This window comes from Streptomyces sp. Ru72 (assembly GCF_002920635.1).
GTDB lineage: Bacteria > Actinomycetota > Actinomycetes > Streptomycetales > Streptomycetaceae > Streptomyces.
Window position 1 is genome coordinate 1 of sequence record NZ_PQSR01000054.1, and the last position, 51,969, is coordinate 51,969.

Genomic DNA, 51,969 nt, shown 5'->3' on the forward strand with positions numbered 1-51,969 from the left:
AGCGCCCGGGACACGGTAGATCACGTCGCCGTCCTCCTCGGCACGCGCCACGGCCTCCTGGGCCAGCGTCAGTGCCCGGTCGGCCTCGCCGCCCGCCGCCTCCGCCAGTGAAAAGGTGAGCATGGCGCTGGCCGCTCCCCGATCCCCGTGTCCCGCGCCAGCCTGAGGCTCTCCCGAGCGAGGTCCAGGGCCCGCCCGCAGTGTCCGGCCCGGAGTTCGGTCTCGGCGAGCCCGCGCAGGAAGTGCACCTCGGCCTCGACCATGCCGCGCCGCCGCACCTCGCGCAGCAGCGCGCTGACCGTCTTGCGCGCCTCGGAGAGCTGGTCGCTCATGATCAGCCAGCGGAACCGCACGGAGCCGACGCCGTTGTGGTCGCAGGCCACCCGCGCGTCCTGTGGTTCCCGCATCGCCCGCTTGATGGTGCGCGGTGCGTCCGGGTGCCCCATCAAGGTCTCGGCCTGCGCCTGGAAGGCCAGGGCCAGCAGCTCGTTGCGCCGGTCACCGGCCCGCGCCGCCAGGTCCGCGGCGAGGGCGCCCTCCTGCCGGGCCCGGGCGAAGTCGCCCTCCACCAGCAGCGCCCGCCAGGCGAGCTGGTAGTGCACCAGGGTGAGCAGCCGGGGGTCGTCGCCCGCGTCCGCAAGCGCCTGGGGGAACACCGCGTCGACCTCGGCCATCGCGTGCCCGGCGGCGTCGATCACCACCATCCAGGCCCGCACCCTGTCCGCCGGCTGCGTCGCGTGGGCCAGCACCTCGCGGGCGATGTCCCGGGCGAGGTCGGTCTCCCCGGCGGTCAGCGCGTCCTCGGCGGCCTGGAGCCGCCGCTCGTCCGGGCCCGGCACCGCGTCCGCAGGGGTGTGCCGTGCGGCGAGCAGCCCGAGCCCCGCCGCCACCGAGGGCGCGCCCCGGTCCCGGGCGGCGGACGCGGCCTCGGCGAGCCGCTGAGCCACCCGCGGATCCGTGCCGGTGGTCGCGAGCGCCAGGTGCCGGGCCCGCTCGATCGGGTCGGAGGCCGCCGTGGACAGGGCGGCGTGCACGTCGCGCCGCTCCTGGGCGCTCGCCTGCGCGTACAGCGCGGCCGATATCAGCGGATGCGCGAACCGTACGAACGGTGCGTCCCGCTCCGTCACCAGCAGCCCGAGCGCTGCGGCCTGCGCGGTCTCCGCCTCCGCGTTGTCCCGGCCCGCCGCGCGCAGCAGGGCCGGTGTGGGCCGGGCCCCCGCGCTCGCCACGAGCAGGGTGCGGCGGGCCTCGTCGGACAGCGCCTCCAGCCGGTTCAGCACCAGGGTCCTGAGCGAGGTCGGCACGGGCAGCGGCTCACCGGGCCTCGGCGGAGTCGGGCTCTCGGCGAGGGCGCGACCGAGTTCGAGAGCGAACAGCGGATTGCCGCCGCTGGTGCGGTGGATGTCCCGCACGGTGGAGCGGGGCAGTCCCGTGTAGCCGCGGTGGTCGAGGAGCGTGGCGATGCGCGCGCGAGAGAGCGGGCCCACCTGCAGGGCGAGGGTGCCCGGCGGGGACGCGCTCAGGTAGCGGTCGTACTCCTGGCCCTGCTCGGCGTGGGTGCGTACCGCGCACAGCATCTGCACCGGGGTGCCGCCGAGGCGCCGCGCGGCGAAGCCGAGGAGTTCGGTGCTGGCCGGATCCAGCCACTGCAGGTCGTCGGCGACGATCAGCACGGGACCTCGGGCGGCGAGCACGCGGAGGGTGGAGAGCACGGCGAGCCGCAGCGCGAGTCCGTCCCGTTGCAGCGTGGACTCGCCGCGGCCGGTGAGGGCCGACTCCAGGGCGGTGCGCTGGGGCGTGGGCAGCCGGTCGGCGACCTCGTCCATGACGAGCCCGAGCAGGTCGGCGAGGGCCAGGAAGGGAAGGTGGGATTCGGACTCGGTCGCCGAGCAGCGCAACACGGTGCGCACCGATTCGCCGTATTCCGCGGCCAGCGTCCGCAGGACCGTCGACTTTCCTATTCCGGCGGGGCCGTGCAGCAGCACACTTCCCCCGTCGGTGAGCTGCCGGCGCGCCGCCGCGCACAGCTCCTCCCGGCCGATGACCAGGTCATGGTGGGGTCTCGCAGGCTCCTTGAAGTCCCGTCGCACGGTGCCGCTCCCCTCCGGGTGTCGTGTCCTGGCCAATATTAGGCGTCCCGTCATTGAAAATTCGGACGGTGGCACGGTAAGGGAAACAACCTGACGCAAGGGAATTCATCGGAGTACCGAATGAATCGGGAACTACAGCTCTACGGGAGCACCCCTGCCCGCCGCGCCGCCACCACCGCCTCCCATCTGCTGTGCGCGCCGAGCTTACGCATCGCCGAGCGCAGATACCCCTTCACCGTCTCCGGGCGCAGCCCCAGCCGCTCGGCGGCCGCCGCGTTGGTCGACCCCACCGCCACACACGCCAGGACGTCCACCTCCCGCGGGGACAGCCCCACCTCCCCCGCCGCCGATCCCGGGGAGGCCGCCCCGGCCAGCCGCCCGCACACATCGAGGAGCTCCGCCCGCAGCGCCGCGTCCTCCACCCGCTGGGCGAGCGCCCGCAGCGTGCCGTGCGCCTCCCGCACCTGCTCCCAGGCCGCCCCGGCCGGGCCCGAGGGCTCCCGCACCGCCGACAGCAGGGTGCGTGCCTCGTCCCGGGCGACCAGCGCCTGCTCCACGTCCCGTGCCGCCTCCACCGCCGCGTTCAGTGTGCGGTCGCCCAGCGGCTGCGCCGTCCGCAGGGCGCCGTAGAGCACCCCGCGCACCCGGCGCCGTACGACGACCGGCACCGCGAGGACGGACCTCAGGCCCTCCGCCGCCACCGCCGCGTCGTACTCGTGGCTGATCTGCCGGGACGCCGAGTAGTCGGTCACCGCACAGGGCCTGGCCAGCGCCGTCACCTTGCCGCCCAGGCCGCTGCCGGAGACGACGGCGAGCGAGCTGAGCGCCGCCGTCGCGGTGCCGCTCAGTTCGCTGATGCGTATCTGCGGCCGCCCTGACTCCACCAGTCCGCCGAACGCGACCGGCAGCCCCGTGACCCGCCGCAGCCGCACCAGCGCGCTGCGCACCTGAACCGTCTCGGCTGCGTCAACTGCCACGTGCTCGCCCCTCCGTCGCGGCGCACCCCCGTTCGGGGGTGGTGAGACCTGCGTCCCCGATTACACGATGTGAGATGGCTGTCCGGCAATGAGGAGGACACATGACGGCGAACACCGACGCGACGGAGGCGTTCCGGACCGCGCGGGACTTCCTGCTGGCGCACCGGGAGGACTACGCGACGGCGTACGAGGGCTTCCGCTGGCCGCGCCCGGCGTACTTCAACTGGGCGCTCGACTGGTTCGACGTCATCGCGGACGGCAACGACCGCACCGCACTGCACATCGTGGAGGAGGACGGCTCCGAGGAACGCCGTACCTTCGCCGAGATGTCCGAGCGTTCCCACCGGGTCGCCGGCTGGCTCCGGGAGCGGGGCGTGCGCGCGGAGGACCGCGTCCTGGTCATGCTGGGCAACCAGACCGAACTGTGGGAGACCGCGCTGGCGGCGATGAAGCTGCGCGCGGTCGTCATCCCGGCCACCCCGCTGCTCGGCCCCGCGGACCTGCGCGACCGTGTCGAGCGAGGACGGGTCCGGCATGTGATCGTGCGGGCGGAGGACGCGGGCAAGTTCGCCGAGGTGCCGGGTGACTACAGCCGGATCGCGGTCGGCGGCGCGCCGGAGGGCTGGCGGGCCTACGAGGACGCGTACGCGGCCGACGCGGGCTTCGAGCCGGACGGTCCCACCCACGCCGACGACCCGCTGATGCTGTACTTCACCTCGGGCACCACCGCCCGGCCCAAGCTGGTCGAGCACACCCATGCGTCGTACCCGATCGGTCATCTGGCGACGATGTACTGGATCGGCCTCAAGCCCGGGGACGTGCACCTGAACATCTCCTCGCCGGGCTGGGCCAAGCACGCCTGGTCCAACCTGTTCGCCCCGTGGAACGCGGAGGCGACGGTGTTCATCCACAACTACACACGGTTCGACGCGGCCCGGCTGATGGCGGAGATGGACCGCGCGGGCGTGACGACGTTCTGCGCGCCGCCGACCGTGTGGCGCATGCTGATCCAGGCCGACCTGACCCAGCTCCGCACCCCGCCGCGCGAGGCGGTCGCCGCCGGGGAGCCGCTGAACCCCGAGGTGATCGAGCAGGTGCGCAGGGCCTGGGGGGTGAGCATCCGGGACGGCTTCGGGCAGACCGAGACGGCCGTGCAGGTCTCCAACAGCCCCGGCCAGCCGCTGAAGACGGGCTCCATGGGGCGGCCGAGCCCCGGCTTCCGCGTGGAGCTGCTGGATCCGGTGAGCGGCGCGCCGGGCGCGGACGAGGGGGAGATCGCCCTCGACCTGTCCGTACGGCCGGTCGGCGTGATGACCGGCTACCACGGCGACCCCGACCGTACGGCCGAGGCCATGGCGGGCGGCTACTACCGCACCGGTGACATCGGCGCCCGGGACGCGGACGGGTACATCACCTACGTCGGGCGGGCCGACGACGTCTTCAAGGCCTCCGACTACAAGATCTCCCCCTTCGAGCTGGAGAGCGCGCTCCTGGAGCACGAGGCGGTGGCCGAGGCGGCCGTCGTACCGGCGCCGGACGAACTGCGCCTCGCCGTGCCGAAGGCGTACGTGGTGCTCGCCGCGGGCTGGGAGCCCGGCCCCGACACCGCCAAGGTCCTCTTCGAGCACTCCCGTGAGGTGCTCGCCCCCTACAAGCGCATCCGCCGCCTGGAGTTCGGGGACCTGCCCAAGACCGTCTCCGGCAAGATCCGCCGGATCGAGCTGCGCGAGGCCACGGCCGCGGGCTCGCAGAACGAGTACCGCGAGGAGGACTTCCGGTGACGGGACCGACGGATCTGTCGTACACGCACGGGACCAGCACGACCCCGCTCCTCGGCGACACCATCGGCGTCAACCTCGACCGCGCGATCGCGGCGTACCCCGACCGCGAGGCGCTGGTCGACGTGCCGTCCGGACGGCGCTGGACCTACGCCGAGTTCGGCGCCGCGGTCGACGAGGTGGCGCTCGGGCTGCTCGCCAAGGGCGTGGGCAAGGGCGACCGGGTCGGCATCTGGGCGGTCAACTGCCCCGAGTGGGTGCTGGTGCAGTACGCCACCGCGCGGATCGGCGCGATCATGGTGAACATCAACCCCGCCTACCGCGCCCACGAGCTCCAGTACGTGCTGAAGCAGGCCGGGATCTCGCTCCTGGTCGCCTCTCTCGCCCACAAGACGAGCGACTACCGGGCGCTTGTCGACCAAGTGCGCGGCACCTGCCCGGAGCTGCGCGAGACCGTCTACATCGGCGACCCCACCTGGGACGCGCTCACGGCGGGCGCGGCGTCGGTCCCGCACGACCGACTGACGTCGCTCGCGGGTGAGTTGAGCTGCGACGACCCGGTCAACATCCAGTACACCTCGGGCACCACCGGCTTCCCGAAGGGCGCCACCCTCTCCCACCACAACATCCTCAACAACGGCTACTGGGTCGGCCGTACGATCGGCTACACGGAGCAGGACCGGGTGTGTCTGCCGGTGCCCTTCTATCACTGCTTCGGCATGGTGATGGGCAACCTGGGCGCCACCTCCCACGGGGCCTGCATCGTCATCCCGGCACCGTCCTTCGAACCCCGGGCCACGCTCGAGGCCGTCCAGCAGGAGCGCTGCACCTCCCTGTACGGCGTGCCGACGATGTTCATCGCGGAGCTGAACCTGCCCGGCTTCGCGGAGTACGACCTGTCGTCCCTCAGGACCGGCATCATGGCGGGCTCGCCGTGTCCGGTCGAGGTGATGAAGCGGGTGGTCGGCGAGATGCACATGGAGCAGGTGTCCATCTGCTACGGCATGACGGAGACCTCCCCGGTCTCGCTGCAGACCCGGATGGACGACGACCTGGAGCACCGCACGGGCACGGTGGGCCGGGTCCTCCCGCACATCGAGGTCAAGATCGTCGATCCGGCGACCGGGGTGACCCTGCCGCGCGGCGCGGCGGGCGAGCTGTGCACCCGCGGCTACAGCGTGATGCTCGGCTACTGGAACGAGCCCGAGAGGACCGCTGAGGCCGTCGACCCCGGCCGCTGGATGCACACCGGCGACCTCGCGACGATGCGGGAGGACGGTTACGTCGAGATCGTCGGCCGCATCAAGGACATGATCATCCGCGGGGGCGAGAACATCTACCCGCGCGAGATCGAGGAGTTCCTGTACGCGCATCCGAAGATCGCCGACGTGCAGGTGGTCGGGGTCCCGCACGAGCGGTACGGAGAGGAGGTCCTGGCCTGCGTGATCCCTCGCGACCAGGCCGCCCCGCCGACCCTCGAGGAACTGCGGGCCTTCTGCGAGGGGCAGCTCGCCCACTACAAGATCCCGAGCCGGCTGCAGATCCTGGACGCCTTCCCGATGACGGTCTCGGGGAAGGTCCGCAAGATCGAACTGCGGGAGAGGTACGCGGAACCACCGGCTCACGAGGGCTGACACAAGAGCCGGCCGCAGCCTGTGGCGGCGTGGCGACGGTTGCCACACCGACGTCTCGGGGCGGTGACGTGCCGCGTATGCCGGTGGTGAGTCCAGCCAGCGGTACGCCCGCAGAAGCAGAAGCAGAAGCAGAAGCAGAAGCAGAAGCAGAAGCAGAAGCAGAAGCAGAAGCAGAAGCAGAAGCAGCCTCGGCTTGTCGAACGGACGGCGGCAGCGCGAGACCAGGTCCCCGGCAGACGGGCGAACAAATTCGCTGAGGCCGGACAGCGGTTGTCATCCCGGCATCAGAGACAGTCACTCAGGCCGGCGGCCAGATCGTCGGCCTGCCTGTTCACCGGCTGGGGGGCGCCGGTGAGATCGAGGACGAAGAGCGGGACGCCTAGGCGGTCGGCGGCGGCACGGGCGCCGTCGGCGTATCCCGCCAGTGAGAAGCACACGCAGTGTGCGGACTCCGACAGGGCGGTGAGCCACAGGCACTCCACGTCCCGCAGTGACGCCGGGCGCACGGTCGGCTCCACCAGCGCCCGCATCCCTTCGGCCGTGAGCAGGACCCCGCTGGGCGGACGCTCCTGGGCCCGCCGGACGTCGTGGTGACCGAGCCGGCGCAGACAGAGCGCGGCTGCGCCGATGGCGTCGGCGGCCGTGCGGATGGTGACGGGCTGCAAGACGGGACTCTGCGCAGACGGACCCCCCGTGCCCTCCGTGGCGGAACCGGGGCGCGGCAGCCCGCTCACCGGAGCCCCACTCACCGGGACGCGGAGGATCGTCCCGCACGGGCAGTCCAGCTCCGGGCAGGGCCACTGACCCTCCCGTCCGCAACTCCCGCAGCGGACCGCGACCCAGCCGTCCTCCCAAGTGCGGTGGGTGACCACGGTGGGACGCGAGAGGCGGTCCAGCGGCGGGGCGACGGGCGCGCCGCACACGCACGGATACGACGGCGCGGCGTAGACGTGCTCGCGCCGGCAGACCGGACAGGACACCGGCACGCTCTCGGGCATGGCTCCCATGGTGCTTCCGCGGATGCCCACTTGTCCCCGACTTGGGCGATCGCGCAGGCCCGAAGAGCCGTCTCTTGACGCCTGTCCCCACCATGCCTACATTGCTTCCAGATAGCAGAAGAAATATTCCGTCATGCGGAAAAATCGAGAAAGAACCAATTCGAGAGGCGCATTGGTGCTCACCGCGGGGCGCGACGGGAGCGCGAGTCCGACAGCCGAAGCAGGAGTACTCCATGGCTCGTATGACCGCTGCCCGCGCGGCAGTCGAGATCCTCAAGCGTGAGGGCGTCCGGGACGCGTTCGGGGTTCCGGGCGCGGCGATCAACCCCTTCTATGCCGCCCTGAAGGCGTCCGGCGGCATCCACCACACTCTGGCCCGCCATGTCGAGGGCGCGTCCCACATGGCCGAGGGCTACACCCGTACCCACCCCGGCAACATCGGCGTGTGCATCGGAACCTCCGGCCCGGCGGGCACCGACATGATCACCGGGCTCTACTCGGCGACCGGCGACTCCATCCCCATCCTCTGCATCACCGGCCAGGCCCCGACCGCGGTGCTCCACAAGGAGGACTTCCAGGCCGTCGACATCGCGTCGATCGCCGCGCCGGTGACGAAGATGTCCGTCACCGTGCTGGAGGCCGCGCAGGTGCCGGGCGTCTTCCAGCAGGCGTTCCACCTGATGCGCTCCGGTCGCCCCGGACCCGTCCTCATCGACCTGCCGGTCGACGTCCAGCTCACCGAGATCGAGTTCGACCCGGAGACGTACGAGCCACTGCCGGTCTACCGGCCCGTCGCGACCCGCGCCCAGGTCGAGAAGGCGCTCGCACTGCTGAACGCCGCCGAACGCCCGCTGATCGTCGCCGGCGGCGGGGTCGTCAACGCCGACGCGACCGGACTCCTCGTGGAATTCGCTGAACTGACGGGCACTCCGGTCGTCCCCACCCTGATGGGCTGGGGAGCCATCCCCGACGACCACGAGTTGCACGCCGGCATGGTCGGCCTCCAGACCTCGCACCGTTACGGCAACGCGACCTTCCTGGAGTCAGACTTCGTCCTGGGCATCGGCAACCGCTGGGCCAACCGCCACACCGGGCGCATCGACGTCTACACGGCCGGGCGGACATTCGTCCACGTCGACATCGAACCCACCCAGATCGGCAAAATCTTCGCCCCCGGCTACGGTATCGCCTCCGACGCGAAGGCGGCCCTGGAGCTGTTCGTCCAGGCGGCCGAGGAGCTGAAGCGCGCGGGCGGGCTCCCCGACCGCTCCGCCTGGGCCGCCGCCGCGCGGGAGAAGAAGGCCCGCCTGAAGCGCCGTACGCACTTCGACGACATCCCGATCAAACCCCAGCGCGTCTACGAGGAGATGAACAAGGCATTCGGCCCCGAGACGCGGTATGTGACGGCGATCGGCCTCTCCCAGATCGCCGGCGCCCAGATGCTGCACGTGTACCGCCCGCGGCATTGGATCAACTGCGGCCAGGCGGGCCCCCTCGGCTGGACGATCCCGGCCGCGCTCGGCGTGGCGAAGGCCGACCCGGAGGCGTCCGTGGTCGCGCTGTCCGGCGACTACGACTTCCAGTTCATGATCGAGGAGTTGGCGGTCGGCGCCCAGCACCGGATCCCGTACATCCATGTCCTCGTGAACAACTCCTACCTCGGCCTGATCCGTCAGGCACAGCGGGCCTTCGACATGGACTTCCAGGTCAAGCTGGAGTTCGAGAACATCAACTCACCTGAACTGGGCGTCTACGGCGTCGACCACGTCAAGGTCGCCGAGGGCCTCGGCTGCAAGGCGATCCGGGTGACGGACCCCGACGACCTGGCCCAGGCCTTCGAACAGGCCAAGAAGCTCGCCGCCGAGTACCGGGTGCCCGTGGTCGTCGAGGTGATCCTGGAACGCGTCACCGACATCTCCATGTCGACCACCAACCACATCGGCGAGGTCGTGGAGTTCGAGGAGAGCGTCTGAGCGTCCGGTCGCAGGTTCCGGACGCGCACGGGGCCGCGGTTGCCCGCGGCCCCGTGCGGCGTGCGATCCGGGTCAGGACGTGGTCACCGCGACGTCGTCGTGGTGCCGGTGGCCCACAGCCGACGGCCGACCGCCCGAGTCTCGGGACGGCTCCGGAGGTTGGAGCCCCGCTGTCGTCACGGTGCCCGAGCCCTCGGTCACCATGCCCCCCATGCGAGGGCGAGGCTAACGGACCCGGTTCCTTCGGGAACAGGCGCCCCACCCCGGTGGGCGCCCTACAGACGTGAGGGCGTACTCGGAGTCATCCGCCACCGTCGAGGTCGGCCCGCCGCCGCAGCACCCGCAGCTCGTGGCCGACGAGTTGCATCTCGTACAGCTTCCCGCGGGCGTTCTCGAAGGGCCGGTGCAGGATCATCATCAGGCGGCCGTCGAAGGTGTGGAACAGCATGCCGTGACCGCTGTCGTCGCGGACCAGGGGCCGGTACTGCTGCCATGGCCCCTCGATGGTGCCGGACTCGGAGACGGCACAGGTCTGCACGTAGCCGCCGCCGATCGCGCCGTCATCGCCGGCCACGTTCTTCTCGTACGTCGACCACAGCATGAGCAGGGAGCCGTCAGGGGTGCGGTAGACCTGCGGACCGTCGGTGACATAGGGCGGGATCTGGTGCGGTACGCCGCCTGGTATCCGCTCGCCGAGCCAGAACGCGTCCGACGCCTTGAACAGGTAGACCGGCTCTCCGACGGTTCCCGACAGGTCCGGGGTCAGCCGGATCGCTTCCATGGTGCCGTCGATGGTCTGCAGCCACTCGTGTGCGTACACCATCCAGGGCTGCCCGGACGGGTCGACGTACAGCGTTCCGTCGAGGATGACACAGGATGGGCGACATCCGGTGAGGGAACTCCCTCCGTACGGAGAACGGCATCACCGCGGCCCGCCCCCACGGGCCGCGGTCCCCCGGCCGACACCCCCCTGCGAGGCCCGCCGCCCCCGTGCCGGCGGGCCCCGTGTGCTGAGAATGTCCCCATGTGCAGGGGCAGTTGAAGCCCCCTGACCGGTGTTCAGAGGTTCATTTGAGGGTTGCGTAGAGAGGGTACGCCTGCTGGTGTAGACGCCCTCACTCGATGGCCCCGAAGTCCTGGCCCGGACACTGGGGAACGAGTAACCCGCCAGTATTCTCACGGCTCGTGACCCATGACGCGTTCACTGCCGTGGCGTACTGGTGGTGATGACGAGCCGCTTGGCGCTGTCGCGCAGGCTCATCTCTGCGAGGCCCACTCGGATGTAGGCGGGCCGGGAGGAAAGCGGGGCGCGTGACGTACGAGACAGCACGCATGGTGGGGACAGTGAAGGCGTCACCCCTCCGGCATACTGCCGCACCTTCCGCCCAGCCACCACGGCCGCCCCGGCCTGAACGACGAGTGGTGGGCCAGGCGGACGGATCCTGGCTCGTCACCGGTCGATTCAGTCACCCGTTACGTGTTCCCCGGTGTCCGGGCCAGGACTTCGGGCCCTCGATCTCGTGCTCCGACAGCCCCGGCCAGTCCTCGGGTCCGCCGCCCTGCCACTCGACGATGTCGCTCTCCTCGACCTCGATCCGGTCCAGGTCGGCCAGGCGCAGGATCTCGACGACGTCGTCCAGGTGGGAGGCGATCCCGAGGGTCACGTCGCCCTCGGTGACCCGCCGGGATCCGTCCAGCGCCGGGGCGTGCACCACGATGTGCGGATGCTGCGGTGACTGTTCCATGGGTTCAGCGTCCTGCGCCCGCGTCCGATCCGCACCTCGGGGAGCCACGGCGGAAGCGACGGCTCCGGGGCGGACGGGTTCCGGGCCGCGGCGGCGCCTGGGCGCGACAGGACAAGTGTCGGCGCCGACGCGGCCCGGAGGTCTCGGCGTCAGACCTGGGCGCCGGACAGGCGCTCCACGCCCCGCAGCAGGGCCGAGTGGTCCAGGCCGCCGTCGCCCTGCGCGCGCAGACTCGCGACGAGTTGGGCGACCACCGTGCCCACCGGCAGGGCGGCGCCGACCGTGCGAGCCGCGTCCGTGACGATGCCCATGTCCTTGTGGTGCAGGTCGATACGGAAGCCCGGCTTGAAGTCGCGGTGGAGGAAGTTGTCCTTCTTGCGTGTCAGCACGGTGGAGCCGGCGAGTCCGCCGCCCAGGACGTCGAGGGCCGCCCTCAGGTCAACGCCCGACTTCTCCAGGAAGACCACGGCCTCGGCGCACGCCTGGATGTTCACGGCGACGATGAGCTGGTTGGCGGCCTTCACGGTCTGGCCCGAGCCGTGCGGGCCGCACCGCACGACGGTCCGGCCCAGCGTCTCGAAGATCGGCCCGGCGTACTCGAAGTCGGCCTGGTCGCCGCCGACCATGATCGACAGTACCGCCTCGATCGCACCGGCCTCGCCGCCGGACACCGGTGCGTCGAGCACCCGGATGCCCTTCTCTCGCCCGGCCGCGGCCAGGTCGATCGAGGTCTGCGGGGTGATCGAGGACATGTCGATCAGCAGGGCGCCGGGCCGGGCGTTCTCCAGGATGCTGTCAGGGCCGTAGGCCACCGCCTCGACCTGCGGAGACGCCGGCACCATCGTGATGATCACGTCGGCGTGCCGCACGGCCTCGGCGACCGAGTCCGCCACGGTGCCTCCGGCGGCGGCCAGGCGGTCCAGCTTCTCCTGCTCCAGGGTGTAGCCGGTGACGTCGTAGCCCGCCTTGATCAGGTTCTCGGACATGGGGGAGCCCATGATGCCGAGCCCTATCCAGGCGATCTTGGGAAGTGCGGTCATCAGGGGTGCCTCTCTCGCTGCTGCGGTACGTCCGGGGGGTGCCGTTCAGCCGGCGGCGCGAGCCTGAACCGGCAGCCAGTCGAAGGTCTCCGCGCTCGTACGCTCGCCCGGCTTGTACTCCAGACCGACGCGGCCCTCGTAACCCGCCTTGCGCAACCGGTCGAGCAGGTCCTCCAGCGGCAGCGTCCCCGTGCCCGGCGCGCCGCGGCCCGGGTTGTCGGCGATCTGGACGTGGCCCGTCCGGTCCGTGTACCGCTCGATCACCTGCGGCAGGTCCTCGCCGTTCATGGACAGGTGGTAGAGGTCCATCAGGAAGCGCGCATTGCCCAGTCCCGTCGTCTGGTTGACCTTGTCGACCACCTCGACGGCGGCCGGCGCGGACACCAGCGGGTACAGCGGCGACTCCGGCTTGTTCAGGGCCTCGACGAGGAGCGTCGCGCCGATCCGGTCCGCCGCCCGCGCCGCGAGGGCCAGGTTCTCCAGTGCGAGTGCGTCCTGCTCGGCCGGGTCGACGCCGACGACGCGGTTGCCGTACAGCGCGTTGAGCGACCTGCAGCCCAGCGACTCGGCGAACTCGGCCGCCACCTCGACGTTGGCGCGGAACTTCTCCGACTCCTCCCCCGGGAGCGACAGGGCGCCGCGGTCCGGGCCCGGCAGCCTGCCGGCGTAGAAGTTCAGCCCGGTGAGCCGCACGCCCGCGTCCTCGATCGCCCGCTTCAGGGCGTCCGGTCCGGGCCGCTCGGGCGTGGGGGCGTCGGCCCAGGGCCACCACAGCTCGATCGCGGTGAAGCCGGCCGCCGCTGCGGCCGCGGGGCGGTCCAGGAGCCGGAGTTCCGTGAAGAGGATCGACAGGTTGACGGTGTAGCGCTGGTCTGTGAATCCCATCGGGCGGCGCTCCCTGGATCTCGCTCTCATCGAAGGCCAGATTTTCCGTATAGCGGAATAAGCTTTCTGCTTGATGGAAGCGTGCCTCTGTGTGGTGAACACTGTCAAGAGCGCGCACGAAAAGTGCCCCCGCGCGGACCGCGCGGGGGCACAGGGAGGCCTGGATCAGAGGGCGTCGACGGCGCTCACCTTCCAGCCCGTGGACGTGCGCGTCAGCGTCATGCGCACCCGGTTCAGATCCAGACGGGAACCCGAAACCTGGGTGCTCTGCGTGCTCTGGTTGACGAACAGCAGGACGACCGCCTTGTCGGGCGCGGCCGACACCACCGAGGCCGCCGCCACCGTCGCCTTCACCACACCGTGGTACTTCGCCGCCGTGGGAGCGACCACCGTCTTCGTCGTCTTCAGGTACTGGTCACGGAAGCCGCCGGTCAGATGGCCGCGGGCCCGGGCGAAGTCCTGGTCCAGGTGCCGGTAGTCGTACGACAGCACGACAGGCGCGGCCTCCTTGGCGGCCGTCAGTGCCTGACTCCGCGCCTGTTCCTCCCGCCGGCCCTCCCGGTACTGCCATCCGAGGACGGCGACCGCGACCAGTCCCGCCGCGAGCACCACGCACAGCGCCGCGGTCAGCAGCCTGCGTCCGCGTGCGGGCTCCGGCGCGAGCTGCTCCGAATCCTCCTGGGCGCTCGGCTCGGGCGGGTCGTCCCAGCCGTCCGGGCGTTCGATCAGCAGGGTGCGCGAGGAGTGCCGCTCCACGCGGTCCTCGGGCACCTCGCGTTCCGACCGTGCGGAGCGCTTGGCCGCCGCGCGTGCGGCAGCCGTCAGGGTGCGTCGGGTGGCGGTCCCGGCGCCGCGGACCTTGGTGGTCTGGTTCGCCACGGTCACTCTCCTCAACTGTGGTGGCGTGGGTCAGCCCACGAACTCGACGTCGGAGGTCAGCCAGCGCCCGTGCTCGCGCACGAGGTCGAGCTGCAGCCGGTAGGTGCGCGCCTGCCCCTGGGGCGCGGCGGTGTTGGTCACCTTGCTGTCGGCGACCACCAGGACCCGGGCCGAGTCGGCGTCGGAGCGGACGATGCCCGCCTCGAGGACCTGTCCCTCGGACACCGACTTGTTCTGGGCGACGAGCTTCGTCAACTCGGCGGTCTGCGCGGCGAACTCCTTCTTGAACTCGCCCGTCGCGCCCTTCAGCACGTTCCCGCTGTCCCGGTCGTAGTGCCGGTAGTCGAGCGAGGTGAAGTTCAGCGCCGACTGCCGGGCCGCCGCCAGGATGTCCTGCCGGCGCTGCTCGGCCGCGCGCTGGTCGGCGAGGCGCAGGCCCAGCCAGACGGACAGCACGGTCGTCAGCACGGTGGCGGCGACGAGCCCTGCGGAGAGCACCCGGGGGCGTCCCCATCTCATGACATCGGTCCGACCAGCAGCCATTGCCACGACTCCTTTCCGAAGACGGTCTGTTCGCCGCCCGCCGAGCCGATCTCGACGGGCGTCCCGTCCGGGCCGGTCGCCGTGCCGGTCTCCGGGTCGTACGGGGTGACGTACGCGGTCCGGTTCGCGCCGCCCGAACCGGACGTCGCGCCGGGCGCGTTCTGCGCGCCGCGCACCGAGGTGGCGCTGCCGCGCGGCGCCGTGCAGCGGGCACCGGTGTTCGCCGCACGGGTTGCGGTGTCGGAGGGGTCGCGCCGCCGGGTTCCGTAACCCTGGGTGCACGCGGGCGGATCGTTCGCGTTCACGGTGAGCCCGAAGTGGGTGGTGCCGTCGCCGGGGATGACGGTGTAGCTGCCCGCGACCACCACCGGGAGGGTGACAAGGGCCTGCTCCACCCCGGGCAGCCTGGCGACGGTGACCTGACCGCCGCTGATCAGGTTGGCCAGCAGCACCGGCAGGGTCGGGCGGGTGGACCTCAGCAGGGAGTCGACCTCCTCAGCGGCGGGCGCCGCGTTTCCGACGACCCGGCGCAGGTCCCCGTCGCTCGACTTCAACTGCGCGGTGAGCGCGGCCAGGTCGCGGGAGAACGACTTGATCGCCGATCCCTTGTCGGCCTGGGTCTTGAGCACCTTCCGGGAGTCCTCGATCAGTGAGACCGTCTGCGGGAGCGAGTCGGACGCCGACTCGACGAGCTGGTTGCCGGAGTCCACCAGGCGGCTCAGGTTCGGCCCGGTGCCGGCGAACGCCTTGCCCAACTCGTCCACGGTGGTGCGCAGGTCGTCCTTGCCGACGGAGTTCACCAGCCGGTCCAGACTGAGGACGAGGTCGGTGACCGGCAGCGGCGTCCGGGTGCGGCTGCGCGGGATCGGGCTGCCGTCCATCAGATACGGGCCGCCGGAGCGCCGGGGCTGCAGATCGACGTACTGCTCGCCCACCGCCGACCGGTCCGCGACCACCGCGAGGGTGTCGGCCGGGATTTTCGGAGCGCCGTCCTCGATGTCCAGGGCGACCGACACCCCCGAGCCGTTCAGGTGCAGGGCGCCCACACGGCCCACCGGCACCCCGCGGTAGGTGACCTCGGCGCCGGTGAAGATGCCGCCCGACTCGGCGAAGTCGGCAGTGACGGTGTAGCCGCGGCCGAGCACGTCGTCCGCGAGGCCGGTGTACTCGGCGCCGACGTACGACACCCCGACGACGGTGACCGCGGCGAAGGCCAGCAACTGGGCCTTGACCATGCGGGTGATCACGGCTGCATCCCCCTCAGCATCAGCTCGGCGAGCGCGAGGTCGATCCCCGGCGGCAGGCGGTGGGTCCCGTCGGACGTGCCGTAGCCCGCGGTGCACACCGGTGGGCACAGCACACCGCCGCCGCCCGAGGGAGCGGAGGGGGTGACCGACGGCTTCGGCACCTTGGGCAGGCCCGGGGCGCTGGGCAGCGCGGTGGGCACCGGCACCGGCACGCTCGGGAGGCCGGGGAGGGAGGGCGTCGGAACCGGCTGCTTCCCGGATCCGCCGCTCTTGCCGCCCTTGCCGGGCTCGTCGGCGAGATTGCCGTACAGGTCCGCCAGGTCGAGGTCGGCGGTGATCTTGAGGTTGACGTAGTCCCCCTTCACGGCGTCGACCACATTGCGCGGGAACGGGTACGTCGTCAGCAGCTCGAGGGAGTTCGGCAGGTCGTCGCCCGCCTTGTTCAGCTGTTGCAGGATCGGCCGGAGCTCCTTCAGGTTGGCGACGGTGTCGTCCCGCGAGGCGTTGACGACCCGGGTGCCGGTCGTACCCAGATCGGACAGCGCGGTGAGCATCTTCGTCAGGTCGCGCCGCTGGTCGGCCAGTACCTTCAGGGCGGGCGGGATCGTGTCGACGGCCTGGGCCATCGTCTCCTTCTCGGTCCCGAGCCGCTTCGCCAGCCGGTCGATGCCCTCCAGCGCCCGGACGATCTCCGAGCGCTGCCGGTCCAGGCCGCCCAGGAACGTGTCGAGTTGCTTCAGCAGCGACCGGACCCGCGTCTCGCGGCCGTCCAGGGCCTTGTTCAGCTCCACGGTGATGGTCTTGAGCTGGGCGACGCCGCCGCCGTTGAGGAGCGCGGACAGCGCGGACAGCACCTCCTCGATCTCCGGGTTGCGGCCGCTGCGGGACAGCGGGATGACGTCGCCGTCGCGGAGCCGGCCCACGGAGGCGGTACCGCTCGGCGCGGACAGCGCGACGTACTTCTCACCCAGGATGCTGGTCTGCCTGAGGTCGGCGACCGCGTTGGCCGGCAGCTTCACCGAGTCCGCCACCCGCAGCCGCACCCGCGCGTGCCAGCCCTCCAGCTCGACCTTCTCGACGGCGCCCACGGTGACGTCGTTGACCTTCACCGCCGACTGCGGGACCAGGTCGAGGACGTCCCGGAACTCCACCGTGACGTGGTAGGCGTGGCCGTCGGAGGCGGCGCCGCCCGGCAGCGGGATGTCGTACCAGCCGTTGAACCCGCACCCGGACAGCAGCAGCGAACCGGCCGCCGTCCACGCGACCGCCCGGCCCGTGCGCCGGGCGCTCATGCCGCGCCCCCGAGGATTCCGCCGAGGGTCCGGTCGACCGTGCCCGTGCCCGTGGGGGCGGCGGGGAGCTCGGGCAGCGAGTCGAAGAGCTTTCGCAGCTGTGCGCAGTCGGGGTTCCTGTCGCCCGCGTCCCCGGTGGTTTTCAGCAGGGAGCACAGCAGGGACGCCGGGTCCTGCGGAGCCTGGGCGTTGTTGCGGGTGTCGAGGGTGCCGGCGGAAGGGTTGTAGGCGTTCTGCAGGTTCGACAGGCCCGTCGGGGCGACGTCCAACAGCTCCTCCAGTGCGGCCCGTTGCGTGACGAGGACCCGGGTGACCTTGCTGAGGCCCTCGACGTCCGAGGTCAGTGCCGTCTTGTTGTGCTTCACGAAGTCCGAGACGTCGGCGAGGGCCGTCCCGAGGTACTTGAGCGCGGCGGCGAGGTCCGTGCGCTCTCCGGCGAGCTGCCCCGCCACTTCGGCGAGGCTGTCGTTGAACGACCGCACGCTCTGGTCGTCGGCCGCCAGCGCCGCCGTGAACACCTGGAGGTTGCGCACGGTGCCGAACAGGTCGCCCCGGCCGTCGGACAGCGTGGTGACCGCCTGGGAGAGGTCCTCCACGGACTGGTTGAGGTTCGTGCCCTGGCCCTTGAGGTTGTCCGCGCTCACCCCGAGCAGCCGCGACAGGGAGCCGTCCTTGTTGGCGCCCTTCGGGCCGAGCGCGTCGGCGGTGGTGTGCAGGCTGTCGAAGATCCGGTCCAGCTCGACGGGCACGGCCGTGCGCGACTCGGGGATGACGGCGCCGTCCCGCAGCACCGGGCCCCTGCGGTACACCGGCAGCAGCTGCACATAACGGTCGCTCACCACCGACGAGTTGATGATCGCGGCCTGGGCGCCCGCGGGGACCTTCCGTCCCGCGTCGTACTCCAGGTCCACCCGCACCCGGTCGCCCTGAGGCGTGATCCTGCGGACCTGGCCGATACGGACGCCGAGGACGCGGACATCGGAACCGGGGTAGATGCCGACGGTACGCGGGAAGTACGCCGTGACGCGGACCGTACGCGGATGCGGCCACAGCACGACGGCGGCGACGGCGACCACCGCCAGCACGGTGAGCAGGGCGAGGGCCTGCCGGAAGCGCTTGTTCACTGGGAGCCTCCCGTGCGCGGCACCACCGGGGCGGCGACCAGGTTCTGGACGTAGGAGTCGAACCAGCGGCCGTTGCCGAGGGTGTTGGTGAACAGCCGGACATAGGGCGCGAGCAGGCTGACGCTGCGGTCCAGGCTCGCCTGGTTGCGCTCCAGCATCCGGACGAACGTGTTGAGGTTCCGCAGCGCGGGGCCGATCTCCTTCTGGTTGTCGTCCACCAGGCCCGACAGCTCGATGCCCAGCGCCGCCGAAGTCTTGAGCAGCGTGTGGATCGCCTCGCGCCGCTCGCTGATCTCCTGGAAGAGCTTGTCGCCGTCCTTCACCAGGGCGGAGAAGTCCTTCGTGTGCTCGGCCAGCACCCCGGTGACCCCGTTCGCGTGCTTGAGGAGGTCGCCCAGGGCCTGGTCGCGCGAGGCGATCGTCCGGGAGATCCGGGACAGTCCCTGGATGGAGGCCTTCACCTCGGCAGGCGAGTCCTGGAAGGTGGTGGAGATGGTGTCCATGGCCTTCGCCAGCCGCTGGGTGTCCACCTTCTCCGTCGTGGTGGTCAGATCGCTGAACGCCTGCACGACGTCGTACGCCGACACCGTCCGCCCGATCGGGATCTCGCCGCCCGGCTTCAGCCGGCCGGGACCCTTCGGGTACAGCGCCAGGTACTTGGCGCCCAGGATCGTCTTCACCCGGATCGCGGCGGTCGTCGCGGTGCCCATCGCCGGGTCGCCCTTGATCTTGAACGTCACCTTCACGTGGTCGCCGTCGAGGTCGACGGCCTCGACCTTGCCGACCTTGACTCCGGCGATCCGCACCTCGTCGCCCGGCTTGAGTCCGCCCGCCTCGGAGAAGGCCGCGTCGTACGTCTCGCCGTCGCCGATCAGCGGCAGGCTGTCGGCGTTGAACGCGGCGACGGTCAGCAGGGCGAGGGTCAGGAGGCCCACGGCACCGACCACGACGGGATTGCGCTCGCGGAACGGCTTCAGCCGTGGCCGGCGCAGCCGGATCGCGGGCAGCTTCGGCGGCAGGACGTGCACCTTCACCAAGGGCTCCGGGCCCCGGGTCCGGCGAGGCAGAGGGTTGCCGATAGGCAGTTTCGGCGGGAGAACCCGCACCTTCACCAAAGGCTCCGGACGGCTCGTCCTGCGGGGCAGGCGGACCGTCGGCAGCTTCGGGGGCAGGACCCGCACCTTCACCAGGGGCTCGCGGCGCCGGGTCCTGCGGGGCGTGACGGGCGTCCTCATGAGCCGCACCTCGCCTGCGCCACATGGAAGTCGGGGCTGATGACCTGCTTCGTCCTCGGCAGCACGATCCGGCCGTCGAAGTCGCACAGGTAGAAGTTGAACCATGAGCCGTACGACGCCGTCCCCGTCAGCGCGTTCAGCTTGTTCGGCAGCCGCTGCAGCACACCCTCCACGGTCTTCTCGTTCCTGTTCAGCGTTCCGGTGAGCCGGTTCAGCCCGTCGATGTCGTCCTTCAGCGGGGGACGTGCGTCCCGCAGCAGCCCGGAGGTGGCCTCGGTCAGGTCGCCGATGCTCACCAGGGAGTCCCCGATCGGCTTGCGGTCGGCGGACAGCCCGGAGATCACCCGCCGCAGCTGGGTGATCAGCGCGGAGAAGCGCGCGCCGCGCCGGTCGAGCGTGTCCAGCACCGTGTTGAGGTTGTCGATCACCGAGCCGATCAGCTGGTCCCGGTCGGCGAGTGTCGTGGTGAGCGATGCGGTGTGCGCGAGCAGGCTGTTGACGGTGGAGCCCTCGCCCTGCAGGGTCTGGATGATCTCGGTGGCGAGCTGGTTGACGTCGTTCGGGCTCAGCGCGGCGAACAGCGGCTTGAAGCCGTTCAGCAGCGCGTTCAGGTCCAGCGCCGGCTGGGTCCGCGACAGCGGGATGGTGCCGCCGGGCCGCAGCCGGGTGCCGTCGCCCGCGCCCTCGGTCAGCGCGACGTACCGCTGCCCGACCAGGTTGCGGTAGCGGAGGACCGCGTGGGTGCTGGTGAGCAGCGGCCGGTCCGCCTCCACGCTGAAGGTGACCTCCGCCAGCGTCCGGTCCTTGATCCGGATGCCCTCCACCTGACCGACCCGCACCCCGGCCACCCGGATGTCGTCGCCGTTCTCCAGGCCCGTGACGTCGCTGAACACCGCGTGGTAGGTGTCCTTGGGGGTGAAGGAGACATTGACGATGGTGGCCGCGAGCAGGGCCGTCGCCGCGATCGTCACCAGCGCGAACAGGCCGAACTTGATCAGCGGTGCCGCGGTCTGCCGGGCGCCTTTCGTCCTCATGCGACGCTCACCGCCGTTCCGCGGGCCAGTGGCCCGAACAGCAGGGTCGCGACGGGCGGCACCTGGTCGGCGGGCACGCCCATGACGGGAGCCACGAGCGAGCCGACGGCCCGCTGTTCGGCCCGGGTGGCGGACACGTCGACACCTCCGGGAAGAGCGCCGCCGTCCGAAGCGCCGGACGACGTACCGTCGTTGAGCTTGGGTTTCGGTCCGGGCACCGGCGGGTGGGGCAGTCCCCGGCAGTCGGGTCCCGACCGGTCCGCGTAGCGCGGCTCCTCGCCGGGCCGGTACGCGCCCTGCGGACGCACGACCTCGAGGGTGATCCGCATCTCGCCGCCCCGGAACGCGTCCTCGGACGCCTGCTCCTGGTGGACCAGGCCCTGCAGCAGGCACGGGTACTCGGGGGAGTAGCGGGCGAACAGCTCCAGCGTGGGGCGGGACACCCGGCCGAGGGTGATCAGCCGGTCGCCGTTCTCGTCGAAGAAGTCCCGCCCGGTCTCGGCGACGGTCGCGGTGGTGCGGAGCGCGGCGGCCAGTTCGTCCTTCTTCTCGACGAGGGTACGGCTGGTGGTGACGGTGTTGCGCAGGATCGCCATCAGGTCGGGTGCCGCGTCCCCGTACACCTGGGCGACGTCGGCGAAGCGCGAGATGTCCTCCCGCAGGGACGGCAGATGCGGGTTCAGGCGGCGCAGATACGCCTCCACCCGGGTCAGGTTGTCGCCGATCCGGTCGCCGCGGCCCTCCAGCGCTGTGGCGAACGCCGAGAGCGTGGCATTGAGCTCGCCGGGCTGGACCGTGCGCAGCAGCGGCAGCAGGTCGTTCATCAGCCGCTGCAGCTCGATGCCGGTCTTCGTGCGGTCCTGGGCGATGACGTCCCCGGCGCGGATGGGCCTGGCGGTGGAGCCGGCGGGCGGCACCAGGTCGACGTACTTCTCGCCGAACAGCGTCTTGGGCAGCAGCCGGGCATGCACGTCCGACGGGATGAACGTGACGTACTGCGGCTTGAGGGCGAGGTCGAGCGTCGCCTTCGTGCCGTCCGCGTGCACCGCGCGCACCTCGCCCACCAGCAGCCCGCGCAGCTTGACGTCGGCGCGCGGCTCCAGCTGGTTGCCGAGGCTGTCGGCCTGGAGCGTCACGCGCACCACGGAGGTGAACGCCTGCTGGTAGACCGCCACCGCGAGCGACAGCAGCAGCGCCAGCACGGCGATGAACGCGACGCCGTACAAACGAAGTCTCCACACTCTCACCGGCTCACCCCGCGATCCGTACGGTCGTGTTGGCGCCCCAGATCGCGAGGCTCAGGAAGAAGTCCAGGACGTTGATCGCCACGATGGACGTGCGCACCGCCCGGCCCACCGCGACACCGACTCCCGCCGGGCCGCCGCTCGCGTGGTAGCCGTAGTAGCAGTGCACCAGGATGATCAGCACCGCGAACACGATCACCTTGCCGAAGGACCACAGCACGTCGACGGGCGGCAGGTACTGGTGGAAGTAGTGGTCGTAGGTGCCCGTCGACTGCCCGTAGTAGCCGGTCGTGATGGTGCGGGCGGCCAGGTACGACGACAGCAGCCCGATCACGTACAGCGGGATCACCGCGACGAACCCGGCGATCATCCGCGTCGTCACCAGGAACGGCAGCGAGGGCACGCCCATCACCTCCAGCGCGTCGGTCTCCTCGCTGATCCGCATCGCGCCGAGCTGCGCCGTGAAGCCGGCGCCGACCGTGGCGGACAGGGCGAGCCCGGCCACCAGCGGCGCGATCTCGCGGGTGTTGAAGTACGCCGACAGGAACGCCACGAAGTTGGAGGTGCCGAGCTGGTTGAGGGCGGCATAGCCCTGCAGGCCGACCTCGGTGCCGGTGAAGAACGACATGAAGGCGATCACGCCGACCGTGCCGCCGACGACGGCGAGCGCGCCCCGGCCGAAGCTGACCTCGGCGAGCAGCCGCAGGATCTCCTTCTTGTAGCGGCGCAGGGTGCGGCCCGTCCACGCCAGTGAACGGCCGTAGAAGGAGAGCTGGGCGCCCAGGTCCTCCAGGGAGCGCAGGGGCCGTTCGAGGAGCCGCAGGGGTCGTGGAGGTCGCATCGCTCAACCCCTCTGCGGGACGATCTGGAAGTACACGGCGGTCATCACGAAGTTCGTCACGAACAGCAACATGAAGGTGATCACCACGGACTGGTTGACGGCGTCCCCGACGCCCTTCGGGCCGCCTTTCGCGTTGAGCCCCTTGTAGGAGGCGACGATCGCGGCGATCGCCCCGAACACCAGCGCCTTCACCTCGGCCGCCCACAGGTCGGAGAGCTGCGCGAGGGTGGTGAAGGACGCCAGGTACGCGCCCGGCGTGCCGTTCTGGAGGACGACGTTGAAGAAATAGCCGCCGGCCACACCGACGACGGACACCAGGCCGTTGAGCAGGACGGCCACCACCATGGATGCCAGCACGCGGGGGACGACGAGCCGGTGGATCGGGTCGATGCCGAGCACCTGCATCGCGTCGATCTCCTCACGGATCTTGCGCGCCCCGAGGTCCGCGCAGATCGCGGTGCCGCCGGCGCCCGCGATCAGCAGCGCGGTGACGATCGGCGACGCCTCGCGCAGCACCGCCAGCACGGAGGCGGCACCGGAGAAGGACTGCGCGCCGAGCTGCCGTGTCAGGCTGCCGATCTGCAGGGCGATGACCGCCCCGAAGGGGATCGACACGAGTGCCGTGGGCAGGATGGTGACGCTCGCGACGAACCACGCCTGCTGGATGAACTCCCGCGCCTGGAACGGCCGTCGGGGCAGGGTCCGGACGACGTCCAGTGCCAGCGCGAACAGGTTGCCCGAGTGGCGCAGTGGCGCGGTGGGGGACAGGCTCATGCGCCGGCGGCCTCCTTCCGGTGCAGTGCGGCCTCACGCCGGGCGATGGCCTCCCAGCGGGGCGGGCGGGTGATGCCCGGGCCGGGCAGCAGCCGGGGAGTCATCTCCTGGGGCGCGCTGTCGTCCAGATGCGCCAGCTCCTGCTCGACCTGGGCGGCGTCCTTCTCCTCCGCCATGCCGATGGGTCCCTGCATCCGGCCGTTCAGGAACTGGCGCACCACCGGCTCGTCGCTGGTCAGCAGCTTTTCGCGGGGCCCGAACATCACCAGTTCGCGGCGGAACAGCAGCCCGATGTTGTCGGGGACCTGGCGGGCCGAGGCGATGTCGTGGGTGACGATCAGGAAGGTGGCGCCGGTCTGTGCGTTGAGATCGACGATGAGCTGGTTGAGGTAGGCCACGCGCACCGGGTCGAGGCCCGAGTCCGGCTCGTCGAACAGGACGATCTCCGGATCGAGCACCAGTGCCCGAGCGAGCCCGGCCCGCTTGCGCATACCGCCGGAGATCTCGCCGGGCAGCTTTCCCTCGGCGCCGAGCAGGCCGACCATGTCCATCTTCTCCAGCACGATCCGCCGGATGTCGGACTCGGACTTGCGGGTGTGCTCACGCAGCGGGAAAGCGATGTTGTCGTACAGGTTCATCGAGCCGAACAGCGCACCGTCCTGGAACAGCACGCCGAACAGCTTCCGCACCTCGTACAGCTCGTGCTCGCGCAGCCTGGTGATGTCCCGGCCCGCGACCTTCACCGAGCCGCGCTCGGGTCTGAGCAGCCCGACGAGTGTCTTGAGGAACACGGACTTGCCCGTCCCGGAGGGGCCGAGCATCACGGAGACCTCTCCCGCGGGCAGCGTCAGCGAGACGTCCTGCCAGATGACCTGGTGTCCGAAGGACTTGGTCAGCCCTTCCACACAGATCTCGACACCCATCCGCGCTCCACCCTTCACCCACGTGAGCAGCTCCGACATCTGCTCTACGGGGAGGGGCGGGGGGTCCGTCGCGAGGAAGCGGAAATTTTTCCGGACTTCTCGGCAGGGCCTGCGGCGGCGTTGCCGACGGGCCTACGGCAGCTTCACCGAGGGCGTGCTCGGGGTGGGCACGGGCAGTGAGGCGGACGGCAGGGAGGGAGTGCCCGTCGGTACCGGCGGGAGCGAGGGGACGGCGGACGGGACCGGCAGGTTCGGCACCGTCGGCACGCCGGGGACCCCCGGCGCCGACAACGTCGGGAGCGGGGCCGACGACACCTCCGGCAGGGACGGCACGGACAGGGGCAGCGGTGAGCCGGTGCCCGGTGTGCGGGCCGTCCTCCGGCCGGCCGGCGTCCGCGTCGCGTGCGAGGCGATGCCCGTGTGCGGCGGACCACCCTGCTCCGTGCCGCCGGTGCTGTCCGTGCGGAGCGCCGGGGCGCTGTGCGTCACCGCCGGCCGCGGGACCGGGGCCTGAGTGGCGCCCCCGCCTCCGCCCAGCGTCTGCGGCAGGACGAACCCCGCCACCACCAGCGTCGCCGCCGTCGAGGTGACCGCCACCGTCTGCGCCTTGCCGGCCCCGTGCGGCCGCCCACGCCCGAGCAGGAACAGCACGGCGCCGAGCGTCCCGGCCAGCGAGGCGCGCAGCGTCCGCCGTGCCCGGGCCAGCAGCGACTCGACGGTCCGGTAGCTCAGGCCCATCCGCACGGCCACCTGACCCACGTCCAGGTCCTCGGACTTCAGCCGCAGGGCCTCCGCCTGGCGCGCCGGCAACTCCCCGCTGCGCACGGCGAGCCACCGGGCCTCGGCCCGGTCGCACACCGCCTCGTCGACGGGCACCGGGCCCGGCGTGAGGAGCGTGGGGCTGCTGCGCACCTCGGCCTCCCGGTTGACCTGCCGGTACCGGTCCACGCACAGTCGCATCGTCACCGTGGTCAGCCAGGCGCCGAGGCGCTCGTCGTCGAGATCCGGGCGCTCCGCCGCGCGCAGCATCGCCTCGTGCACCGCGTCCTCGGCGTCCTCCAGGCTCATCGACCGGCGCCGGGCCACCTTGAGCAGGTGCTCCCGGTGGCTCCACATGCGCTTCCAGCGGTCCTGGGCAGCCTGTGTCTCCGCGTCCCCGGCCTCCCCTGTCTCAGCAGGCATGTCCGTCGCCATGAGGGCCCCTTCGCGCTCACCCGCCGGTCCTGTGCACCCGGCGGGTGGCGACATTACCGCCCAGTATCCGCGGTTGGGGAGGGGTGGAGCCCATCGTGTCCGCACCGTTGCTGGTCAGCGGGCCACCACTCGGCAGCACCCCGGTGCCGGGCAGCCCGATGCTCGGGGTGGGCACGGGCAGCGAGGGCGGCGCGTCCGTCTGCCGCGGCACCCCGGCCGTACGCGTCGGGGACGGGGTGGGGGAGGGCTCGGAGACGGTGGCCGACGGGGACGGTGCCGCGCCCGGGCGGTGCTCCGACGGCTTCGGCGAGGGGTGCGCCGTGCTGCCCCGCCGGGGCGGCTTCGGTCCCTGCGACGCCGCGGCGCCCCCGGCCAGGTCCGGCACCACGCGGTGCCCCGCCAGGAAGTACGCGTACCAGGCCCTGACCGTCCGCAGATACTCCTGGGAGGCGTTGTAGCCGAGGATCGCCCGGTCCAGTTGCGCGGGATCCGACAGGTCCCGGCCGCCCGCGCACAGGTAGCGGCCCGCGGCGAGCGCCGCGTCGAAGACGTTGTCCGGGTCCTCGCGTCCGTCGCCGTTGCCGTCCGCGCCCCACCGGGCCCAGGTGGAGGGGATGAACTGCATCGGCCCGACCGCGCGGTCGTACACCGGGTCCCCGTCGTAGGCACCCCCGTCGGTGTCCCGTACGACGGCGTAGGGACCCCCGGTCAGTCGAGGTCCGAGGATCGGTGTCACCGTCGTACCGTCCGCCCGCACCCGGCCGCCCCACGCCTGCCCGGACTCCACCTGACCGATCGCGGCCAGCAACTGCCAGCGCAGACGGCATCCGGGCGCGGTACGCGCCAGCTCCGCCTCTGCGTGCCGGTAGGCGGCGAACACCGTGGCGGGCAACGCCCCGGCGCCGCTCGCCGCCGATCGCCCGTCCTTCTGCGGCTTCCCGGTGCGCAGCGGTGGCAGCTGGGTGCGGTACGGGGTGTCGCCGGACACGCTCGGCCCGTGCTCGGCGGGTGCGTCCGGCCGCGCGGGCTCGGAGGCCCGTGCCGCCACCGCGCCCGGCGCCTGCGAAGCGGTGAGCGCCGCCATGGCCGCCGCCGCGACCGCCGTCCCCCTGACCCCCCTGAACGCACCCCCGAACGCATGCCTGAACACTCGCCCTGCCACGGAGCACTCCCCTCCCTGTACGGATCCCTTCCTCTGCTCTACGCGGCAGGGAGGCGCGTCCGTCGCGGGAGGCGGGGCGGGCACCCGGCACCGTCAAGACGTATCGGCAGGAACCATTCCGAACCAGGTGAAACTCACCACCCAGTACACGACGTACAGCGCGAGCAGCGCGAAACCGTGCCGGCGCCTGAGCCGCCCGGTGGAGATGGCGTACGCGCCGAGCCCGTTCACCACGAGCAGCGCGGGCAGGTGCCAGGTCAGGACGCTCCGGTCGATGACCACGCTGCCCGCCAGCAGCACGATGCCGAGCTTGCCCGTGACCGAGAAGACGACGCTTCCGATGACGTTGCCGACCCCGATCTCCGGTGCCCCCTTCCGGGCCGGTTCCACGGTCAGGAAGATGTCCTCGACCGTCAGCACCACCGTCACGACGGTCGCGCCGAAGACGGTTCCCTGAAGCCCGTACGTCTGCAGGATGCCCTTGGTGCCGATGCCCGTGATCGCGGAGCCCGCGACCAGGCCGGCCACGGCGAGCACCGCGAGGCCGAGCCCCGTCCAGCCGGACCGTTCGCGCACCTGGGCGAGCAACCCGCCACCCGGCGGTGCTCCCGCGCGGGTCCGTGCCGCCGTGATCGCGCAGGCGTCCGCCTCCCGGCGGATCGGTGCGCGGTCCCCGGCTCCCCGGGCGAGGGAGTAGGCCTCGTACAGCTCCGCGTCCCGGAACACGGGCGTGTCGTCCCGGGACTCCCGTACCGCCACGTAGGCGAGGAACAAGGCGAACAACCCCAGGAGCGCCACGCCGTCCAGAGCGGTGAGCGGGGCGGTCAGCGCGCACACGACCATCACGAGGGGCGCACAGGCGAAGACGAGGACGTAGTCGCGCGGAATGGTGACGCGGGTGGGTGTGAGGATCGCCGCGAGGGCCAGGACCACTCCCGTCATGGACAGCACGGTCCCGATCACCACGCCCAGTGCCACCCCGCCGAGGTCCTCGAGATTGAGCGCGACGCCGAGAAAGATGTCGTCGAACTCGATGCCCGTGAAGACGACGGAGACCAGGAACAGGGAGACGTGGAATCCGCTCGCGATCCCGACGAGACGCCGGATCAGCTGCTCGGCGCTGAACACCAGCAGGGCCGCCCCGGCGGCGAACAGCAGGATCGAGGCCACGGCGGACTCACACCGGACGGCCCGGATGCGGCCGGGGCGCGAGGGCGTGCTCCCGCCGTCCGGCCGCCTCGTCGGCGGCCCGCACCGCCGCGGCCACGATCCCGTGGTCGGGAGACAGGTGGCACACCGGGTCGGTGCGGGCGGCGTCGCCGGTGAGCAGGAACGCCTGGCAGCGGCACCCGCCGAAGTCGACCTCGCGACGTGGGCAGCTCCGGCAGGGCTCCGGCATCCAGTCCGTGCCGCGGAAGCGCTGGAACAGCGGTGAGCTCTCCCAGATCCATGCCAGGGAGTGCTCGCGCACACTGGCGCGGGGCAGCGGCAGCGCGTGTGCGGGCGGGCAGGGCAGCACATCCCCGTTCGGGACCACGGTGAGCTGGCGCCGGGCCCAGCCGCCCATACAGGGCTTCGGGTAGTGCTCGTGGTAGTCGGGGACGACGTAGATGATCTCCATCCGGTCCCTGAGGCGCATCCGTGCCGCCCGCACCACCGGCTCGGCGCGCTCCAGCTGGGCCGTGCTGGGCAGCAGCGCTTCCTTGTTGCGCCAGGCCCAGCCGTAGTACTGGGTGTTGGCCAGCTCGACGCGATCGGCGGCCAGCTCCTCGGCGAGGGCGAGGATGCGGTCGACGCGGTCGATGTTGTGCCGGTGGAGCACCACGTTGACGGTCAGGGGCCAGCCCAGGTCCTTCACCAGCCGGGCCGCCGCCGTCTTGCGTGCGAAGGACGGAGTTCCGGCGATGCGGTCGGACAGCGCCGGCTCGTCGGCCTGGATGCTGATCTGCACATGGTCCAGGCCCGCGGCGCGCAGCTGCTCGGCCCGGCGGGGCGTCAGGCCGGCCGCACTGGTGATGAGGTTGGTGTACAGCCCGAGGTCACCGGCGTGGCGCACGATCTCGACGAGGTCGCGGCGCACCAGCGGCTCACCACCGGACAGGTGCAGCTGGAGCACCCCCAGTTCGGCGGCCTCGGTCACCACCCGCCGCCACTCCTCGGTCGTCAGCTCGTCCCCGAAGTCGCCGAGGTTCAGCGGGTTGGAGCAGTACGGGCAGTGCAGCGGGCACGCATAGGTGAGTTCGGCCAGCAGCCCGAGCGGTCTATCCATCGCAGACCTCCAGGCATCTCCGGGCGGCGAGCCCGGCCAGGAACAGCCGGACCTCGTCGCCGGCCACATGGGCGTACCGCCCGCTCAGCTCAGCGACGATCTGGGTGACGGTCCGCTCGCCGTCGCACAGGTCCAGGATCGCCGCGCCGGTCCCGTTCAGGACGGAGACCGCCTCCGGCGCGAGCAGCACATGACGCCCGCGCGCCGGGTCGTAGGCCAGCCGGACGTGCGGCGCGAGGCGGGGACGGTCCGTGTCACCGACCGTCCGCCGAGGACCGTTCGATGGCATCGAGCATGCTCCACAGGACGTCGCACTTGAAGGACAGGGCGGCCAGGGCACCCGCCTGCTCCGGCTGGCTCCGGCAGTACGCCGTCACCACCTCGAGGGCGTGCTCGGCGTCGCGGGGGGCCTGGGTCAGGCGGGACCGGAAGTAGGCGAGCCCCGCGCGGTCGATCCACGGATAGTGGCGTTCGAACGCGGTGAGCCGTTCGGCCATCAGGTCCGGCGCGAACAGCTCGGTCAGCGAGGACGCCACCGCCTCGGTCCACGGCCGGGTACGGGCGAAGGTGACGTAGGCGTCGACGGCGAACCGCACCCCGGGCACGACGTGCCGTTCGTCCTCCATCTCCTCCCGGGTCAGCCCCAGCGCCTCGCCCAGGCGCAGCCAGGCCTCGATACCGCCCTCGCCGTCCGCGGTGCCGTCCTGGTCGACGATGCGCAGGATCCAGCGGCGGCGCACCTCGCGGTGCGGGCAGTTGGTGAGGATCGCGGCGTCCTTGCGGGGCAGGTTCTCCTGGTAGTAGAAGCGGTTGGCCGCCCACGCCTGCAGCTGCCGGCGGGTCAGGGCGCCCTCGTTCATCGCCCGGTGGAAGGGATGCCGGTCGTGGTAGCGGCGGGACTGCGCGCGCAGCGCCGCCACGAATTCGTCGGTTTCCGTCGCCGTCGCCATGGCCCTCAGATCCACAGGTCGAGCCCGTCCACGGCGACCTCCATGCCGTGTCGCTCGACGGCGCGCCGCTCGGGCGAGTCCTCGAGCAGGACGGGGTTCGTGTTGTTCAGATGGGTGTAGATCGTGCGCTCGACGGGGAGCGGGGACAGCTGCTGCAGGCTGCCGCTGGGGCCTGTGATGGGCACATGGCCCATCTCCCGGGCGGTCCGGCGTCCCCGGCCGAGCCGGATGAGCTCGTCGTCGTCCCAGCACGTCCCGTCGACCAACAGACAGGCGCAGTCCGCGAGTCGGTCGCGTATTTCCGCCGTGAGCTCCTGCACGCAGGGCAGGTACACCAGGGCCCGGCCACTGCGCTCGTCGGTCAGGCGGTAGCCGACGACCCGCCCCTGCCCGACCCCGTCGTCGGAGCCGAAGCGTGCCCGCTTGCTCGTGGGCACGTCGAACGCGCGGTACGACAGCCCCTCCGTGAGCGGGACGTCGGTCTCCGGCTCGACCGGGTGCCAGGTGACCGGGCAGTAGGCGAGGAGCGTCCGCAGCAACGAGGTCCCGTCGTACAGCGTGTCGTGCACCGCCTTGGTGGCGTGGAGCTCGATGCCCTCCGCCTCCCGGAGCAACAGCAGACCGAGCGTGTGGTCGAGCTCGGCGTCGGTGACCGCGACGACCACCGGAGCGGCGTCGGGGCGCAGGGCGGGGAACGACTCGACCTGCGCCCGGACGTCCGGAGAGGCGTTGAACAGGAACCAGACCTGCCCGTCGGCGCTCACGGCGATCGACGACTGGGTGCGCGCACGGCACGGCCGGGAGCCGTCCCGCACGGCACCGCACGGCGGGCAGGCGCAGTTCCACTGCGGGAAGCCGCCCCCGGCCGCCGAACCCAGCACGCGCACCCACACGTCGATCCGCCGTCCTCCCGGTGCCCGACACGTCGCGCCGCCGTCATCCCCCCTCGGGCTCCCACACGCCCATGTAGGCGGTCACCTCGGCGGACACGCTGATCTCCTCGAACACAGGGGTCTCCCACTCGTCCAGGCAGACCTGGTCGATGACGCTCTCCCGGTCCATGGCTTCACCTCCTCCTGTGTCTCGCGCTTCCCTGACGTCTTCGGTCGCAGGCGGCACAGCGAGGCCGTTGCCCTACTGCGGAAGGGCGAAGGCGAACACCGCGTCACCGTGGGAGGCACCGAGCATCGCGGGAACGATCCCCTCGATCCAGCTGCCCCAGCCGACCGGCACGGCGATGAACTGCCTTCCGTCGACGCTGTAGGTCGTCGGGCTGCTGTGGTGCCCGCTGCCCGTCTGGAACTCCCACAGCGGCTCCCCGGTGCGCGCGTGGAACGCGGTGAACTCTCCGGACGGCCTGCCGACGAACACCAGGTCTCCCGCCGTGGCCAGCGCCGACGCGCTCATCGGCGTCTCGTTGCGCCACTTCCACACCTCCTCGCCGGTGGCGGCGGAGATGGCCTTCACGAACCCCTGCATGTCGTTCGCGTCCACCGTGACGCTCGCGCCCCAGTAGGGGATGCTCTCCTTGAACTCCCTGTGGCGCAGGGTGACTTCGGACCCGACGTCCTGGACCGGCACGTAGAACAGCTCCGTGCGCGGGCTGTAGGCCGCGTGCGTCCACTCCTTGGCTCCGGCGGGACCGGGCCAGAAGTGGACCGGCTCGCCCTCCTTCTCGGGCACCACCTTGGGCGTCACACGGCCGTCCCCGCCGATCTCGCCCCAGGTGATGCGTTCGCCGAAGGGCGTGATCCGCACCCGCTCACCGTTCCTGCGGTCCAGCGTGAAGAGGTATCCGTTCTTGTCGAAGTGGGCCAGCAGCTTCTGCCCGTCCAGGTCGTAGAGGATGCACTCCATGTTGCTGTCGTAGTCCCACACGTCGTGCGGGGTGCACTGGTAGTGCCAGCGGATCTCGCCGTTGTCGGGATTCAGGGCGATGATGCTGTCGGTGTAGAGGTTGTCGCCCTCACGCACGGCCCCGTCGAAGTCGGGTGCCGGATTGCCGGTCCCCCAGTAGACGAGGTTCAGCTCCGGGTCGTAGGTCCCGGTGACCCAGGCGTTGCCGCCACCGCGCGCCCAGGCCGGTCCGTCCGGCCAGGTGTCCGATCCCGGCTCGCCGGGCTTGGGCACCGTGTAGGTGCGCCAGGCGCGCTCTCCGGTCTCCAGGTAGTAGGCGTCGAGATGACCGCGCACCCCGAACTCACCGCCCGAACTACCCACGATGATCTTGTCCTTGACGACGAGGGGAGCGACCGTGGCGCTCTCGGCCGCCCGTACGTCGCCGTTCGTCGTGTCCCAGACGAGCTCGCCCGAGACGGCGTCGAGGGCGATCACATGGGCGTTCAGCGTGGTGACGAAGACCTTCCCGTGCGCGACCGCGACCCCGCGGTTGACGTTGCCGCAGCAGAGGGAGACGTCGAACGGGATCGCGTGCTTGTACTGCCACAGTTGCCGTCCCGTCCGGGCGTCGACGGCCCAGACCCAACCGTCCCAGCCCGAGAGGTACATGACCCCGTCCACGACGATCGGAGCGGCCTCGAAGGCGTAGGTCGACTGGCCCGCGTGGAAGCCGGACGAGCCGAACTGGAACACCCAGGCGGGAGTGAGGCGTTGGACGTTCTCGGTGTTGATCTGGTCCAGCGGACTGTACCGCTGCCCGTCGTAGGCGCCGTAATAGGTCAGCCAGTTCTGCGGCTCCGAACGCGCCCGGAGAATGCGTTCGTACGTCACGTCCTGTGCCGCCGGCGGCGCAGTGCCGACCATGGTACTCAATGCGGCGAAATTGACGGCAGGCGGCGCGTCGATGTACTCCATGGGATCCTCCTTGCCGGCCCGGCGGTGACCGGGCGGCCTTTTTCCCGGGCGGTTTCTACGGCCGTGGCTGTTCCGGGCGGTCGAGGCGGGCCTCCTGCGGAACATCCCCCATCACGGCGATCACCCCGACCAGGCCGCGCCCCTCGTCGTTGCCGACATTGGAACCGAACCAGTAATAGCCGGGGCCGTCCAGGTTGAGCACGGTCTTGCCCCGTGAGTACACCGGAAGCCACATCCATTTGCTGTCGCCGTTGCTCGGCAGGAGCGCGCAGTGCGTGTTCGTGTCGTCGTTGCGGAGTTCGATCTCCAGCTCGCCCCCGTGGGGCATGACGACGATGGAGGGCTCCCACATCAGCTCGTCGGGCGGAATCCGCACATCGGCGTGCAGACGGCCGTCGGAACCTTCCTCGGCCCGCCCGAGGCCCCCGTGGGCGAGGAGCCGACCCAGCGTCGCCTTGTTCTGCCCGTACAGCTCGGGCAGTTCCTGCTCGGCTCTGGTCGTCATCGGCCCGACCTCCTGTTTGAGTCGGATTCGAGCACCATGTTCCGGGTAACCGTGGCGCATGACGCAAAACGCTCCCGGCTTATTTCGCGGAATTTCCCGTAATTATTGCTAATGCGCGCTCGAAGGCGCACAATATGCATCACGAATTTCAGGTCGGAGGCGCCGCCCGGTGTGTCGGCGCCGGCCCCCGGAGTGGCGATCAAGGCCTTCCGGAGACGGATCTCCCGCCTGGCGTCCGGGCCCATACCTCCTGGATATCCTTTGCGCTCCATGTTTTCGATGTTGTGATTCGCGGCATAATGGGGCTACGGTAAAGGGCTGGGAGCATGCCCTCCGTGAGGGAAGTGAGCGCGGTGTCCGTCGCCTGGGACGACATCGGCGGTCTCGTCGATGCCCACGAGCGTTTTCTGGCCGGCGCGGGAGTCGACACAGACGTCCGGGTCTCGGTGCTCGAATCCTGGAAGCGGTGCAGGTCCGAAGGAGTGCAGCCGCACCGCCTCCTGGTGCCCTACGCCGCCGACCTGGCGCTGGACGACCGGCTTCTGCGCGCGGCAGACCCCGTCCTGAAAGGCCTGACGGCGTCACTGGCCAACGTGAGCATGGCGATCGCGTTCTGCGACGCGCGGGCCCACATGGTCCAGCGGCACGGCGGTGACCGGCGGCTGCGCCGGCGTCTCGACTCGGTGAACTTCGCCCCCGGCTTCGACGCCTCGGAACGGGCCGCGGGCACCAACGGCGTCGGTACGGCGCTGGCCGGCCGCAGTCCCATCTACGTCGTCGGCCGCGAGCACTTCGCCGACTGCCTGCAGCCGTTCGCCTGCGCGGGCTCGCCCATCCGCGACCCGCTCAGCGGGCGGATCGAGGCCGTCCTCGACCTCACCTGCCTGCGTGAGGACGGCGACCCCGCCATGCTTCGGCTGGTGCGGCAGGCCGCGCGCGACATCGAGGGGCGGCTGCTGGAACAGGCCACGGAACGGGAGCGGGCGCTGCTCGCCGCGTACCAGCGGGCCTGCCGCGACGCGGGCGGCGTACCCGCCTGGCCGCGGCAGCCCCGGCACGTGGGCGGCGGCGCGCTCGGCTTCGACGGCGACACCCTCACCCGTATCGACCTGGCCGTGCTGCGGGAGAAGGCCGAGGAACTGATCGCCTCGCCGCAGCGCACCCTTGACGAAGTGGCCCTGTCCGGTGGGCGCGTCGCCACGCTGCTGCGCCGCCAGGTCAGGGGAGCCGCCGGGGAGACGGGCGTGGTCGTGGAGGCCCGTGTCGCCGGGGGGCCGCACCTGCGCCATGTCGAACTCGCCCCGCAGGCGCAGCCGCTCGCTCCGCCGCAAGCGTTCGCTCCGCCGCAAACGCTCGCAGCGCCGCAGTCGCTCGCGCCGCCGCAGACCGTTACGCCCGCCCTGCTCACCCCGCAGGCACCGCCGATCGCCACACCAGCACCGTCCCACGCCCCCGCGGGACACGACGGAGCCCCTCCGGTCGTCCTGCGCGCCGTGGCACCGCCGCCCCCGGCCACCGCGCCCGCGCCGCCCGAGGCCGCCCCCCAGCCCCGCACCGGGCCCGAGACGACCGCGGACGACGACGGTGCCGGCGCCGAGGGCTGGCTGCTGCTCGTCGGCGAGCCCGGCGTCGGCCGCCTGGCGGTCCTGGCCCGCAAGCGCCTGGAGCTGCTGCACGACGCAAGCGTGCGCATCGGCACCACCCTGGACGTCACCCGCACCGCGGAGGAGCTGGCGGAGGTGACCGTCCCCCGGTTCGCCGACCTGGTGGTCGTCGACCTGCCCGACACCGTGCTGCTCGGAGAGGAGCCGGGGCCGCTCGGCGGTCACACCCCGCTGCGCCGGGTCGCGCTCGGCAGCGTGCGCGAGGAACTGCCCGTGTACGGCATCGGCGACCTGGTCGAGTACGTGCCGTCCACCCCGCAGGTCCGCTGCCTGGAGACCGGGCAGTCCGTGCTCGAACCCGTCCTGTCCGAGGCCGACGGCTGGATCGCCCAGGACCCGGCGCGGTTCGGACGGGCACTGGCGAAGGGCATCCACTCCCTGATCACCGTGCCCCTGCGGGCCCGCGGCACGATCCTCGGCGTGGTGAGCTTCTACCGCTCCGAGAAGCCCACCCCCTTCGAGGACGACGACCTCTCCCTCGCCCAGGAACTGGCCGCCCGCGCGGCGATCTCCATCGACAACGCCCGCCGCTACACGCGTGAGCACAACACCGCCCTCGCCCTGCAGCGCAGCCTGCTGCCCCGGGGCCGGCCCGAGCAGAACGCCGTCGAGGTCGCCTACCGCTACCTGCCCGCGCAGGCCGGGGTCGGCGGCGACTGGTTCGACGTCATCCCGCTGTCCGGCGCCCGGGTGGCCCTGGTGGTCGGCGACGTCGTCGGGCACGGACTGCACGCCGCGGCCACCATGGGCCGACTGCGCACCGCAGTGCACAACTTCTGCTCCCTGGACCTGCCGCCCGACGACCTCCTCACCCACCTCGACGACCTGGTCGGACGCCTGGACCGCGGCGAGGGCTGGGCTGTGGAGCCCACCTACCCGGACGCCGGGATCGTCGGCGCCACCTGTCTGTACGCCGTCTACGACCCGGTGTCCCGGCGGTGCACCCTCACCCGGGCCGGACACCCGGTCCCCGCGGTCGTCGGCCCGGACGGCAGCGTGGACTTCGTCGACCTGCCGTCGGGCCCGCCGCTCGGGCTCGGCGGGACGCCGTTCGAGATGGTCGAGCTGGAGCTGGCCGAGGGCAGCCAACTGGTGCTCTACACCGACGGTCTGATCGAGGACCGGGTCCGGGACATCGACACCGGCCTGGACAAGCTCCGCAGCGTCCTGGCCTGCCCCGGCCGCGCGCCGGAGGACACCTGCGAGGCCGTCCTCGACGCCCTGCTCCCGTCCCGGCCGAGCGACGACGTGGCGCTGCTGGTGGCCCGGACGCACGCGCTCGGCCCGGAGCGGGTCGCCGAGTGGGAGTTCCCCAGCGATCCGGCGGTCGTCTCCCGCGCACGGGAGGCGGTCACCGGCCAGATGGCCGCCTGGGGCCTGGACGAACTCGGCTACACCACCGAGCTGGTCGCCAGCGAGCTGGTCACCAACGCCATCCGGCACGCCACCGGCCCCGTCCAGCTGCGCCTCCTTCGGGACCGTGCGCTGATCTGCGAGGTCTCCGACGGCAGCAGCACCTCGCCCCGGCTGCGGCGTGCCCGCAACGAGGACGAGGGCGGGCGCGGACTGTTCCTCGTCGCGCAGCTCACCGAGCGCTGGGGGACCCGCTACACCACCGACGGCAAGATCATCTGGACCGAACAGTCCCTGGAACAGCCCCTGTCCTGACCGCCCTCCGCGACCGCCGTCCACGGTGGCCCCGCTTCCGTTAGAGTCGCTGCCGGGCGTGCCCCCACGGCGGGCGGTCCTGGTGAAGGCGCAGGTCAGGCGCAGGTCAGTCGGTGGTTGGGGGCAGTATGCGTTTGAGGGTGGAGTTCACGACCGAGCCCTTCGACCTCGATGAGGCGCCCGCGCACGCGCTGGTGGCCCGCGATGTCATCGGGTCCGCCGATCTGGACGCCGTGGATGTCGGACCGTTCGGCAACACCGCGGAGGGCCGCGCCGACGCCGTGCTCACGGCCGTCGACGCACTGCTGCGCAAGACCCTCCAGGCCGGGGCCACGCGGATCTCGCTGCAGGTCAACGTGATCGGGGAGGGCAAGTGACCGGCACCGGGGACGAGCCGTTCATCACGGCCGTGAAACCGCTGGTCGACGCCATGGGGGGTGAGATGCTGCCCCCGGACCAGGCCGGCCCCGACGACGTGGTGCTCGTCTGGGAGGGTGCCGACGTCGTCGCCGTACGCCTGCCGCAGCTCGCCGACTCGCTGGATCACATCCTGGCCGCCATGGAGCGCAAGCGTGGCAAGCCCCTGTCCGAACTGGACCGCAAGGCCAAGCAGGAGGTCGTACGGACCCTGGAGGCGCGCGGCGCCTTCTCCGTGCGCCACGGGGTGGAGACCGTCGCCGGCGCGCTCGGCGTCAGCCGGTTCACCGTCTACAACTACCTCAATCGCGAGAAGGAGTCCTGACGGGCCCCCGTGCCGGTGAGCGGCTCGACACGCCGGTGAGCGGTTCACCCCGCCATGTCCCGCCGAATTTTCAACAAACTGTTGACCGCGTGTGGGTGGAGGGCGTTAGCTGTTCGCAGCCCGCTCAAGGACCGAGGCCACGGAGGCACCCGTGACGTCCACTCCCACGCCGCTGGGCCTGGCCCGCTTCAACACCCTGGAAGAACCCGCGGCCCGCACCGCCCTTCACGAGGTGTGCGCGTCCACGGCCTGGGCCGCTCGGCTGCTCGCCGGGCGCCCCTACGCCACCGCCGAGGACCTGTACGCCGCGAACGACGCCGCCATGACGGAGATGACCACCGCGGATCTCGCGCAGGCCATGGCCGGGCACCCGCCGATCGGCCGGCCGAAGCCGGGTGACCCCGCCTCGGCATGGGAGCAGCGGGGCATGGACGGCGCCTCCGACGAGCTCAAGGCGGAGATGCTCGAGCTGAACCTGGCGTACCAGGAGAAGTTCGGCCATGTCTTCCTGATCTGCGCGACCGGCAGGACCGGCGAGCAGATGAGGGACGCGGTCAAGGAGCGGATCGGCAACGCGCCGGAGCGGGAACGGGAGATCGTCCGCAGCGAACTGGGCAAGATCAACCGCATCCGGCTGGCACGCATCGTCGAAGAGGGCGACAACGCATGAGCAACCGCACCACCGCATCCGTGTCCACGCACATCCTGGACACCAGCGTCGGCCGCCCCGCGACGGGCGTCGCCGTCCGCCTCGCAGCCCGCCCCGGCCGGGACGCGGACTGGCAGGCGCTCGGCGGCTCCGCGACCGATGCGGACGGCCGGTGCAAGGACCTTCCGGCCCTGCCGGAGGGGACGACCCAGGTACGGCTCGACTTCGCGGTCGAGGCGTACTTCGAGAGGTCCGACAAGAAGCAAGCCGATGCGCAGCAGGACGCCCCCGCGAATCGGGACAGCGGTGCGCGAGGAGCGTTCTTCCCGGAGGTGACGGTCACGTTCGCCGTCGTGCCGGGGGAGCACTACCACGTACCGCTGCTGCTCACCCCGTTCGGCTACTCCGTTTACCGAGGGAGCTAGCACACATGGCAGCAGTCAATCCCCGCCCGGGCCGCCCCGTGCTCGGGCAGAACCAGTACGGCAAGGCCGAGAACCGGGTCGTCAGGATCACGCGGGACGGCGCCACCCACCACATCAAGGACCTCAACGTCTCGGTGTCGCTGAGCGGAGACATGGAGGAGGTCCACTACTCGGGCTCCAACGCCAACGTGCTGCCGACCGACACCACCAAGAACACGGTGTACGCGTTCGCCAAGGAGCACGGCGTCGACTCCGCCGAGCAGTTCGGCATCCACCTCGCCCGCCACTTCGTGACCTCGCAGGAGCCGATCCACCGGGCCCGCATCCGCATCGAGGAGTACGCCTGGGACCGGATCGGGCACTCGGGAAAGGGCGCGCACTCTTTCGTCCGCACGGGCCAGGAGACCCGCCTGACGCAGATCACCTACGACGGCTCGTCCTGGGAGGTGGTCTCCGGCCTGAAGGACCTGACGGTGATGAACTCCACCGACTCGGAGTTCTGGGGCTACGTCAAGGACAGGTACACGACGTTGCCCGAGGCCCACGACCGCATCCTGGCCACCTCCGTCACCGGCCGCTGGCGCTTCAACTGGACCGATGACGCCCAGGAGGCGCCGGACTGGGAGACGTCCTACGAGGAGACGAAGAAGCACCTGCTCCAGGCCTTCGCCGAGACCTACTCCCTCTCGTTGCAGCAGACCCTGTACCAGATGGGCGCCCGCATCATCGAGCATCGCGCCGAGATCGACGAGGTCCGCTTCTCGCTCCCGAACAAGCACCACTTCCTGGTGGACCTGGAGCCGTTCGGGCTGAAGAACGACAACGAGGTGTACTTCGCCGCCGACCGCCCCTACGGCCTGATCGAGGCCACCGTCCTGCGGGACGGGTGCGAGGCGCGGATCCCGGTGGACCTCACCAACCTGTGACGGAAGCGAGAACCACGACCATGACAGCCCAGCGCATCGTCATCGAGAACTGCGCCCTCGCGACCGTCGACGCGCACGACACCGAGTACGCGAGCGGACACGTCGTCATCGCCGGCAACCGCATCGAGGCGGTCGGTCCGGGCGCCGCCCCCGAGGGCCTGGAGAACGTCGTGCGCCGCATCGACGCGACGGGCCACCTCGTCACCCCGGGCCTGGTCAACACCCATCACCACTTCTATCAGTGGATCACCCGGGGCCTGGCCACCGACCACAACCTGTTCGACTGGCTCGTCGCGCTGTACCCGACGTGGGCGCGCATCGACGAGCCCATGGTGTACGCGGCGGCCCAGGGATCGCTCGCGATGATGGCCCGCGGCGGCGTCACCACCGCCATGGACCACCACTACGTCTTCCCGAGGGGCTCCGGCGACCTGTCCGGCGCGATCATCCGGGCCGCCCGCGAGATGGGCGTCCGCTTCACCCTCGCCCGAGGCTCGATGGACCGGGGCGAGTCCGACGGCGGCCTGCCGCCGGACTTCGCCGTCGAGACGCTTCAGGACGCGCTGGCCGCCACGGAGGCGACCGTCGACGAGCACCACGACTCCTCCTTCGACGCCATGACGCAGGTGGCCGTGGCGCCCTGCTCGCCCTTCTCGGTGTCGACCGAACTCCTGCGGCAGGGAGCGGAGCTGGCGCGCAGAAAGGGCGTGCGGCTGCACACCCACGGCTCGGAGACGGTGGAGGAGGAGAAGTTCTGCCACGAGCTGTTCGGCATGGGCCCGACCGACTACTTCGAGTCCACCGGCTGGCTCGGCGAGGACGTGTGGATGGCGCACTGCGTCCACATGAACGACTCCGACATCGCCGCCTTCGCCCGGACCAGGACGGGGGTCGCCCACTGCCCGTCCTCCAACGCCCGCCTGGCCGCCGGTATCGCCCGCGTACCCGACATGCTCGCCGCCGGTGTCCCGGTCGGCCTCGGTGTGGACGGCACCGCCTCCAACGAGTCCGGCGAACTCCACACCGAACTTCGCAACGCGCTCCTCATCAATCGCCTCGGCTCCCACCGGGAAGCCGCCCTGAACGCCCGGCAGGCGCTGCGCCTCGGCACCTACGGCGGCGCCCGAGTGCTGGGCCGCGCACGGGAGATCGGCTCCCTCGAGCCGGGCAAGCTGGCCGACCTGGTGCTGTGGCGGATGGACACGCTCGCCCACTCCTCGATCGCCGATCCGGTGACGGCGCTGGTCTTCGGCGCGGCGGCACCGGTCACCGCCTCCTTCGTCGACGGCCGCCAGATCGTGGAGGACGGCAGGCTGCTGACCGCCGACGAGGACGCCATCGCCCGCTCCACGCGACACGAGGCCCGGCGCCTGGCTGGGATCGCCGAACGGGGCTGACCCGCCGTCGAGGACTCCGGCCGGGAGGGACGGCTCCCGGCCGGTGGCCGTGACCCCGAACGGGGTGACGGCGACCGTCCCCGGGGCGCGCAGGGACGTGCGCGCCCCGGACGGTCTCGGCAAGGGGGAGCGGGTCTCAGCTGGACGCCGAGGCCCCGGCGCTCACAGGCCGAACAGCTCCGGCCTGCCCGCCAGTGCCCGGAAGCAGCCCTGCGGGTCGGCCACCAGCCTGCGCTCCTCGAGGTCCAGCAGGCCGCCGACCGAGGCTATTTCGGCGGAGACGGTGCCGTCCGTCTTCCGTATGGCCTGCGCGATCCGGAACGTCTTGCCCCCGGCCCACTCGAAGGCGCACGTCACCTCGACCTCGTCGCCCGCGCGCAGCTCCCGCAGATAGCGGATGGTCGTCTCCAGGACCACGGGGCCGACACCCTTGGACAGCAACTCGGACTGGCCCACGCCGGCCTCCTGGAGCGCACACCAGCGGGCGTGTTCCGCATACTGCAGGTAGACGCTCTGGTTGAGGTGTCCCAGGGCGTCGGTCTCGTAGCCCCGGACGGTGACCCGGACGGAAAACGGCTCGCTCACGGCTTCCCCTTCTTCAACTCCACGGTCAGGACCACCGATCCTGGCATGCCCCTCACACCCGCCGCGGGGACGCCAGCAGATAACGGGCCCGTGTCCGCTGCTCGTTGTGCTCGCTCACCTGCCAGCCCGCCTGCTCCAGCGTGGCCGCGCAGGCGCGCAGTGCCGTGAGGTCCGGCTCGTGCACCGCGACCGCCTCCGGCTGCGGGGTCCCGCGCACCCGGTAGCCGGAGGCGAGGTCGCCGGTCGCGGGCCGGTGCCCGGCCGCCTCCAGGGCGAGCGCGGCGGCCCGCACCAGATGCTGCCGCTCCCAGCCGCACGGGCGGTCCGTGGCGCCGTCCGGATTGGTCATCCGGCGCAGCTCCAGCAACCCCTGCCAGGCGACGTGCACCTCGCGCCTCCGGGCGGGACCCGCGTCCTGGGCCTCCTCGCCGCCGACCCGCGCTGCGAACACACCCGAGTCCGCCGCGGCCGGGGCGCCCGGGCCCGCTTCCTCGGCGGGCGTCTGCCGTATGCGATGCCCCGCCGGGGTCAGGAAGTGGTCGTGCGGCGGACGCGGGTGCCGGAAGGCCAGCCCCCGCTTCACCAGCGCCGCCAACTGGGCATCCGTCCCCCGCAGCCGCCCGGTCACGGGATCGGCGGCCTCGATCAGGCGCCGCTGCGCGGCGGTCGGCGGTCGGATCACGGTCCCTTCCCCCAGAGTCTCAGTGCCCCCCCGGACGGCCCCGCCTCCCCCGCGGAGAGGGACCCTTGGGAACAGTACGCGTCGGGTCTGACATTCCAGCCGGCCACGACGTGACGGCCGTGCTCCGTGCTCAGCCGGCTCACCGTCCCCGTCGAGAGCTGGAAGAGCGCCCCCGCCGAGGCCGGCAGCCCGAGCCGCCGCGCGGTCAGCACCCGCAGGAAGTGCCCGTGGGAGACGACGACCACGCTGCCCTCCGACTCCGCGAGCGCCGCGTCGATCTTGGCGAGCACCCGCTCCGCCCGCGCCCCGACCTCCTCCGGGCTCTCCCCGGGATGCTCCGGCGGCCCGGGCGCGACACCGTCCGTGAACAGGAACCACTCCGGCCGCGTCCGTTGGATCTCGACGGTCGTGACCCCCTCGTACCCGCCGTAGTCCCACTCCGACAGGTCCGTGTCGACCCGCGCCCCGCCGATCCCGGCCAGCCGTGCCGTCTCCCGGGCGCGCTGCATCGGGCTGACGAAGGCGGCGGCCACATGATGCCGCGCGATCAGCGGAGCCAGCCGGCGCGCCTGCTCCCGGCCGCGGTCGGTCAGCGGGACATCGGTCCGCCCGGTGTGCCGGCCGGACAGGGACCACTCGGTCTCGCCGTGCCGCACCAGAAGGAGGTCACCCACGCCGTGTCCTTCCTGTTCCGCTCACCGGAACCGTGTCACACGGTCGCGGCGGCGCGCAGCACGGACTCGGCCAGACGGCCGTTCTCCGGGGAGGCGCCCTCGCCCGAGGGGAAGGCGAACCGGCGGCGCGTGTACGCGTAGGCCACCCCGCTCGCCGGGTCGGCGAAGCCGAGCGAGCCGGTCGCGCCGCTGTGCCCGAACGCGTCGGGCCCGAGGAACGGGTAGCGCCCGGCGAGGTACTCGAAGCCGAGGCCGAAGTGGTCGGTCTGCCCGGTGGCCAGATCCGTGCCCGGCGTGCGCAGCCCGGCGAACTCGGCCACGGTCCCGGGCGCGAGCAGGGGCGGCCTGCCGTCCAGCGTGCTGATCGCGGCGGCGTACATCCCGGCCACCCCGCGGGCGTTGCCCACCCCGCCGGAGGAGGTGGGGCCGAGCGCGCGCACGAGCCGGGTGTTGGCGAAGGCCACCATGTCGACCGGTTCGGGCGCGTTCAGGTTGAAGGCGACGCCCCGGATGCTGTCCGGCTCCGCCGCGCGCGCCGCCAGCGCCTCGGCCTGCGCCGGCGTGGGCACCAGCGGCTGCACCTCGCGCCACCGCGGTTCCAGTTCCTCGGGCAGACCGAGGTGGAAGTCGAGGCCGTAGGGGGCCCGCACACGCTCCTCGTACAGCTCGTGGATCGACCTGCCGGTGACCCGGCGCACCACCTCGCCGGTCAGCGCCCCGATGACCCAGCCGTGGTAGCCGTAAGCGGTCCCCGGCTCCCACAGGGGCTTCTGGCCCGCAAGGCGCGTGGCGATGAGGCGGTCGTCGGCAAGCTCCTCGGCGCTGAAGCCGCCGTCCACGCCGACGACACCGGCCTTGTGCTCCAGCAGCTCCCGCAGCGTCAGCCGGTCCTTGCCCTCGGCCGCGAACTCGGGCCAGTAAGAGGCCACCGTGCGGTCGAGGTCGAGCACTCCGTCCTGCACCAGCAACGCGACGACCAGGTGCGCGGCCCCCTTGGAGATCGAGAACAGGGTGGTCAGGGAGCTTCCCTCCACGCCCTCCCCGGCCCACAGATCCACCACCTGGCGCCCGTTCACGTAGGCGGCGAGCTGGGCACCCGGTGCGTACGTCTCCTCGGCGAGGAAGGCGGCGAACTCCTCCCGCACGCCCTCGAACCCCTCGGCCACCGTTCCGTGCACGTCCTGTGACATCCGTCCCCCCAAGTCGGTGATCGGCTCTCGTTGATCGGTCACGGAAGATACCAACCGGCTCTGACAGCTGGGGCATTCCCGCACCTTCACCGAAGCCGTCCCCGCCCGACGCCCTCGCTCCGCCCGCAAACCGCACCGCGCGGAGGGTCACCCGTGCGGCCGTACGACTCCACCCCACCGGCGCACCCCGGCGGGACGAACAGCGGGGAGCGCGGCAAGGCTCGCTGACGAAGTGACCCTCGGAAGGAGGACGCCCATGAGCGCCATCCGACGCTCCCGGTCCCCGTTGAAGCCCCTGTCCGGTCTCACGGCGCTGCTCACCACCGCAGTTCTCGCGGTCGTCCCGGCCCTGGCCACCCCGGCCGCCGCCGCCACCCCCAAGGCGCCCTGCGGCGACCCCCGGGCGACCCTCGAACCCGGCGCCCAGGCGTTTCTCGACAAGCTCGCCGCGGCGGACGGCCCGCCGATCCAGAACCAGACGCCCGCCGCCGCCCGTCAGTCGCTCCTGAACCTCCAGGCCGCCTACCCGGTGTCCAAGCTGCCCGCCGACATCACCACGCGGACCATCCCCGGCGGCCCCACCGGTTCCGTCTCCGTGCACATCGTGCGGCCGCACGGAATGACGGGCAGGCTGCCGGCCGTCATGTACTTCCACGGCGGTGGCTGGGTACTCGGTGACTTCTCCACCCATGACCGGCTGGTACGGCAGATCGCCAACGGTGCCAAGGCGGCGGTGGTCTTCGTCGACTACGCCCGGTCACCGGAGGCCAAGTACTCCGTCGCGAACGAGCAGGCCTATGCGGCCACCCAGTGGGTCGCCCAGCACGGCAACGACATCAACGTCGACGGCTCCCGGCTCGCCGTGGCCGGCGACAGCGTCGGGGGCAACATGGCCGCCGCCGTCACCCTGATGGCCAAGCAGCACGGCGGCCCCAAGCTGGCCCAGCAGGTGCTGTTCTACCCGGTCACCAACGCCGACTTCACCACCGCGTCCTACCGGCGCTTCGCCACCGGGTGCTGGCTGACCGCGGCGGGCATGAAGTGGTTCTGGGACCAGTACGCCCCGGACACCTCGGTCCGCAGCCGGCCCACGGCCTCCCCGCTGCGCGCCGCCACCACCGAACTGAGGGGCCTGCCGAAGGCACTGGTCATCACCGACAGCGACGTGCTGTCCGACGAGGGCCGCCAGTACGCCGCCAAACTGAGCGCCGCGGGTGTCCCCGTCACCGCCACCCACTACCCGCGGATGATCCACGACTTCGTGATGCTCAACGGCCTCGCGAACACGGAGGCCGCCAAGTCCGCCGTCGCGAAGGCCACCACCGCCCTGCGCCAGTCCCTGGGCAGCTGACACGCCGACGAAACCGGGACCGATGCCCCGCGTCCGTCGAGCAACCGGGCGCGGGGCGCGGCAGTTCCGATTCCTGGACAACCACCTGGGAGTGGCGGGCGACATCCGGCTCGACCTGGCGGCGCTCAACAAGGTTCGAGATGCTCCTCTGGGACGTCTGGGGTGTCGGGGCCCGCGAGCTGTACGACGCAGCCGCACAGGTGACGGCCGAGGACGTGTCCTTCACCGCGGTGCGGGCGCTGTTCGCGGAGAACGACGGGCTGCGGACGCCGCAGACGGTGACCTCGCTCGCCCCGTTCAACGGCCCGAGCGAGGTCACCGTCCGTGGCTGACGATCGTCCGGCACGAGAGCCGGGGCTCCCTGCCGGGAGCGCCGGTCGCGCTACTGCCGGTAGCCGCTGAGGAACCGTCCGATCCTGCTGATCGCCGTGTCCAGGACATCGGCGTGCGGCAGGGTCAGGATGCGGAAGTGGTCCGGCGTCGGCCAGTTGAAGCCCGTGCCCTGGACCACCTGGATCTTCTCCCGCAACAGCAGGTCCAGGACGAACTTCTCGTCGTCGTGGATCCTGTGCACCTTGGGGTCCAGGCGCGGGAACGCGTACAGCGCGCCCTTCGGCTTGACGCATGTGACGCCGGGGATCTCGTTCAGCTTCTCCCAGGCGCGGTCCCGCTGTTCGTGCAGGCGGCCGCCCGGGGCGGTCAGCTCGTCGATGGACTGGCGGCCGCCGAGCGCCGCCTGGATGGCGTACTGGGCGGGTGCGTTGGCGCACAGGCGCATGGAGGCGAGCATCGTCAGGCCCTCCAGGTAGTCCTTGGCGTGCTGCCTGGGCCCCGTCACGACCAGCCAGCCGGAGCGGAAGCCCGCCACGCGGTAGGTCTTCGACAGGCCGCAGAAGGTGAGGACCACCAGGTCGGGGGCGAGCGCGGCGGTCGAGTGGTGGACCGCGTCGTCGTAGAGGATCTGGTCGTAGATCTCGTCCGCGAAGACCATCAGGCCGTGGCGGCGGGCCAGGTCGAGGATGCCCCGCAGGATCTCCTCCGGGTAGACCGCGCCCGTCGGGTTGTTGGGGTTGATGATGACCACGGCCTTGGTGCGGTCCGTGATCTTCGACGCCATGTCGTCCAGGTCCGGGTACCAGTCGGACTGCTCGTCGCACAGGTAATGGACCGCTTTGCCGCCGGCCAGGGTGGTCACGGCCGTCCAGAGCGGGAAGTCGGGGGCGGGGATGAGGATTTCGTCGCCGTCCTCCACCAGCGCCTGTACGGCCATCGAGACCAGCTCGGAGACGCCGTTGCCGAGGAACACGTCGTCGACACCGACCTCCAGGCCCCGCTCCTGGTAGCGCTGGGCCACCGCGCGGCGCGCGGAGAGGATGCCGCGCGAGTCCGTGTAGCCGTGCGCCTGGGGCAGCATGCGGATCATGTCCTGGAGGATCTCCTCCGGCGCCTCGAAACCGAACAGCGCGGGGTTGCCGGTGTTCAGGCGCAGCACGCTGTGTCCCGCCGCCTCCAGCGCGTCGGCGTGCTCGATCACCGGGCCGCGGATCTCGTAACAGACCTCGCTGAGCTTGCTCGACTGCCGGAACTCCATGGCCGCTTCCCCTCCGGTGACTTGTGTTGCTTGGTTTTACCAAGTGACAGCTTGGAAAGTCCAACAACACGTCTAGACTGCGTCGCATGTCACCTCGCCGAAGCTACGACCAGTACTGCTCCACGGCCCGCGCGCTCGACGTCGTCGGCGACCGCTGGACCCTCCTGATCGTCCGCGAGCTGCTCGCCGGTCCCCGCCGCTACACCGATCTGCACGCGGACCTGCCGGGCGTGAGCACGGACGTGCTGGCCTCCCGACTGAGGGACATGGAGCGCGACGGGCTGACCACACGGCGCCGGCTGCCACCGCCCGGGGCGGCCTACGTCTACGAACTGACGCCTCGCGGACGCGAGTTGCTGCCCGTGCTGCAGGCGCTCGGCACCTGGGGCGCCCCGGCGCTCGGGGAGCGCCGGCCGACGGACGCGGTGCGCGCCCACTGGTTCGCGCTGCCGCTGCTGCGCCTGCTGGAGAGCGAGGGGGCGGGGAAGGGCTGGTGGAAGTCCGCCTGGAGGAGGGGGAGTTCCATCTGTGGCTGGGGGCGGAGGACGGGCCGGTCTACGGCGAAGGGGCCGCTCCGGAGGAGCCCGGTGCCCGGCTGGTCCTCGACGCGGAGACCTGCACCCTTCTCGGCGAGGGGTATCTGACGCTCCACCAGGCGGTCGCTGAAGGGCGCGCGGAGGTGTGGGGGGAGGGCACCCTCGCCAAGGCGTTGCGCGGGGGCTGACGACGATGCGGCGGGGGTGACAAGAGCGGGGCCCGCCGCGGGAGGGGACGCGGCGGGCCTTCGCCCTGACGGGGGGCGGTGACGGGGCCCCTTCTCAGGCGCCCGGCGGAACCCGGGACGGGCGGCCCGAGCCGCGGGTCAGCGCGTAGCCGCCGATGCCGGCCAGTGCGGCCAGGATGCCGCCGACCCCGGTCCACACCCAGCGGTCGGACCACCAGCCGGAGGCGTCGGGCCGCAGCTTCGAGAGCGCCGCCGTGTCCGTGTCCGAGTCCGACTTCTCGGACCTCGTCGCTATCCCCGGGACCAGCGGCTCGGCCAGCGAACCGTCCACCGCCGCCGAGCCGCCGACGTCCTTGGAATCCACCCGGACCTCGGCGTTCACCGGCTGCCCGAGGTCGGCGGCGCCGACCCCCACCACGGTGAGCCGTATGTAGTACGTGCCCGGCAGCGGGTCGTCGGCCCACGGCTCCGCCCAGGCGCGAACCGTGCGCAGCGTGCAGGACAGGTTCACCGACGACGCGTCCTGGGCGGCGGTCCGCGTCTGCGCCCCGTACTGGCACGCCTGGCGGCGCCGCAACCCGTCGTACACGTCGAGCTGCCACGTCTGCGCCGAACTCCTCGGTGACGACGGCAGCTTGACGGTCGCCCGCACGGTGGGCCGCTGCTGCTCCTCCGCCGGGAACTGCCAGTACAGGTAGTCGCCCGTGGAGGCGCTCGCCGTGGCCTGCTGCCCCTGCTGGATCTCCGTGGCCGTACGGAAGGACGTGCCGGCCGAGGTGGGTGCGGCGCTGTCGCCGGACGGGCTCGCGGAGGGCGAGGAGTCGGCCACGGCCGGGGAGGCGGCGGCGCCCAGCAGCAGGGCCGCCACGGTCAGCACTCGTGCGATACGCATCAGTTGGTCCTCCAGACGGCGATCCGCCAGCGCGACAGCCAGCCCCACAGCAGACCCGCCAGGAAGCCGGTCAGGACGAGGGCGCCGAGCAGCCACCAGCCGCGCCCCAGGCCGAAGGCGGCCACGTCGCTCGATGTGCCGGGGCCGTCGACCACGTCGACCGTGAGCTCAAGCGGCAGCCCGGGCGTGGTCTTCACACCGGCCGCCGGGGAGAAGGAGTTGGCCACCTGGAGGCACACCGTCTCGGCGGGCGCGTCCTCGTCGTCGCTCTCGGCCTTCGGATAACGCAGACCCGTCGAGAGCGCGTCCGTGCGTCCCGCCCCGGTTGCCTCGCCGCGCACGATCTCCCGCCCGTGCACCGTGAGGGCCCGCAGCGTCACGCTGTAGTCGGGGTCGACCTGCCGGTCGTCGGACACGCTGACGGAGGCGCGCAGTTCCTGGCCCGGCTTCACGTCCACGCGGTAGAAGCGGTGCTGCCCGAACTCCTCACGGTCGGTGTAGAGGCCGGACTTCAGCGAGGGCGCCGTCGCACACTGACCGGTACCGTCCACGGCGACCGGGGTGACCGTGCGGTCCGCCGTGCGGTCCACCAACTGGTTGACCTTGTCGGACAGTTGCTCCTTGTGCTGCACCGACGTGTACGTTCCGCCGGTCGCCTCGGCGATACAGCTGAGCTGCTTGTTCAGCTTGGCGTCCGGCACGAGCCCCAGGGTGTCGATGGTCAGCCCGATGCCCTTGGCGGCGATCTCCCGGGCCACCTCGCACGGGTCCAGCGGGGCGCAGGTGTCCTCTCCGTCGCTGATGAGGACGATGCGCTTGGAGCCGTTGCCGCCGTCCAGGTCGTTTGCCGCCTTCAGAAGGGCGGGGCCGATCGGCGTCCAGCCGGTGGGCTGCAGCGTCGCCACGGCGGTCTTGGCCTCGGTCCGGTTCAGCGGGCCGACCGGGTAGAGCTGGCGGGTGTCCCTGCAGCCCGTCTTGCGGTCGTTGCCCGGGTAGTCGGCGCCCAGCGTCCGGATGCCGAGCTGCACCTCCTCCGGCGTCGCGTCCAGGACCTCGTTGAAGGCCTGCTTCGCCGCGGCCATCCGCGAACCGCCGTCGATGTCCCGCGCCCGCATGGAACCGCTGACGTCGAGGACGAGGTCGACCTTGGGCGCGTCCTGGGCTGTCGTCTCGTCGGCGACGGCATCGGCCGGGACCGCGATCCCGGCCGCCAGGGCGGCGAGCAGGGCGCAGACTCCCGCCGCCAGCCGTTGTCTTGTGATCATCGGCGGATCTTATTGATCAATGGGGCCGCGCTTCAAAACGATCAAGGGTCGAGCGGACCGAGCTGTGTGGAGAGCGGGTTCGGGAGCCGTGTCCACAGATCCCCGGGCCGTTCGGGGGAAAGTCGCATCAGCGTCAACGCCTTGGTGGGCAGCGGCTCTTCGCGCAGCACCGCCAGATCGGGGGTGTCCGGCAGATCCCGTACGACGGCCTCCAGCGCGGCCCTCAGTGCGGGCGCCGAACCCGCCGTGGAGGCCAGCGCGCCCGCCACGAGCGAGCCGAACAGCTTGCGGCGCAGCGTCCTCTCGTCGTCCGTGACGATCCGGTCGGCCACCTCGGGGGCCTTGACGCCGTGCCGGGCAAGCCGCGCCGGGCTCACCCTGATGTCGGCCAGGTCCCGGTAGACCAGCCGCACCGGCTCACCCGTGGGCGACAGCACCACCAGCAGGTTCTGTCCGTGCGCCTCCAGGGCCACCCCCAGGTCGAGCATCCGCAGGCCGACGGTGAGGGCGAGCCGCGTGAACCCGGCGAGCCAGACGGGGGACGAGGGCAGCCCGGTGAGCGGCAGGGCGGCCACCGGGACGACCCGCTCGCCGGCGGCCCTGTCCGCGTACGTCTCCGGCGGCTCCCGCAGCACGGCGGCGAGATCGGGGGAGTGGGCGCCGGCCGCGCCCAGGGTGCGGGTGACGTGCAGCAGACCGTCCGTGCGCGCGGCCGTCGACTCCAGGAAGCCGGACACCGCCAGGGCCGTCTCGATCGAGGAGACCGAGATGTCCCGCACGGAGGACGTCAGCCGCGCGCTGACCGCGGTCTTCACATGCGGACCGCCGTCGGGCAGCGCCAGGGTCCGCAGGGACATCAGCGGACGAGCGACCGGACCGTCCCCGGCCGCCACACCGAGCACGTGCGCCGTCTGCCAGGGGTGGACCGGGATCAGCGCACGCTCGCCGTCCCGCAGCCACGCGGGCCACTCGCCCCGTACGAGGGCGTCACCCACGGGGACGAGCCCGAGTCGTACCAGCGGCCGGTGCTCGGGCCCGTACGCCAGCTGCTCGGCCGCCGAGAAGCCGGGGCGCGAACGGCAGTTCGGGTGATAGGGGTGCCCGTCGACCACCCGCTGCTCCCATGCCCAGCTGGTCACGGGTACGGGCGCCTCGCGTGGCTGGCCGGCCCGCGACAGCGCCAGCGAGGCGGTGCTGTGGCCGAGTTCGGCGGCGAAGGAGTCCCCGTGCGGCACGCCGAGTGCCGTGACCAGCGCCGCCGCGTGGTCGTGGGCCCGTCCGTCGAGCCGTACCTCGGTGACGTACGCGGCGGTCGCGTATGGGTCCGCGGGTGGGCCGTGCAGCCGCCGCCCGTCGCCCAGGCACAGGGTGAGCCCGTCGCCCGTCCGCTCCCGGCGCGCGATCCACGGCAGCGGCTCATGGGCCAGCGCCCGCCACAGACGCGTGAGGACGGCGGCCCGGGCGCCGGGGAGCGCCGCCGCGTAGGAGGCCGACAGATCGGGCCGCACGGCGTCCAGCTCGGCGGCGAGCGCGGCCTCGGCGGGAACCTCGGCTGGGGAGGAAGGGGGCACGGTCGGAGCTCCTCGGGGACGGGGCGATGCGTCGTGGCACGGGTCCACGACAGACATACTGATCGCCAGTGCACCGTACGGAACGAATGGATCGCGTGGACCCCATGCACCCCAGGGACGACGTCCCCGCGCGCGCCGACGCCCACGCGGCGGCGCCGCTGCTGAACTGCCTGCTCCGGGAGGCGGCCGAGCCCACCGGCGAGCTGGGCGTCCACCGCCTGCGGGCCGGCGGCCGGCTGCTGCGCGTGCGCGGCACACGCCGCCCGCGCGACCCCGAGCTGTACACGGGTGGCTCCTGGCACCCGCTCACCCACGCCGAGCTGGTCAAACTCACCGCCGACGAGCTGCGCCGCGCCACCGGCCTGTCCAACCCGGAACTCCCCGGCGAGATGCTGGACAGCCGGGACGCGGTGGCCGCGATCCTGGCCGCACGCGCCCGTCTCACGGCCCCGGACGACCCGTACGTACGCTCCGAACAGTCCCTGGTCACCGGGCATCCCCACCACCCCGCCCCGAAGGCGCGGGGCGGCGGACCCGCCGGCAGCTGGCTGCCGTACGCCCCCGAGGCGTACGGCCGCTTTCCGCTCACCCTTTTGGGCGTACGCGAGGACACGGTCGTCCAGGAGGGCGACACGACGGCACTGGACGCGCTCGGCACCGCCCCGCGCGGCTACCGGCTGCTGCCCTCCCATCCCTGGCAGCTCGCCCTGGTCGGCGCCCGCCCTGACATCGCAGAGGCGTTCGAGGACGGGCGCCTGATCCGGCTCGGCGAGACCGCTCGGCCCGTGTGGCCCACGGCCGCCATCCGCACGGTCTACGCCCC

General features: G+C 71.7%; 47 protein-coding genes and 3 pseudogenes. 14 read left to right on the top strand and 36 right to left on the bottom strand.

Features of this window, described 5'->3' with window-relative positions:
* A pseudogene (locus tag C3488_RS23380) lies at window positions 1-2,144 on the bottom strand (AAA family ATPase); the annotation flags it as partial.
* An 86-nt stretch (window positions 2,145-2,230) separates the two neighbouring features.
* A complete protein-coding gene (locus tag C3488_RS23385) occupies window positions 2,231-3,067 on the bottom strand; it encodes a helix-turn-helix transcriptional regulator (protein WP_103842421.1) in 837 nt (278 codons plus the stop codon).
* A 101-nt stretch (window positions 3,068-3,168) separates the two neighbouring features.
* Here C3488_RS23385 and C3488_RS23390 point away from each other — a divergent pair, with 101 nt between their 5' ends.
* Both C3488_RS23390 and C3488_RS23395 read left to right on the top strand, forming a co-directional pair.
* Window positions 3,169-4,848, top strand: a complete 1,680-nt coding sequence (locus tag C3488_RS23390; RefSeq protein WP_103842423.1) for an AMP-binding protein — start codon at window positions 3,169-3,171, stop codon at window positions 4,846-4,848.
* Window positions 4,845-6,479, top strand: a complete 1,635-nt coding sequence (locus C3488_RS23395; RefSeq protein WP_103842425.1) for an AMP-binding protein — start codon at window positions 4,845-4,847, stop codon at window positions 6,477-6,479. Before C3488_RS23390 ends, C3488_RS23395 begins: the two co-directional genes overlap by 4 nt.
* 284 nt (window positions 6,480-6,763) lie before the next feature.
* Here C3488_RS23395 and C3488_RS42680 read toward each other — a convergent pair whose 3' ends face one another.
* Window positions 6,764-7,486, bottom strand: coding sequence for a hypothetical protein (locus C3488_RS42680; protein ID WP_103842427.1), 723 nt, complete (start codon window positions 7,484-7,486; stop codon window positions 6,764-6,766).
* 224 nt (window positions 7,487-7,710) lie between these two features.
* On the opposite strand from C3488_RS42680, the gene gcl reads away from it, so the two are divergent.
* Window positions 7,711-9,450, top strand: coding sequence for a glyoxylate carboligase (gene gcl / locus C3488_RS23405; protein WP_103842429.1), 1,740 nt, complete (start codon window positions 7,711-7,713; stop codon window positions 9,448-9,450).
* A gap of 301 nt (window positions 9,451-9,751) precedes the next feature.
* Here gcl and C3488_RS23410 read toward each other — a convergent pair.
* The 25 genes and pseudogenes from C3488_RS23410 to C3488_RS23530 all read right to left on the bottom strand — a co-directional run.
* Window positions 9,752-10,315, bottom strand: a pseudogene (locus tag C3488_RS23410) (family 43 glycosylhydrolase); the annotation flags it as partial.
* 601 nt (window positions 10,316-10,916) lie between these two features.
* Window positions 10,917-11,195 (bottom strand): hypothetical protein, encoded by a 279-nt coding sequence (locus tag C3488_RS23415; RefSeq protein WP_103842431.1) that lies wholly within the window; start codon window positions 11,193-11,195, stop codon window positions 10,917-10,919.
* 149 nt (window positions 11,196-11,344) lie between these two features.
* Window positions 11,345-12,235 carry a 2-hydroxy-3-oxopropionate reductase gene (locus tag C3488_RS23420; protein ID WP_103842433.1) on the bottom strand — a complete coding sequence of 297 codons (891 nt, stop codon included), beginning with the start codon at window positions 12,233-12,235 and terminating at the stop codon, window positions 11,345-11,347.
* 45 nt (window positions 12,236-12,280) lie between these two features.
* A complete protein-coding gene (locus tag C3488_RS23425) occupies window positions 12,281-13,120 on the bottom strand; it encodes a TIM barrel protein (RefSeq protein WP_103842435.1) in 840 nt (279 codons plus the stop codon).
* A 165-nt stretch (window positions 13,121-13,285) separates the two neighbouring features.
* On the bottom strand, window positions 13,286-13,999 hold the full coding sequence (locus C3488_RS23430; protein ID WP_103842501.1) for a hypothetical protein: 714 nt from the start codon (window positions 13,997-13,999) through the stop codon (window positions 13,286-13,288).
* Window positions 14,000-14,029: 30 nt separating this feature from the next.
* On the bottom strand, window positions 14,030-14,542 hold the full coding sequence (locus tag C3488_RS23435; protein ID WP_258053610.1) for a hypothetical protein: 513 nt from the start codon (window positions 14,540-14,542) through the stop codon (window positions 14,030-14,032).
* Window positions 14,515-15,789, bottom strand: coding sequence for an MCE family protein (locus tag C3488_RS23440; RefSeq protein WP_103842439.1), 1,275 nt, complete (start codon window positions 15,787-15,789; stop codon window positions 14,515-14,517). The genes C3488_RS23435 and C3488_RS23440 overlap by 28 nt, the downstream gene beginning before the upstream one ends.
* Complete coding sequence (locus tag C3488_RS23445) at window positions 15,786-17,081, bottom strand: MCE family protein (RefSeq protein WP_103842441.1); 1,296 nt, start codon at window positions 17,079-17,081, stop codon at window positions 15,786-15,788. Before C3488_RS23445 ends, C3488_RS23440 begins: the two co-directional genes overlap by 4 nt.
* On the bottom strand, window positions 17,078-18,205 hold the full coding sequence (locus tag C3488_RS23450) for an MCE family protein (RefSeq protein ID WP_103842443.1): 1,128 nt from the start codon (window positions 18,203-18,205) through the stop codon (window positions 17,078-17,080). Before C3488_RS23450 ends, C3488_RS23445 begins: the two co-directional genes overlap by 4 nt.
* Window positions 18,202-19,182, bottom strand: coding sequence for an MCE family protein (locus C3488_RS23455; protein ID WP_103842503.1), 981 nt, complete (start codon window positions 19,180-19,182; stop codon window positions 18,202-18,204). Before C3488_RS23455 ends, C3488_RS23450 begins: the two co-directional genes overlap by 4 nt.
* A gap of 254 nt (window positions 19,183-19,436) precedes the next feature.
* Complete coding sequence (locus C3488_RS23460; protein ID WP_103842444.1) at window positions 19,437-20,474, bottom strand: MCE family protein; 1,038 nt, start codon at window positions 20,472-20,474, stop codon at window positions 19,437-19,439.
* Window positions 20,471-21,721, bottom strand: coding sequence for an MCE family protein (locus C3488_RS23465; RefSeq protein ID WP_103842446.1), 1,251 nt, complete (start codon window positions 21,719-21,721; stop codon window positions 20,471-20,473). The genes C3488_RS23460 and C3488_RS23465 overlap by 4 nt, the downstream gene beginning before the upstream one ends.
* Window positions 21,722-21,725: 4 nt before the next feature.
* Window positions 21,726-22,559, bottom strand: a complete 834-nt coding sequence (locus tag C3488_RS23470; protein ID WP_103842448.1) for an ABC transporter permease — start codon at window positions 22,557-22,559, stop codon at window positions 21,726-21,728.
* 3 nt (window positions 22,560-22,562) lie between these two features.
* Window positions 22,563-23,333 carry an ABC transporter permease gene (locus C3488_RS23475; RefSeq protein WP_103842450.1) on the bottom strand — a complete coding sequence of 257 codons (771 nt, stop codon included), beginning with the start codon at window positions 23,331-23,333 and terminating at the stop codon, window positions 22,563-22,565.
* Window positions 23,330-24,256, bottom strand: a complete 927-nt coding sequence (locus C3488_RS23480) for an ABC transporter ATP-binding protein (protein WP_103842505.1) — start codon at window positions 24,254-24,256, stop codon at window positions 23,330-23,332. The genes C3488_RS23475 and C3488_RS23480 overlap by 4 nt, the downstream gene beginning before the upstream one ends.
* A gap of 132 nt (window positions 24,257-24,388) precedes the next feature.
* Window positions 24,389-25,438, bottom strand: a complete 1,050-nt coding sequence (locus tag C3488_RS23485; RefSeq protein ID WP_308460688.1) for a sigma-70 family RNA polymerase sigma factor — start codon at window positions 25,436-25,438, stop codon at window positions 24,389-24,391.
* A 28-nt stretch (window positions 25,439-25,466) separates the two neighbouring features.
* The gene (locus C3488_RS23490; RefSeq protein WP_258053611.1) at window positions 25,467-26,612 is read right to left on the bottom strand and encodes a lytic transglycosylase domain-containing protein; all 1,146 of its coding nucleotides are present in this window, start codon (window positions 26,610-26,612) and stop codon (window positions 25,467-25,469) included.
* Window positions 26,613-26,705: 93 nt separating this feature from the next.
* Entirely contained in the window at window positions 26,706-27,782 is a 1,077-nt protein-coding gene (locus C3488_RS23495; protein ID WP_103842454.1) for a sodium:calcium antiporter, read from the bottom strand.
* A 7-nt stretch (window positions 27,783-27,789) separates the two neighbouring features.
* On the bottom strand, window positions 27,790-28,881 hold the full coding sequence (pqqE, locus tag C3488_RS23500; RefSeq protein WP_103842456.1) for a pyrroloquinoline quinone biosynthesis protein PqqE: 1,092 nt from the start codon (window positions 28,879-28,881) through the stop codon (window positions 27,790-27,792).
* On the bottom strand, window positions 28,874-29,170 hold the full coding sequence (gene pqqD / locus C3488_RS23505; protein WP_103842458.1) for a pyrroloquinoline quinone biosynthesis peptide chaperone PqqD: 297 nt from the start codon (window positions 29,168-29,170) through the stop codon (window positions 28,874-28,876). Before pqqD ends, pqqE begins: the two co-directional genes overlap by 8 nt.
* Window positions 29,136-29,831, bottom strand: coding sequence for a pyrroloquinoline-quinone synthase PqqC (gene pqqC / locus C3488_RS23510; protein ID WP_103842459.1), 696 nt, complete (start codon window positions 29,829-29,831; stop codon window positions 29,136-29,138). Before pqqC ends, pqqD begins: the two co-directional genes overlap by 35 nt.
* Before the next feature lie 5 nt (window positions 29,832-29,836).
* Entirely contained in the window at window positions 29,837-30,718 is an 882-nt protein-coding gene (gene pqqB / locus C3488_RS23515; protein ID WP_258053613.1) for a pyrroloquinoline quinone biosynthesis protein PqqB, read from the bottom strand.
* 49 nt (window positions 30,719-30,767) lie between these two features.
* Window positions 30,768-30,893 (bottom strand): pyrroloquinoline quinone precursor peptide PqqA, encoded by a 126-nt coding sequence (pqqA, locus tag C3488_RS23520; RefSeq protein WP_103842463.1) that lies wholly within the window; start codon window positions 30,891-30,893, stop codon window positions 30,768-30,770.
* Between the two features lie 72 nt (window positions 30,894-30,965).
* Window positions 30,966-32,645 carry a PQQ-dependent dehydrogenase, methanol/ethanol family gene (locus C3488_RS23525; RefSeq protein WP_103842465.1) on the bottom strand — a complete coding sequence of 560 codons (1,680 nt, stop codon included), beginning with the start codon at window positions 32,643-32,645 and terminating at the stop codon, window positions 30,966-30,968.
* 55 nt (window positions 32,646-32,700) lie between these two features.
* The gene (locus C3488_RS23530; protein WP_103842467.1) at window positions 32,701-33,150 is read right to left on the bottom strand and encodes an MSMEG_3727 family PQQ-associated protein; all 450 of its coding nucleotides are present in this window, start codon (window positions 33,148-33,150) and stop codon (window positions 32,701-32,703) included.
* Between the two features lie 326 nt (window positions 33,151-33,476).
* Here C3488_RS23530 and C3488_RS23535 point away from each other — a divergent pair, with 326 nt between their 5' ends.
* From C3488_RS23535 to C3488_RS23565, 7 genes are all read left to right on the top strand, one after another.
* Window positions 33,477-36,482 (top strand): SpoIIE family protein phosphatase, encoded by a 3,006-nt coding sequence (locus C3488_RS23535; protein WP_103842469.1) that lies wholly within the window; start codon window positions 33,477-33,479, stop codon window positions 36,480-36,482.
* A 128-nt stretch (window positions 36,483-36,610) separates the two neighbouring features.
* Window positions 36,611-36,859, top strand: a complete 249-nt coding sequence (locus C3488_RS23540) for a hypothetical protein (protein ID WP_103842471.1) — start codon at window positions 36,611-36,613, stop codon at window positions 36,857-36,859.
* Window positions 36,856-37,224 carry a helix-turn-helix domain-containing protein gene (locus C3488_RS23545; protein WP_103842473.1) on the top strand — a complete coding sequence of 123 codons (369 nt, stop codon included), beginning with the start codon at window positions 36,856-36,858 and terminating at the stop codon, window positions 37,222-37,224. Before C3488_RS23540 ends, C3488_RS23545 begins: the two co-directional genes overlap by 4 nt.
* A gap of 151 nt (window positions 37,225-37,375) precedes the next feature.
* Window positions 37,376-37,894 (top strand): 2-oxo-4-hydroxy-4-carboxy-5-ureidoimidazoline decarboxylase, encoded by a 519-nt coding sequence (gene uraD, locus C3488_RS23550; protein WP_103842475.1) that lies wholly within the window; start codon window positions 37,376-37,378, stop codon window positions 37,892-37,894.
* The gene (gene uraH, locus C3488_RS23555) at window positions 37,891-38,298 is read left to right on the top strand and encodes a hydroxyisourate hydrolase (RefSeq protein ID WP_103842477.1); all 408 of its coding nucleotides are present in this window, start codon (window positions 37,891-37,893) and stop codon (window positions 38,296-38,298) included. The genes uraD and uraH overlap by 4 nt, the downstream gene beginning before the upstream one ends.
* Window positions 38,299-38,303: 5 nt before the next feature.
* Window positions 38,304-39,224 carry a factor-independent urate hydroxylase gene (gene pucL, locus C3488_RS23560; protein ID WP_103842479.1) on the top strand — a complete coding sequence of 307 codons (921 nt, stop codon included), beginning with the start codon at window positions 38,304-38,306 and terminating at the stop codon, window positions 39,222-39,224.
* 20 nt (window positions 39,225-39,244) lie between these two features.
* A complete protein-coding gene (locus tag C3488_RS23565) occupies window positions 39,245-40,621 on the top strand; it encodes an 8-oxoguanine deaminase (protein ID WP_103842481.1) in 1,377 nt (458 codons plus the stop codon).
* Window positions 40,622-40,783: 162 nt separating this feature from the next.
* On the opposite strand, the gene C3488_RS23570 is transcribed toward C3488_RS23565, so the two are convergent.
* Genes C3488_RS23570 through C3488_RS23585 form a run of 4 tightly spaced genes read right to left on the bottom strand, consistent with a single transcriptional unit; the run spans window position 40,784 to window position 43,752 of the window.
* On the bottom strand, window positions 40,784-41,206 hold the full coding sequence (locus tag C3488_RS23570; protein WP_103842483.1) for a thioesterase family protein: 423 nt from the start codon (window positions 41,204-41,206) through the stop codon (window positions 40,784-40,786).
* 52 nt (window positions 41,207-41,258) lie between these two features.
* Window positions 41,259-41,888 (bottom strand): hypothetical protein, encoded by a 630-nt coding sequence (locus C3488_RS23575; RefSeq protein ID WP_103842485.1) that lies wholly within the window; start codon window positions 41,886-41,888, stop codon window positions 41,259-41,261.
* Window positions 41,885-42,562 carry a histidine phosphatase family protein gene (locus C3488_RS23580; protein ID WP_103842487.1) on the bottom strand — a complete coding sequence of 226 codons (678 nt, stop codon included), beginning with the start codon at window positions 42,560-42,562 and terminating at the stop codon, window positions 41,885-41,887. The genes C3488_RS23575 and C3488_RS23580 overlap by 4 nt, the downstream gene beginning before the upstream one ends.
* A 35-nt stretch (window positions 42,563-42,597) precedes the next feature.
* The gene (locus C3488_RS23585; protein ID WP_103842489.1) at window positions 42,598-43,752 is read right to left on the bottom strand and encodes a serine hydrolase domain-containing protein; all 1,155 of its coding nucleotides are present in this window, start codon (window positions 43,750-43,752) and stop codon (window positions 42,598-42,600) included.
* A gap of 256 nt (window positions 43,753-44,008) precedes the next feature.
* On the opposite strand from C3488_RS23585, the gene C3488_RS23590 reads away from it, so the two are divergent.
* The gene (locus tag C3488_RS23590; protein ID WP_103842491.1) at window positions 44,009-45,103 is read left to right on the top strand and encodes an alpha/beta hydrolase; all 1,095 of its coding nucleotides are present in this window, start codon (window positions 44,009-44,011) and stop codon (window positions 45,101-45,103) included.
* 140 nt (window positions 45,104-45,243) lie between these two features.
* A complete protein-coding gene (locus C3488_RS23595) occupies window positions 45,244-45,435 on the top strand; it encodes a hypothetical protein (RefSeq protein WP_181139162.1) in 192 nt (63 codons plus the stop codon).
* A 50-nt stretch (window positions 45,436-45,485) separates the two neighbouring features.
* On the opposite strand, the gene C3488_RS23600 is transcribed toward C3488_RS23595, so the two are convergent.
* On the bottom strand, window positions 45,486-46,694 hold the full coding sequence (locus tag C3488_RS23600; RefSeq protein ID WP_103842493.1) for a pyridoxal phosphate-dependent aminotransferase: 1,209 nt from the start codon (window positions 46,692-46,694) through the stop codon (window positions 45,486-45,488).
* A gap of 86 nt (window positions 46,695-46,780) precedes the next feature.
* Here C3488_RS23600 and C3488_RS23605 point away from each other — a divergent pair.
* A pseudogene (locus C3488_RS23605) lies at window positions 46,781-47,418 on the top strand (winged helix-turn-helix transcriptional regulator).
* A gap of 94 nt (window positions 47,419-47,512) precedes the next feature.
* Here C3488_RS23605 and C3488_RS23610 read toward each other — a convergent pair.
* From C3488_RS23610 to C3488_RS23620, 3 genes are read right to left on the bottom strand one after another with little or no spacing between them, the layout of a single operon-like run.
* Window positions 47,513-48,310, bottom strand: coding sequence for a hypothetical protein (locus C3488_RS23610; protein WP_103842495.1), 798 nt, complete (start codon window positions 48,308-48,310; stop codon window positions 47,513-47,515).
* Complete coding sequence (locus C3488_RS23615; protein WP_103842496.1) at window positions 48,310-49,575, bottom strand: VWA domain-containing protein; 1,266 nt, start codon at window positions 49,573-49,575, stop codon at window positions 48,310-48,312. The genes C3488_RS23610 and C3488_RS23615 overlap by 1 nt, the downstream gene beginning before the upstream one ends.
* A gap of 41 nt (window positions 49,576-49,616) precedes the next feature.
* Window positions 49,617-51,203: an IucA/IucC family protein gene (locus C3488_RS23620; protein ID WP_103842499.1), complete on the bottom strand. Its 1,587-nt coding sequence runs from the start codon at window positions 51,201-51,203 to the stop codon at window positions 49,617-49,619.
* 29 nt (window positions 51,204-51,232) lie between these two features.
* Here C3488_RS23620 and C3488_RS23625 point away from each other — a divergent pair.
* On the top strand, window positions 51,233-51,969 hold a 737-nt coding region (locus C3488_RS23625), incomplete at its 3' end, for an IucA/IucC family protein (protein ID WP_181139163.1).

Coding starts and splice junctions, on each gene's coding strand:
- C3488_RS23530 (WP_103842467.1), bottom strand. CDS start 33,150: ATGACGACCAGAGCCGAGCAGGAACTGCCCGAGCTGTACGGGCAGAAC.
- C3488_RS23525 (WP_103842465.1), bottom strand. CDS start 32,645: ATGGAGTACATCGACGCGCCGCCTGCCGTCAATTTCGCCGCATTGAGT.
- pucL (WP_103842479.1), top strand. CDS start 38,304: ATGGCAGCAGTCAATCCCCGCCCGGGCCGCCCCGTGCTCGGGCAGAAC.
- C3488_RS23565 (WP_103842481.1), top strand. CDS start 39,245: ATGACAGCCCAGCGCATCGTCATCGAGAACTGCGCCCTCGCGACCGTC.
- C3488_RS23590 (WP_103842491.1), top strand. CDS start 44,009: ATGAGCGCCATCCGACGCTCCCGGTCCCCGTTGAAGCCCCTGTCCGGT.
- C3488_RS23460 (WP_103842444.1), bottom strand. CDS start 20,474: ATGAGGACGAAAGGCGCCCGGCAGACCGCGGCACCGCTGATCAAGTTC.
- gcl (WP_103842429.1), top strand. CDS start 7,711: ATGGCTCGTATGACCGCTGCCCGCGCGGCAGTCGAGATCCTCAAGCGT.
- C3488_RS23435 (WP_258053610.1), bottom strand. CDS start 14,542: ATGGCTGCTGGTCGGACCGATGTCATGAGATGGGGACGCCCCCGGGTG.
- C3488_RS23600 (WP_103842493.1), bottom strand. CDS start 46,694: ATGGAGTTCCGGCAGTCGAGCAAGCTCAGCGAGGTCTGTTACGAGATC.
- C3488_RS23470 (WP_103842448.1), bottom strand. CDS start 22,559: ATGCGACCTCCACGACCCCTGCGGCTCCTCGAACGGCCCCTGCGCTCC.
- pqqC (WP_103842459.1), bottom strand. CDS start 29,831: ATGGCGACGGCGACGGAAACCGACGAATTCGTGGCGGCGCTGCGCGCG.
- C3488_RS42680 (WP_103842427.1), bottom strand. CDS start 7,486: ATGGGAGCCATGCCCGAGAGCGTGCCGGTGTCCTGTCCGGTCTGCCGG.
- C3488_RS23615 (WP_103842496.1), bottom strand. CDS start 49,575: ATGATCACAAGACAACGGCTGGCGGCGGGAGTCTGCGCCCTGCTCGCC.
- pqqD (WP_103842458.1), bottom strand. CDS start 29,170: ATGCCATCGAACGGTCCTCGGCGGACGGTCGGTGACACGGACCGTCCC.
- C3488_RS23610 (WP_103842495.1), bottom strand. CDS start 48,310: ATGCGTATCGCACGAGTGCTGACCGTGGCGGCCCTGCTGCTGGGCGCC.
- C3488_RS23415 (WP_103842431.1), bottom strand. CDS start 11,195: ATGGAACAGTCACCGCAGCATCCGCACATCGTGGTGCACGCCCCGGCG.
- C3488_RS23420 (WP_103842433.1), bottom strand. CDS start 12,235: ATGACCGCACTTCCCAAGATCGCCTGGATAGGGCTCGGCATCATGGGC.
- C3488_RS23540 (WP_103842471.1), top strand. CDS start 36,611: ATGCGTTTGAGGGTGGAGTTCACGACCGAGCCCTTCGACCTCGATGAG.
- C3488_RS23480 (WP_103842505.1), bottom strand. CDS start 24,256: ATGGGTGTCGAGATCTGTGTGGAAGGGCTGACCAAGTCCTTCGGACAC.
- C3488_RS23535 (WP_103842469.1), top strand. CDS start 33,477: ATGCCCTCCGTGAGGGAAGTGAGCGCGGTGTCCGTCGCCTGGGACGAC.
- C3488_RS23620 (WP_103842499.1), bottom strand. CDS start 51,203: ATGTCTGTCGTGGACCCGTGCCACGACGCATCGCCCCGTCCCCGAGGA.
- C3488_RS23390 (WP_103842423.1), top strand. CDS start 3,169: ATGACGGCGAACACCGACGCGACGGAGGCGTTCCGGACCGCGCGGGAC.
- pqqE (WP_103842456.1), bottom strand. CDS start 28,881: ATGGATAGACCGCTCGGGCTGCTGGCCGAACTCACCTATGCGTGCCCG.
- C3488_RS23485 (WP_308460688.1), bottom strand. CDS start 25,438: ATGCCTGCTGAGACAGGGGAGGCCGGGGACGCGGAGACACAGGCTGCC.
- C3488_RS23585 (WP_103842489.1), bottom strand. CDS start 43,752: ATGTCACAGGACGTGCACGGAACGGTGGCCGAGGGGTTCGAGGGCGTG.
- C3488_RS23595 (WP_181139162.1), top strand. CDS start 45,244: ATGCTCCTCTGGGACGTCTGGGGTGTCGGGGCCCGCGAGCTGTACGAC.
- uraH (WP_103842477.1), top strand. CDS start 37,891: ATGAGCAACCGCACCACCGCATCCGTGTCCACGCACATCCTGGACACC.
- C3488_RS23445 (WP_103842441.1), bottom strand. CDS start 17,081: ATGAGCGCCCGGCGCACGGGCCGGGCGGTCGCGTGGACGGCGGCCGGT.
- C3488_RS23475 (WP_103842450.1), bottom strand. CDS start 23,333: ATGAGCCTGTCCCCCACCGCGCCACTGCGCCACTCGGGCAACCTGTTC.
- pqqA (WP_103842463.1), bottom strand. CDS start 30,893: ATGGACCGGGAGAGCGTCATCGACCAGGTCTGCCTGGACGAGTGGGAG.
- C3488_RS23425 (WP_103842435.1), bottom strand. CDS start 13,120: ATGGGATTCACAGACCAGCGCTACACCGTCAACCTGTCGATCCTCTTC.